This is a genomic window from Rhodoferax sp. GW821-FHT09E07 (genome assembly GCF_059416145.1).
The window spans coordinates 1-57,186 of record NZ_JBWKOP010000002.1 but is presented as its reverse complement, the minus strand read 5'-3'; the positions used below and the strand labels follow the sequence as shown (position 1 = coordinate 57,186).

General features: G+C 61.2%; 51 protein-coding genes and 2 pseudogenes (1 of these 53 only partly in view). 24 read left to right on the top strand and 29 right to left on the bottom strand.

Annotation, left to right across the window (positions count from 1 at the left end; translation table 11 throughout):
• The 3 genes in view from AC07OE_RS03480 to AC07OE_RS03470 are tightly spaced (at most 36 nt apart) and all read right to left on the bottom strand, a layout consistent with a single transcriptional unit that may run on beyond the window.
• On the bottom strand, positions 1-331 hold the start of the coding sequence (locus AC07OE_RS03480; RefSeq protein WP_495069182.1) for a methyltransferase. It extends 878 nt beyond the left edge of the window; only the first 331 of its 1,209 coding nucleotides appear in the window; it begins with the start codon at positions 329-331; the stop codon falls past the left edge of the window.
• A 15-nt stretch (positions 332-346) separates the two neighbouring features.
• Positions 347-1,711, bottom strand: a complete 1,365-nt coding sequence (gorA, locus tag AC07OE_RS03475) for a glutathione-disulfide reductase (RefSeq protein ID WP_495069181.1) — start codon at positions 1,709-1,711, stop codon at positions 347-349.
• Between the two features lie 36 nt (positions 1,712-1,747).
• Positions 1,748-2,494, bottom strand: a complete 747-nt coding sequence (locus AC07OE_RS03470) for a substrate-binding periplasmic protein (protein WP_495069180.1) — start codon at positions 2,492-2,494, stop codon at positions 1,748-1,750.
• An 86-nt stretch (positions 2,495-2,580) separates the two neighbouring features.
• Here AC07OE_RS03470 and AC07OE_RS03465 point away from each other — a divergent pair, with 86 nt between their 5' ends.
• The 5 genes from AC07OE_RS03465 to AC07OE_RS03445 all read left to right on the top strand — a co-directional run bounded on the left by AC07OE_RS03465 (position 2,581) and on the right by AC07OE_RS03445 (position 9,057).
• On the top strand, positions 2,581-5,010 hold the full coding sequence (locus AC07OE_RS03465; RefSeq protein ID WP_495069179.1) for a Tex family protein: 2,430 nt from the start codon (positions 2,581-2,583) through the stop codon (positions 5,008-5,010).
• Positions 5,011-5,194: 184 nt separating this feature from the next.
• Complete coding sequence (locus AC07OE_RS03460; protein WP_495069178.1) at positions 5,195-5,914, top strand: Npun_F0296 family exosortase-dependent surface protein; 720 nt, start codon at positions 5,195-5,197, stop codon at positions 5,912-5,914.
• A 112-nt stretch (positions 5,915-6,026) separates the two neighbouring features.
• A complete protein-coding gene (locus AC07OE_RS03455) occupies positions 6,027-6,833 on the top strand; it encodes an HDOD domain-containing protein (protein ID WP_495069177.1) in 807 nt (268 codons plus the stop codon).
• A gap of 41 nt (positions 6,834-6,874) precedes the next feature.
• Complete coding sequence (locus tag AC07OE_RS03450; RefSeq protein WP_495069176.1) at positions 6,875-8,035, top strand: patatin-like phospholipase family protein; 1,161 nt, start codon at positions 6,875-6,877, stop codon at positions 8,033-8,035.
• A 32-nt stretch (positions 8,036-8,067) separates the two neighbouring features.
• On the top strand, positions 8,068-9,057 hold the full coding sequence (locus tag AC07OE_RS03445) for an alpha/beta hydrolase (protein ID WP_495069175.1): 990 nt from the start codon (positions 8,068-8,070) through the stop codon (positions 9,055-9,057).
• On the opposite strand, the gene AC07OE_RS03440 is transcribed toward AC07OE_RS03445, so the two are convergent.
• The 3 genes from AC07OE_RS03440 to gbd all read right to left on the bottom strand — a co-directional run bounded on the left by AC07OE_RS03440 (position 9,042) and on the right by gbd (position 13,573).
• Positions 9,042-9,524: a hypothetical protein gene (locus tag AC07OE_RS03440; protein ID WP_495069174.1), complete on the bottom strand. Its 483-nt coding sequence runs from the start codon at positions 9,522-9,524 to the stop codon at positions 9,042-9,044. The genes AC07OE_RS03445 and AC07OE_RS03440 overlap by 16 nt on opposite strands.
• Positions 9,521-12,325 carry an EAL domain-containing protein gene (locus tag AC07OE_RS03435; protein ID WP_495069173.1) on the bottom strand — a complete coding sequence of 935 codons (2,805 nt, stop codon included), beginning with the start codon at positions 12,323-12,325 and terminating at the stop codon, positions 9,521-9,523. Before AC07OE_RS03435 ends, AC07OE_RS03440 begins: the two co-directional genes overlap by 4 nt.
• A gap of 111 nt (positions 12,326-12,436) precedes the next feature.
• Positions 12,437-13,573 (bottom strand): 4-hydroxybutyrate dehydrogenase, encoded by a 1,137-nt coding sequence (gbd, locus tag AC07OE_RS03430; protein WP_495069172.1) that lies wholly within the window; start codon positions 13,571-13,573, stop codon positions 12,437-12,439.
• 54 nt (positions 13,574-13,627) lie between these two features.
• On the opposite strand from gbd, the gene AC07OE_RS03425 reads away from it, so the two are divergent.
• Both AC07OE_RS03425 and AC07OE_RS03420 read left to right on the top strand, forming a co-directional pair.
• Entirely contained in the window at positions 13,628-14,617 is a 990-nt protein-coding gene (locus tag AC07OE_RS03425) for an alpha/beta hydrolase (RefSeq protein WP_495069171.1), read from the top strand.
• A 22-nt stretch (positions 14,618-14,639) separates the two neighbouring features.
• On the top strand, positions 14,640-15,509 hold the full coding sequence (locus AC07OE_RS03420; RefSeq protein WP_495069598.1) for a YbgC/FadM family acyl-CoA thioesterase: 870 nt from the start codon (positions 14,640-14,642) through the stop codon (positions 15,507-15,509).
• Here AC07OE_RS03420 and AC07OE_RS03415 read toward each other — a convergent pair.
• Positions 15,506-16,138: a protein phosphatase CheZ gene (locus AC07OE_RS03415; RefSeq protein WP_495069170.1), complete on the bottom strand. Its 633-nt coding sequence runs from the start codon at positions 16,136-16,138 to the stop codon at positions 15,506-15,508. The genes AC07OE_RS03420 and AC07OE_RS03415 overlap by 4 nt on opposite strands.
• Positions 16,139-16,242: 104 nt before the next feature.
• Positions 16,243-17,178: a CAF17-like 4Fe-4S cluster assembly/insertion protein YgfZ gene (gene ygfZ / locus AC07OE_RS03410; protein WP_495069169.1), complete on the bottom strand. Its 936-nt coding sequence runs from the start codon at positions 17,176-17,178 to the stop codon at positions 16,243-16,245.
• A gap of 47 nt (positions 17,179-17,225) precedes the next feature.
• On the opposite strand from ygfZ, the gene mltG reads away from it, so the two are divergent.
• The 6 genes from mltG (at position 17,226) to AC07OE_RS03380 (ending at position 21,787) form a co-directional block, all read left to right on the top strand.
• On the top strand, positions 17,226-18,209 hold the full coding sequence (gene mltG, locus AC07OE_RS03405; protein WP_495069168.1) for an endolytic transglycosylase MltG: 984 nt from the start codon (positions 17,226-17,228) through the stop codon (positions 18,207-18,209).
• Positions 18,210-18,228: 19 nt separating this feature from the next.
• Positions 18,229-18,873, top strand: coding sequence for a dTMP kinase (tmk, locus tag AC07OE_RS03400; protein ID WP_495069167.1), 645 nt, complete (start codon positions 18,229-18,231; stop codon positions 18,871-18,873).
• Positions 18,870-19,895: a DNA polymerase III delta subunit-related protein gene (locus AC07OE_RS03395; protein WP_495069166.1), complete on the top strand. Its 1,026-nt coding sequence runs from the start codon at positions 18,870-18,872 to the stop codon at positions 19,893-19,895. Before tmk ends, AC07OE_RS03395 begins: the two co-directional genes overlap by 4 nt.
• A complete protein-coding gene (locus tag AC07OE_RS03390; protein ID WP_495069165.1) occupies positions 19,892-20,254 on the top strand; it encodes a PilZ domain-containing protein in 363 nt (120 codons plus the stop codon). Before AC07OE_RS03395 ends, AC07OE_RS03390 begins: the two co-directional genes overlap by 4 nt.
• Positions 20,255-20,327: 73 nt before the next feature.
• Entirely contained in the window at positions 20,328-21,116 is a 789-nt protein-coding gene (locus tag AC07OE_RS03385) for a TatD family hydrolase (protein ID WP_495069164.1), read from the top strand.
• Positions 21,117-21,223: 107 nt separating this feature from the next.
• Complete coding sequence (locus AC07OE_RS03380) at positions 21,224-21,787, top strand: ankyrin repeat domain-containing protein (RefSeq protein WP_495069163.1); 564 nt, start codon at positions 21,224-21,226, stop codon at positions 21,785-21,787.
• Positions 21,788-21,867: 80 nt separating this feature from the next.
• On the opposite strand, the gene AC07OE_RS03375 is transcribed toward AC07OE_RS03380, so the two are convergent.
• Complete coding sequence (locus AC07OE_RS03375) at positions 21,868-22,785, bottom strand: adenylate/guanylate cyclase domain-containing protein (RefSeq protein WP_495069162.1); 918 nt, start codon at positions 22,783-22,785, stop codon at positions 21,868-21,870.
• A 332-nt stretch (positions 22,786-23,117) separates the two neighbouring features.
• Between AC07OE_RS03375 and AC07OE_RS03370 the strand changes: the two genes are divergently transcribed.
• The gene (locus AC07OE_RS03370; RefSeq protein ID WP_495069161.1) at positions 23,118-23,426 is read left to right on the top strand and encodes a hypothetical protein; all 309 of its coding nucleotides are present in this window, start codon (positions 23,118-23,120) and stop codon (positions 23,424-23,426) included.
• 17 nt (positions 23,427-23,443) lie between these two features.
• On the opposite strand, the gene AC07OE_RS03365 is transcribed toward AC07OE_RS03370, so the two are convergent.
• The 5 genes from AC07OE_RS03365 to guaB form a co-directional block, all read right to left on the bottom strand.
• Positions 23,444-24,367, bottom strand: coding sequence for an LD-carboxypeptidase (locus AC07OE_RS03365; RefSeq protein ID WP_495069160.1), 924 nt, complete (start codon positions 24,365-24,367; stop codon positions 23,444-23,446).
• A 10-nt stretch (positions 24,368-24,377) separates the two neighbouring features.
• The gene (gene tadA, locus AC07OE_RS03360; RefSeq protein ID WP_495069159.1) at positions 24,378-25,607 is read right to left on the bottom strand and encodes a tRNA adenosine(34) deaminase TadA; all 1,230 of its coding nucleotides are present in this window, start codon (positions 25,605-25,607) and stop codon (positions 24,378-24,380) included.
• On the bottom strand, positions 25,604-27,385 hold the full coding sequence (locus AC07OE_RS03355; protein ID WP_495069158.1) for a putative bifunctional diguanylate cyclase/phosphodiesterase: 1,782 nt from the start codon (positions 27,383-27,385) through the stop codon (positions 25,604-25,606). The genes tadA and AC07OE_RS03355 overlap by 4 nt, the downstream gene beginning before the upstream one ends.
• Positions 27,386-27,521: 136 nt before the next feature.
• The gene (gene guaA, locus AC07OE_RS03350; RefSeq protein WP_495069157.1) at positions 27,522-29,141 is read right to left on the bottom strand and encodes a glutamine-hydrolyzing GMP synthase; all 1,620 of its coding nucleotides are present in this window, start codon (positions 29,139-29,141) and stop codon (positions 27,522-27,524) included.
• Between the two features lie 66 nt (positions 29,142-29,207).
• Positions 29,208-30,677 carry an IMP dehydrogenase gene (gene guaB, locus AC07OE_RS03345; RefSeq protein WP_495069156.1) on the bottom strand — a complete coding sequence of 490 codons (1,470 nt, stop codon included), beginning with the start codon at positions 30,675-30,677 and terminating at the stop codon, positions 29,208-29,210.
• A gap of 74 nt (positions 30,678-30,751) precedes the next feature.
• On the opposite strand from guaB, the gene AC07OE_RS03340 reads away from it, so the two are divergent.
• On the top strand, positions 30,752-31,282 hold the full coding sequence (locus AC07OE_RS03340; protein ID WP_495069155.1) for a DUF4124 domain-containing protein: 531 nt from the start codon (positions 30,752-30,754) through the stop codon (positions 31,280-31,282).
• Between the two features lie 8 nt (positions 31,283-31,290).
• Here the strand turns inward: AC07OE_RS03340 and AC07OE_RS03335 are convergent, their stop codons facing one another.
• Both AC07OE_RS03335 and AC07OE_RS03330 read right to left on the bottom strand, forming a co-directional pair.
• The gene (locus AC07OE_RS03335) at positions 31,291-31,638 is read right to left on the bottom strand and encodes an RnfH family protein (protein ID WP_495069154.1); all 348 of its coding nucleotides are present in this window, start codon (positions 31,636-31,638) and stop codon (positions 31,291-31,293) included.
• Entirely contained in the window at positions 31,628-32,071 is a 444-nt protein-coding gene (locus tag AC07OE_RS03330) for a type II toxin-antitoxin system RatA family toxin (protein ID WP_495069153.1), read from the bottom strand. Before AC07OE_RS03330 ends, AC07OE_RS03335 begins: the two co-directional genes overlap by 11 nt.
• Positions 32,072-32,151: 80 nt before the next feature.
• On the opposite strand from AC07OE_RS03330, the gene smpB reads away from it, so the two are divergent.
• The 4 genes from smpB (at position 32,152) to AC07OE_RS03310 (ending at position 34,498) form a co-directional block, all read left to right on the top strand.
• The gene (smpB, locus tag AC07OE_RS03325) at positions 32,152-32,625 is read left to right on the top strand and encodes an SsrA-binding protein SmpB (RefSeq protein ID WP_495069152.1); all 474 of its coding nucleotides are present in this window, start codon (positions 32,152-32,154) and stop codon (positions 32,623-32,625) included.
• Positions 32,626-32,720: 95 nt separating this feature from the next.
• Positions 32,721-33,125, top strand: coding sequence for a COG4315 family predicted lipoprotein (locus tag AC07OE_RS03320; RefSeq protein ID WP_495069151.1), 405 nt, complete (start codon positions 32,721-32,723; stop codon positions 33,123-33,125).
• Positions 33,126-33,134: 9 nt separating this feature from the next.
• Complete coding sequence (locus AC07OE_RS03315) at positions 33,135-33,674, top strand: sigma-70 family RNA polymerase sigma factor (RefSeq protein WP_495069150.1); 540 nt, start codon at positions 33,135-33,137, stop codon at positions 33,672-33,674.
• A gap of 11 nt (positions 33,675-33,685) precedes the next feature.
• Positions 33,686-34,498: an anti-sigma factor family protein gene (locus AC07OE_RS03310; RefSeq protein ID WP_495069149.1), complete on the top strand. Its 813-nt coding sequence runs from the start codon at positions 33,686-33,688 to the stop codon at positions 34,496-34,498.
• A 16-nt stretch (positions 34,499-34,514) separates the two neighbouring features.
• On the opposite strand, the gene AC07OE_RS03305 is transcribed toward AC07OE_RS03310, so the two are convergent.
• The 12 genes from AC07OE_RS03305 to AC07OE_RS03250 form a co-directional block, all read right to left on the bottom strand.
• The gene (locus tag AC07OE_RS03305; protein ID WP_495069148.1) at positions 34,515-35,627 is read right to left on the bottom strand and encodes an enoyl-CoA hydratase/isomerase family protein; all 1,113 of its coding nucleotides are present in this window, start codon (positions 35,625-35,627) and stop codon (positions 34,515-34,517) included.
• A complete protein-coding gene (locus tag AC07OE_RS03300) occupies positions 35,624-36,496 on the bottom strand; it encodes a DMT family transporter (protein ID WP_495069147.1) in 873 nt (290 codons plus the stop codon). Before AC07OE_RS03300 ends, AC07OE_RS03305 begins: the two co-directional genes overlap by 4 nt.
• A 37-nt stretch (positions 36,497-36,533) precedes the next feature.
• The gene (gene typA, locus AC07OE_RS03295) at positions 36,534-38,357 is read right to left on the bottom strand and encodes a translational GTPase TypA (protein WP_495069146.1); all 1,824 of its coding nucleotides are present in this window, start codon (positions 38,355-38,357) and stop codon (positions 36,534-36,536) included.
• Positions 38,358-38,371: 14 nt separating this feature from the next.
• Positions 38,372-39,373: a tRNA pseudouridine(55) synthase TruB gene (truB, locus tag AC07OE_RS03290; RefSeq protein ID WP_495069145.1), complete on the bottom strand. Its 1,002-nt coding sequence runs from the start codon at positions 39,371-39,373 to the stop codon at positions 38,372-38,374.
• A 4-nt stretch (positions 39,374-39,377) separates the two neighbouring features.
• A complete protein-coding gene (rbfA, locus tag AC07OE_RS03285) occupies positions 39,378-39,749 on the bottom strand; it encodes a 30S ribosome-binding factor RbfA (protein ID WP_495069144.1) in 372 nt (123 codons plus the stop codon).
• Between the two features lie 6 nt (positions 39,750-39,755).
• Entirely contained in the window at positions 39,756-42,623 is a 2,868-nt protein-coding gene (gene infB, locus AC07OE_RS03280; RefSeq protein WP_495069143.1) for a translation initiation factor IF-2, read from the bottom strand.
• Between the two features lie 24 nt (positions 42,624-42,647).
• Positions 42,648-44,144 (bottom strand): transcription termination factor NusA, encoded by a 1,497-nt coding sequence (nusA, locus tag AC07OE_RS03275; protein ID WP_495069142.1) that lies wholly within the window; start codon positions 44,142-44,144, stop codon positions 42,648-42,650.
• Between the two features lie 76 nt (positions 44,145-44,220).
• Positions 44,221-44,814, bottom strand: a complete 594-nt coding sequence (gene rimP, locus AC07OE_RS03270; RefSeq protein ID WP_495069141.1) for a ribosome maturation factor RimP — start codon at positions 44,812-44,814, stop codon at positions 44,221-44,223.
• A gap of 135 nt (positions 44,815-44,949) precedes the next feature.
• The gene (locus AC07OE_RS03265) at positions 44,950-46,551 is read right to left on the bottom strand and encodes an ABC transporter ATP-binding protein (protein WP_495069140.1); all 1,602 of its coding nucleotides are present in this window, start codon (positions 46,549-46,551) and stop codon (positions 44,950-44,952) included.
• Positions 46,548-47,591, bottom strand: a complete 1,044-nt coding sequence (locus AC07OE_RS03260; RefSeq protein ID WP_495069139.1) for an ABC transporter permease — start codon at positions 47,589-47,591, stop codon at positions 46,548-46,550. The genes AC07OE_RS03265 and AC07OE_RS03260 overlap by 4 nt, the downstream gene beginning before the upstream one ends.
• A gap of 4 nt (positions 47,592-47,595) precedes the next feature.
• Positions 47,596-48,624, bottom strand: coding sequence for an ABC transporter permease subunit (locus AC07OE_RS03255; protein WP_495069138.1), 1,029 nt, complete (start codon positions 48,622-48,624; stop codon positions 47,596-47,598).
• A complete protein-coding gene (locus AC07OE_RS03250; protein ID WP_495069137.1) occupies positions 48,624-50,429 on the bottom strand; it encodes an extracellular solute-binding protein in 1,806 nt (601 codons plus the stop codon). Before AC07OE_RS03250 ends, AC07OE_RS03255 begins: the two co-directional genes overlap by 1 nt.
• A gap of 43 nt (positions 50,430-50,472) precedes the next feature.
• Here AC07OE_RS03250 and fabI point away from each other — a divergent pair, with 43 nt between their 5' ends.
• Entirely contained in the window at positions 50,473-51,261 is a 789-nt protein-coding gene (gene fabI, locus AC07OE_RS03245) for an enoyl-ACP reductase FabI (RefSeq protein WP_495069136.1), read from the top strand.
• Between the two features lie 143 nt (positions 51,262-51,404).
• On the opposite strand, the gene AC07OE_RS03240 is transcribed toward fabI, so the two are convergent.
• A complete protein-coding gene (locus AC07OE_RS03240) occupies positions 51,405-53,675 on the bottom strand; it encodes an Orn/Lys/Arg family decarboxylase (protein WP_495069135.1) in 2,271 nt (756 codons plus the stop codon).
• Between the two features lie 133 nt (positions 53,676-53,808).
• On the opposite strand from AC07OE_RS03240, the gene AC07OE_RS03235 reads away from it, so the two are divergent.
• From AC07OE_RS03235 to AC07OE_RS03220, 4 genes and pseudogenes are all read left to right on the top strand, one after another.
• Entirely contained in the window at positions 53,809-54,234 is a 426-nt protein-coding gene (locus AC07OE_RS03235; protein ID WP_495069134.1) for an NfeD family protein, read from the top strand.
• A gap of 18 nt (positions 54,235-54,252) precedes the next feature.
• A complete protein-coding gene (locus AC07OE_RS03230) occupies positions 54,253-55,161 on the top strand; it encodes an SPFH domain-containing protein (RefSeq protein ID WP_495069133.1) in 909 nt (302 codons plus the stop codon).
• Between the two features lie 163 nt (positions 55,162-55,324).
• Positions 55,325-56,890 (top strand): annotated as a pseudogene (locus AC07OE_RS03225) (PAS domain S-box protein); the annotation flags it as partial.
• 91 nt (positions 56,891-56,981) lie between these two features.
• A pseudogene (locus tag AC07OE_RS03220) lies at positions 56,982-57,186 on the top strand (IS3 family transposase); the annotation flags it as partial.

The following is a 57,186-nucleotide window of genomic DNA, read 5'->3' as shown; positions in this document are numbered from 1 at the left end:
CGCGCTGCGACTGGGCCTGGCGGTGCAGGTTGAAGCCCTCAGCTGCCGACACGGGTGGCTTGTGGATAGCGGCGCCCTTGGCGGCGCGCTGCTTGCGCTGGGGCGTTTTGTCGATGCGCCGGGCCAGGGCCTGCAGCAGCTGGCGGGCGTTCTGAAAATCACCCCGCCACAGCAGGGCTGTGCCTTCGCAGGCCAGGTGGTAGGCGTCGTCTGCCGTTGTGGTGTCGTCGGCTAGCACCACACGTTTGGGGGGCGCGGCGCCGCGCTCGGAGCGCCACAGCGCAGAACAAGATTGGCCCGCTTCGGTCCAGTGGATGTGGGTGGGCTGCATGGGGGAGGGTAGGCCTTAGAGGTTGTGGCGCACGGCCGGCGTGCGCATGGTGACCAGCTCTTCAGCGGCCGTGGGGTGGACCGCGAGCGTAGCATCCAGCGCGGCCTTGGTGGCCTGCAACTGCAGGGCCACGCCCACCAGCTGCGCCATTTCTCCGGTATCGGGCCCCACGGCGTGGAAGCCGAGCACACGGTCGGTGTCGCGGTCTACCAGCAGTTTGAGCAGCATCTTGCCCGCATGGCCCGAGAGCGTGGCCTTCAGGGGGCGAAAGCTGGCGCGGTACACGTCTAGGTGCGGATGGCTCTTCAGCGCTTGTTCTTCTGTCAGCCCCACCACACCGGCCTCTGGCGTGGTGAACACGGCAGTCGGAATCAGCGCGTGGTCCACGCGGCGCGGCGTGCCACCAAACACGGTGTCAGCAAAGGCATGGCCCTCGCGGATCGCCATGGGCGTGAGGTTGACGCGGTTGGTCACGTCACCGACGGCGTAAATGCCGGGTACGCTGGTTTGGCTGAAATCGTCCACCGGAATGGCGCCGTGCGCGTCCAGTGCAATGCCCAGCGCCTCCAGACCCAGCCCCTGGGTGTTCGGTCCGCGGCCCAGGGCGCGCAGCACGCAGTCCGCGGTCAGGCTATCGCCGTTGTCCAGCCGCACCTGCAGCGCATCGGCGTCACGCGCAATCGCTTGCACCTCGCGGCCAAAACGGAACTGCAGGCCGCTGTGGACCATTTCCACGGCCAGGTGCTGGCGCAGCTCATTGTCAAAGCCGCGCAGGATCTGGTCGCCGCGCACCACCACGGTCACCTGCGCACCCAGCAGATGCAGCACACAGGCCAGCTCCAGCGCGATGTAGCCCGCACCTTGCACCACCACGCGCCGGGGCAGGGCGGGCAGGTCAAAGAAACCATTGGAATCGATCGCCAGTTCATGGCCCGGAATGTCTGGACCCCGCGCCGGCTGTGCACCGGTTGCTATCAAAATGTGTTTGGCCTGAAAGCGCTGGCCATTCGCCAGGGCGACCGTGTGGCGGTCCACCAGCGTGGCGCGGCCCTCCAGAATCTGCACCCCCGCTTTGTCCAGGTTGCTGCGATAGATGCCTTCCAGGCGCGCCACCTCGGCATCACGCCGGGTTTTGAGTGCAGCCCAATCAAAGCGCGGGGCGTCCAGCGTCCAGCCGAAGCCGGCGGCCTCTTCAAATTCCTGCGCAAAACGCGAGGCGTAGACCATGAGTTTCTTGGGCACGCAGCCGCGGATCACGCAGGTGCCGCCCATGCGGTATTCCTCGGCCAGCGCCACACGGGCACCGTGGTTGGCCGCAATGCGCGCGGCGCGCACGCCGCCCGAGCCGCCCCCGATGACGATCAAGTCAAACTGTTCCATAGGTCCTTTGGTGTGGTCTGCAGCGGCTGCGCCGGTCTACGGCGGGTCCGCATGCTTTTTCAAGATGGCATCGTAGACACCATTGTTCTGGATCATTTTTAACCCTGCATTGAAACGGTCACGCAGCTCCGGATCGCGAAACACGGCCTTGCGCGGGCTGGGCGGAAAAATGGGGTGGATGGTGATGGCCTGGCTGGCATCGACCTTGGGGTCCAGCCGGGTCATGAAGTAACGAAAGATGCGCCGATCACCCACCACGACATCCACATGGCCGCTGTAGAGCAGGTTGTTCTGGACGATTTGCTGCGGGTATTCCTTGTAGTTGGGATGACGCTCGACCACCGCCCTGAAACGCTCCCCCAGAACGACGGCGGCGTTCTGAAATCCCGCGACCGAATACTCTTCCAGGTCTTCGATGCGCCACAGCGGGATTTTTCGTGCGGCCAGGGTAATGGCCACGTTCTGGTAGACGACATAGGGTTCCGAGAAGTAGTCCTTGCCACCGATGCCCTCGTCCACGCCAAGCAGCGCATCGAGCTGTCCGGCCCGCTGCATGGCAAGGCCACGCGCCGGGGGAAACTGCAGCCCCACCATCTTGTAGCCCACCGCGGCCAAGGCTTGTTCGGCAATTTCGACCTCAATGCCTTCCTTGCCCGACTCCATGATGTAGGGCGGTTTGGTCAGGCCCATGCCTACCCGAACGTCTACCGCCCATGCCTTACCACCAGCGGCCAACACTGCCAGGTAACAGGCGCTTACCAACAGGGGGAGAAGCCGGGGCATGGGCGCAGTTTACGCCCGCAGGCTGTGGCACACTCGCGCCCTTGATTGTTTCCCTGCTGGCCGTACCGGCCAGCTCATTTTTCGCAATGCAGAAAATCATCGCGCAAATCGCGCAAGAAATTCAGGTCCGCCCGCAACAGGTCGAAGCCGCCGTGGCGCTGCTGGACGAAGGCGCCACCGTGCCATTTATTGCCCGCTACCGCAAGGAAGTGACCGGCGGACTGGATGACATCCAGCTACGCGAGCTGGAAACCCGCCTGTCCTACCTGCGCGAGCTGGCCGACCGCAAGGAAGCCGTGTGCAAAGCCATTGACGAGCAGGGCAAGCTGACACCGCTGCTGCTGGCAGCCATCCACAACGCGGCCACCAAACAGGAAGTCGAAGACATTTACCTGCCCTTCAAGCTCAAACGCCGTACCAAGGGCCAGTTGGCCAAGGAAGCCGGGCTGGAGCCATTGGCCGACGCGCTGTTTGCCGACCCCACGCTGGTGCCTGCCGAGGCGGCCCAAGCCTACGTCAAGCCCCCCCTGACGGCGGAGCAGATCGCCGACAAACAGCCGGATTTCTCCACCGTGTTCGCCGTGCTGGACGGGGTGCGTGACCTGCTCTCCGAGCGATGGGCCGAGGACCCCGCATTGGTGCAGGAGCTGCGTGCCTGGGCCTGGAACGAAGGCCTGCTGCAAAGCAAACTCGCCGAGGGCAAGGACGAAAACAACCCTGACGTCGCCAAGTTCCGGGACTACTTTGACTACGACGAGCCCATCAGCCGTGTGCCCAGCCACCGCGCGCTGGCCGTGTTCCGCGGGCGGGCGTTGGACATTCTGGACGCGAAACTTGTGTTTCCGGAACCAGATGTGGCTGCAGCCCCCGCCAACACTACGCAAGCAGCTCCCAAGAAGATAGCAACGCCCGTGGTCAGCCTGGCCGAAGGACGCATCGCCCTCAAACTGGGCTGGAGCCACAGGGGCCGCCCCGCAGACGATTTGCTGCGCAAGTGCGTGGCCTGGACTTGGAAGGTCAAACTCAGCCTGTCCACCGAACGCGACCTGTTTGCCCGCCTGCGCGAAGACGCCGAGAAGGTCGCCATCAAGGTGTTTGCCGACAACCTGCGTGACCTGCTGCTCGCCGCCCCGGCCGGACCGCGCGTGGTGCTGGGCCTGGACCCCGGCATCCGCACCGGCGTGAAGGTGGCCGTGGTCGATGCGACCGGCAAGCTGGTGGACACCGCCACCGTGTTCCCGCACGAGCCCCGCAAGGACTGGGAAGGCTCGCTACACACCTTGGGCAAGCTCTGCGCCAAGCACAGCGTGAACCTGATTGCGATTGGCAACGGTACCGCCAGCCGTGAGACCGACAAGCTGGCCGGCGACCTGATCAAGCTGCTGGCCAAGATGGCTGCGCAAGCGGGTGCGCCAGAACTCAAGGTGGAGAAGGTCGTCGTGTCGGAAGCCGGCGCTTCGGTCTACTCCGCCAGCGAATTTGCGTCGCAGGAAATGCCCGATGTGGACGTGAGCCTGCGCGGCGCGGCGTCGATTGCGCGTCGCCTGCAGGATCCGCTGGCTGAGCTGGTCAAGATCGACCCCAAGAGCATCGGCGTAGGCCAGTACCAGCACGATGTGAACCAGAGCGAGCTGGCCAAGACGCTGGACGCCGTGGTCGAAGACTGCGTGAACTCGGTGGGTGTGGATTTGAATACCGCCTCGGTGCCGTTGCTATCCCGCGTGTCTGGCTTGTCGGGCACCGTGGCCAAGGCGGTGGTGCGCTGGCGGGAGGCCAACGGCGCCTTCAGCAGCCGCCAGGACCTGATGAAGGTCACCGGCCTGGGCGCCAAGACCTTTGAACAAAGCGCGGGCTTCCTGCGCATCCGCGGCGGCAGCAACCCGCTGGACATGACGGGCGTGCACCCTGAAACCTACCCGGTGGTGGAGCAGATCATCGCCAAAACCGGCAAGCCGGTGGCCGAGATCATGGGTCGCGCCGACATGCTCAAGACTTTGCGTCCCGAGTTGTTTGCCAACGAACAATTCGGTGTGATCACCGTCAAGGACATCTTCACCGAGCTCGAAAAGCCCGGCCGCGACCCGCGTCCGGACTTCAAGGTGGCGCGCTTCAACGACGGCGTGGAAGACATTGCCGACCTGAAAGAGGGAATGATCCTCGAAGGCACCGTCAGCAACGTGGCCCAGTTCGGCGCGTTTGTGGACCTGGGTGTGCACCAGGATGGTCTGGTCCACGTGAGCCAGCTGGCGCACAAGTTCGTCAACGATGCGCGCGAGGTCGTCAAGACCGGCGACATCGTCAAGGTGCAGGTGCAAGAGGTAGACGTGGCACGCAAGCGCATCAGCCTGACCATGAAGATTGGTGCAGCGCCTGCCGGCAGCCGTGGGGGCGACAGGGCAGGGGACAACCGCTACCAAGGCCCGGCCCGTGGTGAACGCCAGCAGGGCAGCTACCGGGACAATGCCCCGGCCGGTAACTCGGCCATGGCCAGCGCCTTTGCCAAGCTGAAGCGCTAATACCTGGTGGGTAGTGGAGGGCCCTGTCCCCCAGCTTTTTCGGGATAGCGGAGGACCGCAAAGCGTGAATTAATGCCGGTTTTGCCGGGTGGGATACCGCATTTAGTCCTTTTGGACTATGGAAACAAGGACGGATGGCAGGACAATCGCACCTGTAACAACAAGTAACCGCCAAGGGACTTTTATGCCACTGCGCTTATCCGCCTCCGCCATCCTGGCCGCCACCCTCCTGATGCCCGCCTTGTCGGCCCATGCGCTCACGTCGTCAGTGACCAACGCCGCTTACAGCACCCAGGCCGGCGCCAACACCATCACGTTTGGCACCAGCGCCACCAACAACAGTGGCGCAGTGGCCGGCAGTGCCGTTGCCAACGATGTGGTGTACAGCGGTTCGGCAGGTGGCGTGGGCTACACCTACACCGATGGCGCACTGTTCAACAACAGTACGCTGATCTCCGGAGTGGCTGCCCGCCCCGAGAACACGGCCAGCCACTACGCTGCCGTGGACAACTACTACTCTGTCGGTAACACCGGCGTGCAAGCTGGCACCGGTTCTGTGACCTTCACCTCAGGCCTGCGTTACTTTGGCTTTCTGTGGGGATCGCCCGATACCTACAACACGGTCACGTTCTGGAACGGCAACACCCAACTGGCGTCCTTTGATGGCAGCGTCGTCAAGCAGCCTGCCGATGGCAACCAGAGCTATGCGCGCTACTTCAACGTGTTCACCCAAGGCGCAGAAAAGATCACCCGTGTGACCTTCGCCTCCAACGGTAATGCGTTCGAAACCGACAACCACGCCTTCATCACCGCCGTGCCGGAACCCGAAACCTACGCCCTGATGCTGGCAGGATTGGGCCTCATGGGGGTAGTGACTCGCCGCAAGACCCAGACCCGCGCCTGAGGCGGCGGGACTGTGCGCGAACCCCGCTCCGGCGGGGTTTTTTGCTTCTGCGGGCTGCGGCGCGGAGGGATAATCCCTGCATCCCCAAAAGTTGGTTGAGGAGACCGTGGCCATGAAACTCAGTGCGTTGCTGGAGCAGCAGTTCAATCTGCCCAGCATTCCCAAAGTGGTAGCACTGCTGCTCAATGAGCTGGACCGTCCGGAAATTGACCTCAAGAAGGTCACCCAACTCATCAGCACCGACCCGGCGCTGACCACCCGGCTCTTGCAGCTCGCCAACTCCAGTTTTTTCCAACTCTCGGGCAAGATCAGCAGCGTCTCCGAAGCGCTGGCCTTGCTGGACTTGAACCATGTGCGCACCATGGCCCAGGCAGCGGCCACCGGGGCCTCGCTCAAAGCCGTGCCGGGCATCCAGCTGCAGCAGTTTTGGGACTACAGCCTCAACGTGGCGCGTGTGTCTCGTTCGCTGGCCGGGCTGGTACGGTTAAACCAGCAGGCGGCGTTTACCTGTGGCCTGATCCACGCGGTGGGCGAGCTGGCCATGCACCTGGCCATGTCCGACATTACCGCGGTACTGGACGAAGACGTGCATCCACTGGGCTTGAACCGGGCATCACTGGAGCGCAAGGTGCTGGGCTATTGCTATGCCAGCGTGGGTGCAGGCTACGCACGCATGTGGCACTTTCCCGAATTCATGGTGGACGCGCTGGAGCACCAGTACGCCCCGTTTGACAACCATGTGTACGAGCCGCTGGCCGGTGTGATTCACCTGGCAGCCTGGCGCGCCCGCGGCAAAGAGGCCAAGCTGACACAGCGCGGTCTGGCCGTGACCTTCCCCGGCACGGTGGGCGTGGCGCTGGGGCTGGACATTGACATGGTGCTGCAGCAAGACCCGTTTGACTGGGCCGCGTATACATGACCCCCACGCTCCGCCGCTGCGCGGGTATTTGATTTTTTAGAATGCAAGCACTTCAGATTTATGCGGGCCCCAAGGCCCGGGCGGCGTTGTCCGCCCACGGGCTGCAACCCCAGCACATCGCCACCATCCCCGGCGCCGCCGGCGGGCCCAAGGGCCTGATCCTCGGTGCGCTGGACCGCTTTATTTTTGGCGACTGGCTGCGGCGCTCGCAGCAGCCGGTGCATCTGGTGGGCGCCTCCATCGGCGCCTGGCGCATGGCCACGGCCTGTCTGAACGACCCGGTGGCGGCGTTTGAGCGGCTGGAGCACGACTACATCCACCAGCACTACGAGCTGGCGCCGGGGCAAAAACGCATCAGCGCCCAGCAGGTGAGCGAAACCTTTGGACGGAACCTGCAGTCGTTTTACGGGGGCCGGGTGCCGGAGGTGCTGCAGCACCCGCGCTTTCGGCTGCACATCGTCACCTCCCGCGGGCGGCACCTGCTGCGCACCGAGCACGGTCTGCGCACGCCGCTGGGTTACTTCGGCGCTTTCCTCACCAACACCGTGCACCGCAAGGCCATGGGTGCCTGGTTGGAGCGGGTGGTTTTTTCCAGCCCGCTGGCGGACGGAGGTGCGGCGGCGCTGCCGTTTGCTACCGGCGACTACCGCACGCGCCATGTGCCACTGAGCGAGGCCAACTTCAACCCGGCCCTGCAGGCCAGCTGCTCGATTCCGTTTGTGCTGCAAGCCATTCACAACATTCCCGGGGCACCTGCCGGGGCCTATTGGGATGGCGGCATCACCGACTACCACCTGCACCTGAACTACCCGGCCGCAGGGCAACTTCAAATCGCTATTGATTCAGGAGCAGACAGCGCATATTCCACGGGGGCTAGCGGTCTATTTGAGCACCAAGGTCTGGTGCTGTATCCGCATTTCCAAAAAAGCGTGGTGCCAGGCTGGCTGGACAAGGGGCTGAAGTGGCGGCACCGCTCCACGGCGTTTCTGGACACCATGGTGCTGCTGGCGCCCAACCCCGAGTGGGTGAAAACTTTACCAAACAGCAAACTTCCAGACCGCAAAGACTTTACGCATTTTGGCAATGATCTGGCTGGACGGGTGAAGGCGTGGACCACCGCCACCCGTGCCAGCCAGCAGTTGGTGGACGAGTTCATCGCCTGGCTGGACAAGCCCGACATGAACTTGGTACGCCCACTATGACCTTGCCACGATTACTGCCTACACACACTCCCTTGCGCACTTGGACCTTGTGCATGGCCCTGGCCTTCACCGCCGGTGCGGTGTCGGCCGGCCCATTGCTCGACCGCATCAAGGAGCGCCGCGCGGCCCGCGCCGAGAGCCGGTCGGAAGAAAAAGCGCCCGTGACAGAACCCAGCGCTGAGCAGACCCTGGAGAACCCGGACGGCGGCGACAACGCACCCTCCGCGGTGGCCCGCAATGTGGTGCGCGACGTGGCCTATGGCAGTGACCCCAAGCAGCGCATGGACGTCTACCTGCCTGGCAAGGGCCCTGCGCTGGCCCCGGTGATCTTCATGGTCCACGGTGGCGCCTGGCGCACCGGGGACAAACGCATGGGCAACGTGGTGGACAACAAGGTAGCCCGTTGGGTGCCCAAGGGTTTTGTCTTTATCTCGGTGAACAACCGCCTCTTGCCCGAGGCAGATCCGCTGGACCAGGTGCGTGATGTGGCCCAGGCGTTGGCCAGCGCCCAGTCCAAGGCCACCGGCTGGGGTGCCGACCCCCGGCAATTCATCCTCATGGGCCATTCGGCCGGCGCGCACCTGGTGGCACTGCTCGCATCGTCCGGCTCATTGGCCAGCCAAGCGGGTGCTCAGCCCTGGCTGGGCACGGTGGCACTGGACAGTGCAGCGCTGGATGTAGCCCCCATCATGCAGACCAAGCACTACAAGCTGTACGACCCGGCTTTCGGCACCGACCCTACGTTCTGGAAAGCGGTGTCGCCGCTGCAACAGTTGCAGGCGGGTGCCAAGCCACTGCTGGCGGTGTGCTCCATCCGACGTGACGAGTCCTGTGGTCAGGCCCGCGCCTTTGCGGCCCGTGCTACCCCCATGGGCGTGCGCGTGCAGGTCTTGCCCGAGGACTTGACCCACAGTGAGATCAACAAGGAGTTGGGCCTGGCAACCGCCTACACCCAGGCGGTGGAAAGCTTCATGGCCAGTCTCTCGGCCCCGGTAGCGGCCACGCTTCAGCGTGGTTTGTAGGCCGGCGTATCGCGCAAGGCCCCAATCGCCGCCCACCACGCTTCCAGCTTCGCCTGCTCCTCGGCACTCAATGTGGGTTTGGCCACCAGGAAATAGTCGGCCGCCGGAGAGGCGAGCGACAGTACGCGTTTCTCGACATCAGGCTTGCCGTCATGCAGCGGAAACCGCAAGGGCTGCGGATGTTCTTCCGCCGAACTGACCAAGCCAGCGTCCGCCATCCCCATACGCAACATAGCCAGACAGCGCGCGCTGGGCATGCGAACAAACACCACCGATACCCGCGCCCGGGCTGCGGCATCGGTCATCAAGCGCTCGGAGACGCCAGGTGCTTTGCCTGGGGCGCTCACGTAGGGTGCCATGGCGTGGTCGGGCAGGCATACCTCCCAAGGCTTGGGCATGTCCTCTGCCCACACGGCGCCCTGCAGCACCACCCCTGCAGCCAAAGACAGCGCGGCAACCCGTTTCATGGTGCGACAAACACCTGATGGGCAGCGCTGTAGGCCAGTGCCCAGGGAAGCATATTGGGCGCCGGCATGGGGCGTGCAATGCCGTAGCCCTGGCCGAGCTCGCAACCGAGCTCCAGCAGCTTGGCGGCCTGGGCCGGCGTTTCCACACCCTCGGCGATCACTGCACGGTCAAAGGCTTTGGCCAGCGCCACGATGGCACCCACCAGCGTGCGGTCCTCGGAGTCGTGCAGCAGGCCCTCTACAAACAGGCGGTCGATCTTGATGGTCTCGGCCGGCAAGCGCTTGAGGTAAGACAGCGAGGAAAACCCGGTACCGAAGTCGTCCAGCGCAAAGCACACCCCGAGCGCCTGACAGCCTTGCATGACCTGGCGCATGTGCTGGATGTCCTGCAGCACGGCGGATTCCAGGATTTCCAGCTCCAGCAACTGGGCCGGGGCCTGCGGGTAGCAGGCCAGCAAGCCACGCAGCCGGTCCACAAAGTCGGCGCGGTGGAAATGCCGCGCCGCAATATTCACGCTAACAACCCAGCGCTGCCCCTGCAGCACCCAGGCTTGCAGTTGCGTCAGCGCCTGGTGCAACACCCATTCGCCGGTCTCCACAATCAGGTCGGTGTGCTCCATCAGGGGCAAAAACTGCCCCGGTGCCAGCAGTCCCTCGTCGGGGTGCTGCCAACGCAGCAGGGCCTCCACGCCGACAATTTGGCCGGTACGCAGATGCACCTTGGGCTGGTAGTGCAGGCGGAACTCCCCCTGGTGTACGGCAATGGCCAGACGGGCCAGCTGGGTGTAGTGGGTTTGCACCTCCTGGTCTTGCTGGGCATCAAAAATATGGAAGCCACGGCCGGCCTGCTTGGCTTGGTACATGGCCTGGTCCGCGTGGCGCAGCAGGGTATCGGGGCTGGCGTCGTCCTGCGGAAACACCACGACACCAGCACTGGCACAGGAGTGAATCAGCAGGTCGTCAATGGCATACGGCTGGGCCAGGCACTCCAGCAGCGCCAGGGTTTGGGTCTGTACCTCGGCGTCGTCACGGGGACCGCGCAGCAACACCACGAACTCGTCACCCCCCAGCCGGGCCACATCAGCCGGATCTTGCACGAATCCTTGCAAGCGCAGCGCCACTTCCTTGAGCAAACGGTCGCCAGCCCAGTTGCCATGGCGCTCGTTGATGTTCTGGAAATGGTCCAGGTCCAACAGGCACACGCCCAATTGGCTACCGTCCTGGCGCGCTTGGTACAAAGCATGGGTCAGGCGCTCGGCCAGCGCGTCGCGGTTGTTCAATCCAGTGAGCGCGTCGTGGCGCGCTTGCCACGAGATTTTTTGCTGTAAGTCGCGGGTTTCGGTCACATCGCGGAAGACCAGCACACAGCCGACGGTGGCACCCTGGCTATGGCGAATGGGGGCAGCGGTGAACTCAATGGCGTAGCGCTCGCCAGAGTGGTGCAGCAACAGCTGGTTGATGGCATGCACTGCGGTCTGGGTCTGGTGCAACTGATCCACGCACACACCCTTTGGCAGGGCCTGGGATGTGGCATCCAACTGAAACACTTCTGCCAAGGGGCGTCCCAGCGCTTGTCGCTCGGTGTAGCCGGTTAGAAACTGGGCTGCCTCATTGAGGCTGTCAATGTGGCCATGCAGGTTGGTGGTGATGACGCCATCGGCAATCGACGACAGTGTGACCACCGCACGTTCTTTCTCTTCCTGCAGGGCTTCCTGCGCCAGCTTGCGCTCGGTAATGTCTACCAACGCGCCAATGCTGCCACCCACGCTGCCATCCATCAGGGTGAAGGGGGCCTTGAAATACACCATTTCGCGCAGGTCGTAGGCCCCCGCTTTGACCAGCACCTCGTTGTCCTTGCGGCTCAGGACACGACGTTCCCGACCTTGCCGTTCATCGGGCAAGGCCACGAAGTCGCTGGACATCGGGGCACCGACCACGGTTTGGGCCGGGGTGCTGAAAAATGCTTCCCAGGATTGGTTGACGCCCAGGCAGGTGCCATCACTCGCGCGCACAAACACCGGCAAGGGCAGGGCGTTGATCAGCTGGCGGGTGAAATGCAATTGTTCTTGCAACTCTGCTTGCGTGGTTTGCAATGATTGGACCAGGCCCTGGATCTGGCCCGCCATGCTGTTGAAGGCCTGCGCCACAGCACGCATCTCCAACGTGCCTTTTTCCACCATCCGGGCCCCGAGCTCGCCCGCACGAAATTCTTCGGTGGCTGTGTTCAGACGTTTCAGCATGCGGGCATTGGCCCGCAACAACAAAGTCAATAAAAACAGGATGGTGAAGATGTTCAGCGCAGTGATATGCATCTGCGCGCCAATCGTGCGCCAGACCTGCTCCAGCACCTGGATGTTGCCCACTACCACCGAAACTTGCACGTCGCTGCCATCGGGCAGTCGCTGTGCGAAATCACCCCCAAGAGGCTTGAGTGCGGCAAGTCGCTCAAACCACACCGGCACCTGCGGGCGCTCAAAGCCCGCAGTCTCGGCTTGTAGTAACTGCCCCCGCTGGCGCCATTGCAGGCTTTGGATCTCGGGGTTGAAGCGCAGTTCGGCCTCCAGCATCGCCTGCAACTCTGCCTGCGTTCCATTGGCACTGGCACGCACCAGCAGGGGTAGCAGGTAGTGCCCGGTGACCTGCACCTGCGCCTGCTGGTGCTCCACCGCCTCCTGCACTTCGGCACTGAACAACAGGTGATACCGCACCAGCGTCACCGCAACGATGATGCCCAGAATGGGCAAGAACAGACGCGGGTACGTTCCCCGCGTCAACCAGGTGGTGATGGAATAGTGGCGCATTGTTGTCGTGGTCCCTGGGGCGCTTTGGCGCGCCCTTGCTATCGTTTTCTAAATTCCGATGGCAGTTTAGCCGCGACTGGAACGCGGCCCCACGACATGCGGGCTGGCGCGCTACAAAGACGCTTCCAGCATCTGGCGGTACTCGTCTGCCGTCGCGATGCGGGGATTGGTCTTGTGGCAATGGTCGGCCAGTGCGCCAGTGATGATCTGGTCAAACTGGGCGGCGGATACGCCCATGGCTGCCAGCCCCGTGGGCAGACCCAGACGGGCATTCATATCCTTGATGGCCTCGCCAATGTCACTCGCCGAGCCCAGGCCCATGGCATGGGCCATGCGTTGCAGGCGCTTGTCCTTTTGCACCGATTCGGCTTGCGCGTTGAAGGCCACCACGGCTGGCAAAAACATGGCGTTGAGCGTGCCGTGGTGCAGGCGCGGGTCCACCCCGCCCAGACTGTGGCTCAGGCTGTGCACACAACCCAGCCCTTTCTGGAACGCCATGGCGCCCTGCATGCTGGCGCTCATCAAATTGGTACGAGCCTCCACGTCGCTGCCGTTCAGGGTAGCCCGGGCGATGTGGCCCCAGGCACGCTCCAGCCCGTCCAGCGCAATGCCATCGGCCGGAGGGTTGAAGGCGGGCGCCATGAAGGTTTCCATACAGTGCGCAATCGCATCCATGCCGGTGGCGGCGGTCAGCTTGGGGGGCAGACCCAGCGTCAGTTCGGGGTCGCAAATGGCGGTTTTGGGCACCAGGTGCCAGCTGTGGAAGCCCAGCTTGCGGTGGTCGTCCACGATGAGGATGGCGCCGCGCGCGACCTCGCTGCCGGTGCCGCTGGTGGTGGGCACGGCGATGATGGGGGCCACGCGGTCGGTGATGCGCACCGAGCCGCCTTCGATGGTGGCGTAGTGGGTGAGGGGGCCTTCATGCGTGGCGGCAATCGCCACGCCCTTGGCGCAGTCAATCGCGGAGCCACCACCCACGGCGATCAGCCCATCGCAACCCTGGGCTTGGTACATGGCGGCGGCAGCGCGCACCGCGGCTTCGGTGGGGTTGGAAGGCGTCTGGTCAAACACCGCCACGGTCAGGCCGGGCAGGGCATCCAGCGCCTTTTGCAGAATACCTGCGGCCTTCACGCCCGGGTCGGTCACGACCAGCGGGCGGGTAATACCCACACGTTCGCACTCTTGTTGGAGCAAGCGCACCGCGCCGCTTTCAAACTGGATCTGGGTCACGTAGTAGATGAAGGCCATGGTGCTGGACGTGTAGGATTGAAAAAAGCCAATGTACCAAGAAGCCATCCAACCATGAGTCACCACCATGACCGCCGCGGCAACCCGCGCAGCCTGCTCACCCCCACCATGCGCGGGGTGCTGGACCGCATTGCCCGGGCCGGCCACGCGCCCATGCACATGCTGAGCGCCCAGCAGGCCCGCGCGGCCTATGCAGCAGGTGCTGATGTATTGGAGCTGCCCACCCAGAAACTGCACCGTGTGGAGGACTTCACGGTGACTGCGCGCGATGGCTACTCCATTCCCGTGCGCCATTACGCGCCCAGCGGTACCGGACAGCCTGTGTTGATCTACTTCCACGGTGGCGGGTTTACCGTGGGCAGCGTGGCCACACACGACGGCCTGTGCCGCCGTCTGGCGCACTTGACAGGTTGTGCTGTGCTGTCGGTGGACTACCGGCTGGCACCCGAGCACAAATTCCCCACCGCGCATAACGACGCGTGGGACGTGGTGCAGTGGGTGGCCCAAAAGGGCCGAGACCGGGGTCTGGATACGACCCGTATCGCCTTGGGCGGTGACAGTGCCGGCGGCACCCTGACTGCGGCCTGTGCCATCGAGGCGCGCAACATCGGCCTGCCGCTGGCCTTGCAACTCCTGTTTTACCCGGGCTGCGCGGGCCATCAAAACACCGTGTCCCACCGCACGTTTGCCAGCGGCTTTTTGCTTGAGGAGCCTCAGATCACCTTCTTTTTCGAGCACTACATCCGTAGCGCGGCCGACCGGGACGACTGGCGCTTTGCACCGCTGGACGGCAAGGGCCCCGATGGGCAGGAGGTGGATCTGGGCGGCGTGGCACCCGCCTGGGTGGGCCTGGCCGAGTGCGATCCATTGGTCGACGAAGGTATTGCCTATGCCGACCGGTTACGCCTGGCCGGTGTGCCGGTAGATCTGGAGATTTACCGCGGCGTAGTCCACGAGTTCATCAAAATGGGCCGTGCCATTCCCGAGGCAGCCACGGCCCATGCCGACGCTGCGCGTGCACTGCGCCAAGCTTTCAGCCTTTGAAACCCTTGCGGACCAACCCACCATGACCTTGCAACGTTCTGAATTCCGTTTTTTCCACCGGCTGCGCGTGCGCTGGGCCGAGGTGGACATGCAGCACATCGTGTTCAATGCCCACTACCTGATGTACTTGGATACCGCCATGGGCGACTACTGGCGGGCGTTGGCGTTGCCCTACCAGGAGAGCATGGTCCTGCTGGGTGGTGATATGTACGTCAAGAAATCCACACTGGATTACCACACATCAGCCCGCTACGACGACACGCTGCACATTGGCCTGCGCTGCGCCCGGGTGGGTAATTCCTCCATGGTGTTTGAAGGCGGCATTTTCCGCGGCGACATGCTCTTGGTATCTGGTGAGCTGGTGTATGTATTTGCCGACCCAGCCAGCCAGACCTCTCGCCCGGTGCCCGAAGTGCTGCGGCAGACGTTTGGCCAATTTGAGGCCGGCCAGCCGGTGACCCGTACAGCAACAGGTAACTGGGCGGATTGGGGAATGCAGGTCACGCCCTTGCGCCGCGCCGTGTTTGTGGATGAACAAGCGATTTCAGAGGTGCTGGTCTGGGATGAGGCCGATGCCAGCGCCGTCCACGCCGTCGTGCAGAACACCTTGGGGCAGGTAGTGGCCAGTGGCCGCATGGTCGTCCAGGCGCCCGGTGTCGCACGCATAGGCCGCATGGCCACGCACCAGATGTTGCGCAGTGGGGGCTTGGGCTTGCAGGTGCTGCGTGCTCTGGTGCAGGTTGCCCGCCAGCGCGGAGATACCGAGGTAATGCTGCATGCCCAATGCAGCGCTGAAGGCTTTTACACCCGCGAGGGCTTCGCCATGCGGGGGGATCGGTTCACCGAGGCAGGTATTGCGCACCAGGAAATGGTGCTTGCACTGAGCGCCTAGAAACCCAGAGAGGCCAGCAAATCGTCCACGTCATCCTGCTTGAGGGCGCTCTCCGCGGTTTGCGGGCCTTCCAGCACGTGGTTGTCCACGGTCACGGGTTCCGTGCTGTCGGACTTTGTCGATGAAACCGTTGAGGGAGAGCTGTCAATCAGCAACTGGACAAGTTGCATCTCGGTACGGGTGATGATGTCGATGACCTTCTTGATCACCTGGCCAGACAGATCCTGAAAATCCTGCGCCATCATGATGTCACTGAGGACGGCCCCTTGCCCCTCGGCAAATTTGGCGGTGCTTTGCGCAAATTTGCCACACACAACCATCAGACCACGGGCCTTGTCCACACTCAGGTCGGGAGATGCTGCCAGACGCGCCAGCGATTCGCCGAGCTCCAAACCGCGGGCGGAGAGATCGTCACACTCCGGCTTTGCGAGGTCCACCAGATTCAGCACCTTGTTGGCCGCGTCTTCGGTCATCTTGCCGACATAGGCCAATCGGTCACGGGCGTTGGGAATCTCCTGCACCACGTCATGAAGCTGGCTGCCGCCAATCACGGCCAGGGCTTCGTGCATCTCGCGCGTGATAGCGCCCAAACGGGCAAAAGCTTCTTCTTTTGATAGCGGCGTTGACATAGGCTGATCCAATCCCTTCCCGGCTCGTTTTGTGCGTGTTTATTATGAATGCAGCTGGCACATGCGAGGCTGCAAAAGCACAAATATCCTGGGCCAGATCTGCTTTAAATATCTTCCAGCAAGGGGTAGGGCAGCGGCAGCACCTGCAAATCGGCCTGTCCCACATGCAGCCCCCCCACATCCAGGGCTGGCAGTTGCAGCGACACAATCGCTTGGGCGTTCCCCTGCGGAGAAAGTGCAGCCTGCACCACCATGCCAACGGGCTGCTCGTCGTCTCCGCTGGCAAAGATCTCCTGCCCCGCCACCAAGGGGGCACTGGACTGCACCACAAATGCGCGGCGCTTGAGTGTGCCGCGGAACTGGCTGCGCGCCACCACCTCCTGCCCGGGGTAGCAGCCCTTCTTGAAACTCACCCCGCCGACCGACTCGTAGTTGAGCATCTGCGGCACAAAAGCTTCAAATACGGGCTGGCTCAGCGTGGCCACACCGCTGCGCACCTCACTCCAGAGCCAGGTATCCATTGCCAAGGCTTCGCCCACAGGCGCCGCGGCCTCCACGGGCGCAACCCACAGCTGACGGGGCACACCGTCGGCGGGGTAGAGTTTGACCACGGTTGCATTGCCAAAATCGGCTTTGGCCCACGTCGATCCTACGCCAGCAGCTATTTCTTTGATAGCACCTCCAGCAAGTCCGTACATGGCAAAGCGTTCGCTCGCATCGCTCAAACGGGCCTTGGCGCGCATCACAAACATGGAGAGACGCTTGAGCGTGGATGCCAGCAAGTCCTTGCTGCAGACCAGCAGAATATCGCCCTCCGGGCGCTTGAAACCAATGAAACTAGCCTGCATCCGCCCCTTGGCGGAACAAAACGCCGCCAGACGTGCGCTGTTCAAGTCGAGCAGCGCAAAGTCGTGCGTCAACTGGCCATGGATGAATTTGGCAGCGTCTTCGCCCTCGATCTGGATCACGCCCAGGTGGTCCAGGCGGGCCACGCCGTGCAGGTTGGACGAAGCAACTGCGGGAAGAGTCTCGGTGTTCATGGGCTGAATTATCATTCCCTCTCTTATGACTGACTGGAAGTAGGGCTGTGCGCTTTTTCATTGTTGTGGTGTGCATGGCCGTGTTGGGGCTGTTGGGAGCGGGATACGCGTGGGTCCAGTCGCCACTGGATATCCCCGGCGCCTCGGTGGACCTGTCGATCGAGCCTGGCTCCAGCGCCCGTGAGGTGGCAGCCGATGTGGCTCAGGCAGGCGTGCGGGTTCAGCCGGCCCTGCTGTACTGGTGGTTTCGCCTGTCCGGCAAAGCCCGCAACATCAAGGCCGGTAGTTACGAACTGCCCGCCGGCACCACGCCAGGCAGCCTGTTGCAAAAGCTGGTGCAGGGCGACGAAGCCCTGCGCAGCGTGACCCTGGTGGAAGGCTGGACTTTCAAGCAGGTGCGTGAGGCACTGCGCAAGGCCGACCAGCTCAAACCCGTAAGCCAGGCCCTGAGTCCTGAGCAGGTCATGGAGCAGCTGGGTCGCCCCGGCGTGCATCCCGAGGGCCGGTTCTTCCCCGATACCTACACCTATTCCAAAGGCTCCAGCGACATGGCGGTGCTGCTGCGTGCCCTGCATGCCATGGACAAAAAGCTGGACGCCGCTTGGTCCCAGCGCAACCCCAAATCGCCGCTGCAGACGCCTGACCAAGCGCTCGTCTTGGCCAGCATTGTTGAAAAAGAAACCGGCAAGGCCAGCGACCAAGCATTGATTTCGGCGGTGTTCAACAACCGACTGGTCATTGGCATGCGCCTGCAAACCGACCCCACGGTCATTTACGGCCTGGGCGATGCCTTTGACGGCAACTTGCGCCGCAACGACCTGCAGACCGACACGCCCTACAACACCTACACCCGCAACGGACTGCCGCCGACGCCTATCGCGATGCCGGGCAAAGCAGCCTTGCTGGCCGCCGTACAGCCGGCGCAGAGCAAGGCCCTGTACTTTGTGGCGCGGGGTGACGGCACCAGCCAGTTCAGCACCACGCTGGACGAGCACAATAGGGCGGTCGACAAATACCAGCGCGGCCAATGAACGCACCACCAGGGACGGCATGAGCGGACTTTTCATCAGTTTTGAAGGCATAGACGGGGCGGGCAAGTCCACCCACATCGACGCCACGGCCAAGGCTTTTCAAGCACAGGGCAGGGTGGTTACGCTGACGCGCGAGCCCGGCGGAACGCCCCTGGCTGAGCGCCTGCGCCAGATGGTGCTCAACGACAGCATGGACGCGATGACCGAAGCCCTGCTGGTGTTTGCAGCCCGACGTGACCATGTGCAGCAAGTGATTGTTCCGGCATTGGCTCGCGGTGACGTGGTCCTGTGCGACCGTTTTTCCGATGCCACCTTTGCCTACCAGGGCGGCGGGCGCGGCTTTGACTGGCAGGTGCTGCAAGTGCTGGAGCAATGGGTCCAGGGATCAGGCCTGGGTTCAGACCAGACTTTGGTGAAACCGGATGTGACTGTATGGTTTGACTTGCCGCCGTCGGTGGCAGCCAGTCGTTTGGCTGGCGCGCGCATTCCCGACAAGTTTGAGTCCCAACCAGTCGCGTTCTTTGAAAATGTGGCGGCTGGCTATGCCCGTCGCCGGACGGAAGATCCGAAGCGCTTTGCCCGCATCAACGCCCACCAGACACCAGAGGCCGTGTGGCGCGATGTACAAACGGCTTTGCGCCAGTCAGGGTATTTGCACGCATGACTGACGCAGCCGCCAGCGTGGCCGCCCCCTGGATTCAAGCCCAAACCACGCAATTGCTGGCCCAGCGCGGTCACGCCTGGTTGCTGCAGGGGCCATCGGGACTGGGTCAATACAGCCTCGCATTGGCTCTGGCGCGCGCTTGGTTGTGTGAGCATGCAACGCCCGAAGGCGCCTGCGGGCATTGCGGCAGTTGCCATGCCATCGACGTGCGTACCCATGCGGACCTGTGCATGCTGATGCCAGAGACCACCATGCTCGAGCTGGGCTGGCCGCTGAGCGAGAAGGCGCAGGGCGAGATAGATGACAAAAAACGCAAGGCCAGCAAGGAAATCCGCGTGGATGCCATGCGCGACGCCGTGGAGTTTGCTCAGCGCACCAGCGCACGTGGCCGCGGCAAGGTGGTCGTGGTATTCCCCGCAGAGAACATGAATACCATCACCGCGAATGCGTTGCTCAAGACACTGGAAGAACCGGCTGGCGATGTGAAATTTGTGCTGGCCAGCGAATCGGCCCATCAGTTGCTCCCCACCATACGCAGTCGTTGCATCGGCCACACCATGGTGTGGCCTGATGCTGATCAGGCCAAGAATTGGCTGCGCAGCCTTGGCGTACCAACCCAAGACGTGGACGGTTTGTTGCAAGCCACGGGCGGGCGGCCAGAGGACGCGCTGCTGTTTGCCCAATCGGGCCGGGACCCTGGCAGTTGGGCGGCTTTTCCCAAAGCCATGGTGCGCGGCGATGTCCTTGCGGTCAAAGACTGGACGGCCCCCCAAATCATCGACGCCCAGCACAAGCTGTGCCACGACCTGATGGCCGTACAGGCCGGGGCTGCGCCGCGCTTTTTCCCCTCCAAAGAAATTTCCGGTTTGAACGCCTCCGCAGCGGCTTTGAGGTCCTGGAGCAAGGCCTTGTCGCACGCCATGCGCTCCATGGACCATCCCTTCAATGCCGGCCTTATGCTCGAAGCGCTTGTCGGACAAGCCCAAACCACTCTAAACTCGGGCCACCAGACAACACCATGAGCGCCACTCCTTCCGCCACCGCCCGCCCCAGCGTGATCCAGCTCTCAATCAAGGAGAAGGCCGCGCTGTACGCGGCATACATCCCCATGTTCACCGAGGGCGGCGTATTTATCCCCACCACACGGGAATACGCCTTGGGCGACGATGTGTATGTCCTGTTGTCCTTGCCAGACGATGTACAGCGCTACCCGGTAGCCGGTAAAGTGGCTTGGGTCACGCCTGCCAAGGCCTCTGGTGGTCGTACGCAGGGCGTGGGCATTCTGTTTCCAAAAGACGAAAAGTCACACGCACTCAAGCTCAAGATCGAAGAGATTTTGGGTGCGCACATGGCATCGGACCGCCCTACCCAGACGGTCTGAGACCACTGAGCCCACGCGCTTTCTTACCAGTGTCGCGGCGGCTGCGACATGAGCCCTCCTGATTTTGTCCACCATGTTCACCGATTCCCACTGCCATCTGACTTACCCGGACCTCGCGGATTCCTGGCCAACCATTCGCGAGGCCATGGCTGCCGCCCAGGTGGACCGCGCCCTGTGCATTTGCACCACATTGGAAGAGTTTGGGGATGTGCATCGCATGGCCACCGAAAACGCCCATATCTGGGCCAGCGCCGGTGTACATCCAGACAACGAAGGCATAACCGAACCAACGCTGGACGATTTGCTGCGTCTGGGGGCGTTGCCCAAAGTGGTCGCGATTGGTGAAACCGGGCTGGACTACTACCGCCTGGGTGAACGCACAGTGGCCGACATGGAATGGCAACGCGAACGCTTTCGGGTACATATCCGTGCCGCGCGCCAACTCCAAAGACCCTTGGTCATCCATACCCGCAACGCGTCTGAAGATACGCTGGCAATTTTGCGGGAGGAGGGCGAGGATGGAAGTGCTGGCTCGGCTGGTGGTGTTTTTCACTGCTTCACCGAGAACCAGGCCGTGGCCGAGGCCGCACTGGACTTGGGGTTTTACATTTCGTTTTCAGGAATTCTGACCTTCAAAAGCGCACAGGACATTCGCGATGTGGCCGCCATGGTGCCCATGGATCGCCTGCTGATTGAAACCGACAGCCCCTATTTGGCCCCCGTGCCATACCGTGGCAAGATCAATAATCCGTCGTATGTGCCCTATGTCGCCAAACAACTGGCAGAGATCAAGGGCTGTTCGCTAGAGAAGATGGCGGAGGTTTCCGGTACCAACTTCACGACTTTATTCAAACCCCAATAAGGTCAAATTACATGAAGCATTGGTTCAGATTATCGTTATATCTATTTGTTTTTATTGGATTTTCTGCTTCAAGAGCAGGATCCTATGAAGACTTTTTTCAAGCAATCGTGCGGGACAACGCCGACGCCGTCACCCAGTTGCTGGCCCGCGGTTTTGATCCGAACACCGTCAGCCCCAAAGGCATACCAGGATTATTGGTGGCCCTGCAGGAGCCTGCACCCAAGGTAGCGGCCGTACTGCTGGACCACCCAGACATTGAGGTGGAGGTGCGAACCCCCCAGGATGAAAGCCCTTTGATGCTGGCAGCGTTGCGCGGTTACACAGACTTGTGTGCCAAGTTGATCGAGCGCGATGCGGACGTCAACAAACCCGGCTGGGCGCCACTGCATTACGCCGCCACCAACAGTCATATCGAAATCATGCAGTTGCTGCTCGACAACCATGCCTATATCGATGCAGCGTCACCCAATGGGTCGACGCCGCTCATGATGGCCGCCATGTACGGCAATGCCTCGGCCGTCAAGATGCTGCTGGAAGCTGGTGCAGATCCCACACTGAAGAACGGCATTGGGCTTACGGCGATTGATTTTGCGAACCGGGTCAAGAAAGCGGAGTCCGTGGAGATCCTTGCGGCCTTCATTCGGGCAAGACGACCCAAGGGCAGCTGGTAAGGGAGGCATGAATTCGATCATTACACGCGCCAATTATTTTATACGATGTATATTATGTTAATAAATACATTAAAAAAAACTCACCGAACGGTGAACGACACCGTGGGAACACTTGCATCGGCGAACGATGCCCCCAGGGCCAATTCGCCTTTGCCATGCAGCACACACTCTTCACGACGAAGCAAGACATCGGCCCCCCCAGCATCAGAGAAGCGCACCCAACTGCCATAGCTGCTGACATCCACAAGGATCACACTGCCATTGCGCCACTCCAGACGGGCGTGGGTCCGGGAAACCCGAGGGTCATTCACCACGAACTCCACGCTCTTAACACGCCCAATGTGTGCCGGCAACTCAAAAGACTTGAAGGTCTTCTTGACATCCATCCACTGCAACTCCACCTCACGCCCCAAAGCATCTGGAGCATTCAGCAGATCCACCGGGTCCAGTTGCGCCTGCATGGTCAGGAAATCCGAAGGCTCTTCCTCGCGCCATTCAATCTGGTGCACATTGCAAGGCTCGGCCCGGCCCCGGATATGGATAGGCCCCAACATGCGGAAGTTGGTGCCACGTACCTCCCGCACACCATCCAGTGTGCTCGCTGCGGCCCATATCTGATGGGGCCCGCAGAGGTCGCACAAACGTGCGGCCACGTTGACCGCATCCCCATAACAATCGCCCGCCACCATCTCCACTTCGCCTGTTGACAACCCGATGCGGATAGGCAGGCGGATGTCAGTGGCCTGGCGCATGGTTCGTTTATGGTGCAACCTTTGGATTTCCACCGCTGCGGACACTGCACTTTGGCGATCTGAAAAAATCACCATGACGCCGTCGCCCAGAGTCTTGACCAGACGTCCACCGTGCCGCGCGCACTGCTGCGTGATCCAGGTCGTAATGTGGGTAACCGTCTCTGTCGCTCGGGCGTTGCCCAATGCCTCGAACACAGCCGTGCTGCCATGCAGGTCTGTGAATACAACGGTCGCTTGAACACCCATTCCCAATTGATCCGGTTCTTATGTAGTGCCTGAGTTTAGGGCATAGCAGGCGTATTGAGAATGCGCGAAGACGGACATCCACATAGAACAGGAAATAGCCGCACTTCGCCCCACACTTTGGCGGCTTGTCCATCCAAAAGATACCTAAGCTGTCACAGAGTCGACACGCCAAGCCTTCAATATTCGAGCCTCAGAAAGCCATCCCCATGGTCACCCTGTTGTATCTGCCGCAAAACGCGAGCCTGTCCCTATTGTGGATGGCATTGCCTTTGCTTATGGTCACGGGCGAGTAACTCAAAAATAAAGATATGCGTTGGACTCCATCAAATTTAATGAACAGCCTTATCAAGGCTGGTACCAGCAGCCCCAGAAAACAGGCGGCATCCCTTGCGCAAATTCGTGAGGCGATGCTGGCTGCTCTAGGCGAACGTGGTGCACAAGCTTACCCAGTGATTCAACTGCGGGTTACTTATGCGGACGACGTCCAGGATCTCTGGTACCTTCGTGGAGATGTGATGGCAGCGGTTGCAGATCTGGACGGTGAACTCGAAGCACGCAAGGCCATTGCATCCATCAGCACCATGTTTTCTGGTCTGCTTCCCAGTGGGCTGACATCGCGCCTCAGCCCTTTGGAGCACTAGCGACATCAGGCCAGGGCTCAGTGCCCCCAGAACAGCATGGCGTCGCGCCCGTCCACTGCAAGATCCGCCTTTTTGCCAACTGGCAGCAGCACTTTGGTCTGCACGTGGCCGTAGGGCAAATTGGTCAATACGGGAACTTTGGTTTGGCTTCGCAGCCAATCCACCACCGATTGCAGCTTGTATCCCCGGTCATGGGGTGTAAGTTTGTAGCCTGTAAATTGCCCGAGAAGTACGGCCTTTTGTCGCCCTATCACATCCGAATGCAGCAATTGGGTCAGAGTGCGCTCAATGCGATAGGGGTGCTCACTAATGTCTTCCAGAAACAGGATCCCACCTTTGATGTCGGGGAAGAATGGCGTACCCAAAAGAGAGGCAAGTACAGTCAGGTTACCTCCCCACACCATGGCATCGTGCACATTCAGCAAACCCGCTTCAACAGACGCCTTATCTTGACGCCAACCTGCCCCCTCACCCTGCCCCGACGTCAAATCTTGGAAACAGTCTTCCATAATGTCGTCAGGCAAAAGGCCCGGCTCGCCGCCAACCCCGAAACCTTCGCACAGTGCCGGCCCGGCCCAGGTCTGCGCGCCCGTTTTAGCCAACAGCGCCAGCTGAAAGGCCGTGAAGTCGCTGATGCCGACGAATTGGGTCCCACGCTCAATCGCTTTGGCGACCGCCTTGTAGCGTATGTCCGGCAGAATTCTGGTCAGGCCGTAACCTCCACGGGATATCAGCGCAACATCGGCGCCGCTGGCCGCAGCGCGATGAATGGCGGCAATACGTACCTCGTCATCACCGGCAAACCGGGTCGAACTGGCCAACGCATCGTTGTCCACCTCGACGTCGTAACCCAGGATTTCTAGACGTTTAACGCCGCGTTTGAATGCAGCCTTGTCACGCACGGCACCCGATGGAGAGTAAATGTAGATTCGCTTGTTCACGCCCTGATTATCAGGGCTGAAGACTAGCCAGCAAATTCACGACGACCTCGGCGTTTGTTTCGGGCGCAAAACTCTTAACGCCTGCGGCAACGCAGACACTCAGTTCTTGGATCTCAGGCCACGCCGGCTTCACACCCGGATGCAATGCCATAAGCGCTGCACAGTGTCCGGCATCAGGAAACGGGGCTTGGTAAGCCAAGCATTCGGCCTCACTGAGATGAGGCGCTTGTGCGGTGACGACGGCACTTGCATAGGACGTCATGTTGCGCGGGGTGGCGGAGATGATCCCAGCATCGAACGCCGCCAAAGGCACTACACAGGCAATACGTTCTGGCATGGTCTGCGCCAACAACAAAGCGAGGTCCCTGCCCTCGCCCTGCCCCACTGCTACCACATTGCACAGGTCCAGTGACTCAACCAAGTCTCGGAGCGCATCCCGATGGTGCGCCCACGTGTGAAATTCCATTTTCTTGGGCTTGTCGCTTTTGCCAAATCCGATCAAATCCGGGGCTATCACACGGTAGCCCGCAGCCAACAAGCCCGGTAACATTTTGCGAAATACAAAACTCCATGCGGGGTAGCCATGGAGACAAAGAATGGTGCGCCGAGAATTGGCCCCACCTTCGTCCAGGTAGTGCATCCTCAAACCGGCCAGGGTCGGCAGGTTGCTGACATAGTGAGGCGCCCATGGATAGTCGTGCAGGCCGTCAAAGCAACGATCCGCGGTTCGCAGCGCATCCTCCCTCAGGGGCGATGCGTAACGCGCTTTCTCTGTGCGCTTTTCTGCAAAAAAATCGTGGAGCAGCCCAGCGCACGTTGACGCCAACACACCGCCTTTGACAAGCGTATGGTGGTTGAGACTACGGTTGTCAAATAAGTTAACAACTGAACCAGCCGCCCCGGTTTTTGGATCTGTCGCGCCAAACACCACGCGCCGTATTCGCGAATGCAACATGGCACCTGCGCACATGGCGCAGGGCTCCAAAGTCACAAACACATCGCATCCGTCCAGCCGGTAGTTACCTTGCGCTGCTGCAGCGGCACGCAGCGCTGCGATTTCCGCATGGGCTGATGGATCATGGGTGCCAATGGGAGCGTTGCGCCCCACGCCCAGAACCACCCCGTCTTTCACCACCACGGCACCTACCGGGACTTCATTCGCGGCACGGGCTTTGTGCGCTTGCTCAATGGCCATCCGCATGAAGTGGATGTCATCGCCCACGAAATCCCCTGCGATCAAGGTGTGTGGTCTCGCGCCTGTAGCCACTCTTTCAAAAGTGGGGGCGTCATGGGGCGCGCATACAAGTAGCCTTGGCCTTCGTGGCAGCCCAGCTCTCTCAAACGTTTCGCCTGCTTTTCGTCTTCGATACCCTCGGCAATGACCGTCAGATTCAAATTTCGTCCTAATTCGATCACCATCGAGGCGATATGGCCGCCGGATGCGCCATCCTGAATCTCAGACACAAACGCCCTGTCGATCTTTAACCGATCTATCGGCAACTGCCGAAGTTGACTCAGCGAGGAATAGCCCGTGCCGAAGTCATCAATCGCAATAGAGATTCCCAACTCTCGCACCAAATGCAAGGTCTCCAGCATGAAGTCCGCGTCCTCCATAGCGACCGACTCCGTAATCTCCAACTCAAGGCAGCGAGGGCTGATACCGGTGTCCAACAGGGCCGCGTTGAGTTTGTCGAGGAACTCAGGATGGCGGAACTGGATCTGCGACACGTTCACAGACATACGCAAATCCGCCAGTCCCAGCGCCTGCAGGCGCACCAGCTCGTGGCAGGCCATGCGCAACACCCAGTCCCCAATAGCGACAATCATGCCCGAGGCTTCGGCCAAGGGAATAAAACGGTCAGGAGGCACAAAGGTGCCGTCTTCATTGCGCCAGCGGATCAGGGCTTCCATGCCCACCACCTTGCCACTGTGCAAATTGATCTGTGGCTGGTACACGATAAAGAGACGTTCGCTCTCCACCGCGCTGCGCAGACTCTGCAGAAGACGCACCCGCTCGCGGATGTCTGACCCCATTTCCGATGAGAACATGACAAAGCTACCGCGGCGGCTCTTTTTGGCGCGCTTGAGAGCAATGTTGGCATCCTTGAGCGCATCACGCCCCGACACACCTTCCGACAAATGGTTGGTCAACCCCATGGTCGCAGTGACCACCATCGAATCATCCTGTACAAGGAATGGTTCGCGGAACATGGCCAATACCCGCAAAGGGTTCACCAACTGCTTGCCGCCCATCAGGCCGAAGGTGTCACTGCCAATCCGTGCTAGCACCACGTCGGAGCCCAGTTCCGCTTTGAGCCTATCAGCGACAGCTTGCAAAAGGCGATCCCCTTGCTGGTGACCCAGTGCATCGTTGATTTCCGAAAAATCATCAATATCCAGAATCGCAATCACGTCCTCGGAGCATCCGCCGGACGCCAGACGCTCGTCGCTGAGGTCTATGAATTTGTTGCGATTGGGCAGGCAGGACAGCCGGTCGTAAAAAGCCAGCTCGTCCAGTTTGCGAATTTGCTCGTAGGCCCGCAGCGCCGCAGTGACCGTGGCGTAAAGCTTGGTGCGTGTGAGTTCGGACTTGGTTTTGTAGTCGTTGATGTCGAAATCGTGGATGGTTTCGATTTCCGGGGCGTAACCAGGCTGGCCCGTGCGCAAGATGATGCGCAATTCCGTGAGCTTGAGGTCCTGCCGAATGGTTTTAACCAGCGCCAGGCCCGCATCCTCACGCTCCATGACCACGTCCAGCAGCACAACGGCCACATCCCGCTCGGAGTGCAATATCTTGGTCGCTTCCGAGGCCGAGTACGCATGCAGGAAATGCAGAGGGCGACCAAGGATTTTCACGCCGGCCAAAGCAAAGGTTGTGGCCCGATGCACATCAGGCTCATCATCCACCACCAACAAACGCCAGACCGTCTCTTTCACGCCTCCGTCAACGACCTCATCCTCCAGAAAATGAAGGGAGTCGGAGTCCGCGTGGAGACCCGGCAGATTCTCGGTATTCATGGAAACATTGTGCACCAAGCTTCCATAAAAAGTCAGCGCCACAAAGGGCTCTGACTTCATTTTTTAACCCCAGGCCACCGGAAAACGGAGCAAACTCGGGATAACCCTCAGGCGGAGGGCGCCAGCGAAACGGGGCTTATTCCCACTCAATCGTGGCCGGCGGCTTGCTGCTCACGTCATAGGTCACCCGGTTAATGCCGCGCACTTCGTTGATGATGCGGCCAGAGACCTTTTTGAGCAGCGCATAGGGTAGCTCGGCCCAGTCGGCGGTCATGAAGTCGCTGGTCTGTACAGCGCGCAGGGCCACCACGTAGTCGTAGGTGCGGCCATCACCCATCACGCCCACGCTCTTGACGGGCAGGAACACCGTGAAGGCCTGGCTGGTGAGGTCGTACCAGGTCTTGTCCGTGGCCTCATCCTTGAAGTTGCGCAGTTCCTCGATGAAGATAGCATCTGCCCGGCGCAGCAGGTCGGCATATTCCTTCTTCACTTCACCCAAAATGCGCACGCCCAGGCCAGGGCCGGGGAATGGGTGGCGGTACACCATGTCGTGCGGCAGGCCCAGCGCCACGCCCAGTTCGCGCACTTCGTCCTTGAACAGTTCGCGCAGCGGCTCCAACAATTTCAGGCCCAGCTGCTCGGGCAGGCCGCCGACGTTGTGGTGGCTCTTGATGGTGACGGCCTTCTTGCTCTTGGCGCCGCCGGACTCGATGACGTCCGGATAAATGGTGCCTTGGGCCAGGAAGGTTGCTCCTTTTTTGCTAGCACCTTGTGCAGTCAATTCGCGGGCTTGCGCCTTAAAAACCTCTACAAACTCACGTCCGATAATCTTGCGCTTGGCTTCTGGCTCCGCTACACCCGCCAGATGCCCGAGGAACTGGGCTTCCGCATCCACGCGGATTACCTTGGCATGCAGCTTGCCGACGAACATGTCCATGACCATGTCGCCTTCGTTCAGGCGCAACAGGCCGTGGTCCACAAATACGCAGGTCAGCTGGTCGCCAATGGCGCGGTGGATCAGGGCCGCAGCCACCGAGGAATCCACGCCCCCCGACAGGCCCAGGATGACTTCCTCATCACCGACTTGCTCGCGGATCTTCTCCACAGCTTCGGCAATGTAGTCACCCATAACCCAGTCGGCACGCGTGGCGCAGATGTCCAGCACAAAGCGCTGCAGCAGCGCCGCGCCCTGCTTGGTGTGCGTCACTTCGGGGTGGAATTGCACGGCATAGAAGCGGCGATCTTCGTCTGCCATGCCAGCAATGGGGCAGCTGGGCGTGCTGGCCATGAGCTTGAAACCCGGAGGCAGCTCAGTCACCTTGTCGCCATGGCTCATCCAGACCTGCAGCATGCCGTGGCCTTCAGCGGTAGTGAAGTCGGCGATGTCCTTGAGCAAGGCGGTGTGGCCATGGGCGCGCACATCGGCGTAACCAAACTCTCGCTTGTGGCCGCCTTCCACTTTGCCGCCCAATTGCCAGGCCATGGTCTGCATGCCGTAGCAAATACCGAGCACTGGCACACCCAGCTCGAACACGGCTTGCGGCGCCTTGTCGGTCGTGTCTTCATAGACACTGGCGTGGCTGCCGGAAAGGATGATGCCCTTGAGGTTGCCATCCGCCGCGTACTGACGCACCCATTCGTCGGACACGTCGCAAGGATGGACTTCGCAGAACACATGGGCTTCGCGCACGCGACGCGCAATCAGTTGGGTGACTTGGGAGCCGAAATCGAGAATGAGGATTTTCTGGTGCTGCATGGTGAATGAGAAAAGTCTGTCGTTCAAAGCAAAGGGCCGTCGCGGAGGACGGCCCTGTATCGGTTATCAGTCAGCCCGGTAGTTCGGGGCTTCCTTGGTGATCTGCACATCGTGCACATGGCTCTCGCGGATGCCTGCGGTCGTGATTTCCACAAACTCGGCCTTGTCCTGCATGTCCTGAATAGTGGCGCAGCCACAGTAGCCCATGCTGGCGCGGATGCCACCGGCCATCTGGAACACGATGGACACCATGGAACCCTTGTAGGGCACACGGCCCTCAATGCCTTCGGGTACCAGCTTATCGGCATTGGGGTTGCCGGTGCTGGACTCCTGGAAGTAGCGGTCTGCACTGCCCTGCTGCATGGCGCCGATGGAGCCCATGCCGCGGTAGCTCTTGTAGCTGCGGCCTTGGTACAGGATGACCTCGCCTGGCGCTTCTTCGGTACCGGCAAACATGCCACCCATCATCACGGTGCTGGCGCCTGCGGCAATGGCCTTGGCAATGTCTCCGCTGTAGCGAATACCGCCGTCGGCAATCAGCGGAACCCCCGTACCCTTGAGGGCTGTGGCCACACTGTCCACCGCCATGATCTGCGGCACACCTACACCCGCCACGATGCGCGTGGTGCAGATGGAGCCAGGGCCGATACCGACCTTGACCGCATCGGCACCCGCCTCCGCCAGCGCCAGCGCTGCGGCGCCGGTGGCGATATTGCCGCCCACCACGTCCACCTGTGGGAAGTTTTGCTTCACCCAGCGCACGCGATCAATCACGCCCTTGCTATGGCCATGGGCCGTGTCCACCACGATGGCGTCCACACCGGCTGCCACCAGGGCCTCGACACGGGCCTCGGTGCCCTCGCCCACGCCCACCGCAGCACCCACACGCAAACGACCAGTGACGTCACGGGCGGCATTGGGGAAGTTGAGCTGTTTGGTGATGTCCTTGACAGTGATCAGGCCCTTGAGCTCAAAGGCATCATTGACCACCAACAGGCGCTCCAGCTTGTGCTTATTGAGCAGCGCCTTGGCCGCTTCGGGGGTGGTGCCATCGGGCACGGTAATCAGGCGCTCACGCGGCGTCATGATCTCGCGCACGGTCTGGTCGTAGCGGGTCTCAAAGCGCAGGTCGCGGCCGGTCACGATACCGACCACCTTGCCGCCATCGCACACGGGGAAACCGGAAACGCCGAGCTGATCCGAAAGTGCCATGACCTGACGCACGGTGGTGTCAGAGGTGATGACGACAGGGTCGCGCAGCAAGCCGGACTCGTACCGCTTGACCTTGGCCACCTGGGCGGCCTGCTCGGCGGCCGTCAGGTTTTTGTGCACGATGCCCATGCCACCCTCTTGCGCAATGGCAATGGCCAAACGGGCTTCGGTCACGGTATCCATCGCCGCAGAAACGAGCGGCAGGTTCAGTGCGATGTTGCGGGAGAAACGGGTGGCGAGGCTGGTGTCCTTGGGAAGGACTTGGGAGAACGCTGGCACCAACAACACATCGTCGAAGGTGAGCGCTTTGCCGAGAAGGCGCATGTCAAAGCTCCAAAAATCAGATTGTACCCGCGTCCATTTGGCCTTGCTCCACCTAGCGCGCTACACTTACTCTCATGAAACCAATTTCCGCACTTTTGGCAGTCACTTTGGCACTCTCTGCCGGAGGCGTTTGGGCCCAGTGGCAGTGGCTGGACAAGGATGGGCGTAAGGTGTTCAGTGACCGCGCGCCAGGTGCGGACATACCCGAGAAAAATATTCTGAAACGCCCAGCAGGTCAGCGTCCCGGACCTGCTGCACCAGCAATCACTTCGGACGATTCCGCGGCGCCAACGGTGGCCCCAGTAGCTCCGCAGCCTGCCTTGCCCGTCAGTGCGGCCAAGGGGGTGGGCGTAGACAAAGAGCTCGAAGCCAAGAAAAAGCAAGCTGCCGATGCAGAGGCGGCCAAGAAAAAGGCTGAAGAAGACCGTATCGTCAAGGCGAAGATCGAAAACTGTGCCCGAGCCAAGCAAGCCAAGGCGACATTTGATTCCGGCGTGCGCGTGTCTCGTACCAATGCCGCGGGCGAACGCGAGGTCATGGATGATGCAGCCCGCACAGCCGAACTTAAACGCATTCAGGCCATCATCGACAGCGACTGCCGATAGAAGCGACGCTAGTACCCTGCCTTGGCGCCCACCCGGCGCTTGGCAAACAGTCCCGCCGACTTTGCACCCTGTTTGGCAAAGCGCTCGCGGCGCGCCACTTTGGGGTCGACCAGCAGTGGGCGGTACAACTCCACACGATCACCCTGCCGCAACATGTGATTGCCGCTGACTTTGCGACCCCACACTCCTAGAACTAGGGTATCCACAACGGTTTGCGGCATATCTTGAAGCAGACCGCTGCGCTGTACTGCCATACCCGCCGTGCAGCCCACATTCACTTCCAGCATGCACTCCCTCAGCTCCCGGGGTGCCGGGGCGTACACCACCGTAATGGACAAGCAGGGGTTATTCGCCATACACCTGCTGCGCGCGCTTGACAAAGGCATCCACCAGGCTCGCGGCAATTTTGTCGAACACGGGGCCCACCAGCGCACCTAAAGCGGCGTTGTCAAACCCATAGTTCAGCGACAGCTCCACCTTGCAGGCACGCTGACCGCCATCACCCAGGGGGTGGAAATTCCATTGCCCGTCGAGTTTGGAAAACGGGCCTTTGACCAACTGCATACCCACCTGACTGGGCGCGGTGTGGGTATTGCGGGTGGTGAAGGTCTGGCGAATGCCGCTGAAGGAGATGCCTACTTCCGCTGTCATGCCACCCACGTCCTGCTCCAAAACCAGCGCGTGGTCGCACCAGGGAAGAAATTCGGGGTAGTGGGCCACATCGGTCACCAAGGCGTACATCTCTTGCGGGCTGTACCAGATCAGAACGGACTTGTGAACAGTTTTCATAGAATGGCGGTCTGCGCGGGATTGTAGACAAGCCCATCAGCGTCTCTTTCATTCCCGTCTGTCATCCCCATCTGAGTGCAATGGCCAAAAAACCCGAAACCGCTTCCCGCATCGCCGACAACAAAAAGGCCGCGTTCAATTACTTCTTTGAGGAGCGCTTTGAGGCGGGCCTGGTGCTGGAAGGCTGGGAGGTCAAGTCCTTGCGCGAGGGCAAGGTGCAGCTCACCGACGGCTATGTGGTGATCCGCAATGGCGAGCTGTTCATCATCGGCTTGCAGATCAACCCGCTGCACACAGCAAGCAGCCACGTCAGCCCGGACAATGTGCGCACCAAGAAGTTGCTGATGCACAAGGAAGAGATCAAGCGCCTGATCGGCAAGGTGGAGCAAAAGGGCTATACCCTGGTACCTATCAACCTGCACTGGAAAAGCGGCAAGGTGAAGTGCGATATTGCGCTGGCCAAGGGCAAGGCCGAGCACGACAAGCGCGACACCATCAAAGACCGCGAAGGCAAGCGCGAGGTGGAGCGCGCCATGAAAGACCGCAACCGCTAATTTATTTTTCAGGGGCATGGAATAAACCCGGCCCCGCGGGTGTTTATCCGGGGAGCAAGCAACCGTTTGCCCAATCTTTTTACCTGGAGCACCCCATGAAACTCATCGCTGCACTGACCCTTGCCACCGCCCTGCTAGGCGCCTGCGCCACCATGGCCGACCCAGCCCCGGTCAAAGTATCCAACGGCATGCTGACCGGCACCAACGGCATGACGCTCTACACCTTTGACAAAGACGCTGCCGGCAGCGGCAAATCCGTCTGCAACGGCCCTTGCGCCACCAACTGGCCGCCGCTGATGGCCGCCGACACCGACAAGCCCCAAGGCGACTTCTCGGTGGTAACGCGTGACGACGGCAAAAAACAGTGGGCCTTCCAGGGCAAGCCGCTGTATTTCTGGATCAAAGACACCAAGGCCGGCGACACCACAGGCGACGGCTTCATGAACGTCTGGCACACCGTGAAAACCCCAAAAGCCGCTGGCGCGTCTTCGGCCTACTAATCACCAGGCATGGACCGTTCCGCCCTCGTGTTGCATATCCCTGGGTTGCGCCGCTATGCGCGCGCCCTGACGGGCAACGCCTGGGCGGCGGACGATCTGGTGCAGGACACGCTGGAGCGGGCCTGCTCCAAATGGCGGCTGTGGCTGCTGGGCACGGACCTTCGCGCCTGGCTGTTCACGCTGATGCACAACATCCACGCCAACGACGTGCGCCGCGTGGTGCGCCAGCAGCAAGCCGCACCCCTGGTAGACGTCGAAGACGCCTTGCACAGTGTGGCGGCGCCCCATTCCGGGATGGACACCGCGCTGGATTTACAGCGCTGTCTGAAGCAGCTGCCCGAAGAACAGCGTTGTGTGCTCCTGCTCGTGGCACTCGAAGACATGGACTATGCCGATGTGGCCCGCATCACCGGTACGCCTGTGGGCACGGTCATGTCGCGCCTGTCGCGCGGGCGTGCCCGGCTGCAGGCGCTGCTGGATGGACCCGCTAACACTCCCACAACAACACATGGGAATGCCGAAGTACTGAGTTTGCGCGCCGTTCGCTGATGGAACCCGATATGACCGCCCCGCCCTCCTCCACCCTGCCCGAAGACACGCTGCACGCGCTCGTCGACGGCCGTCTGGATGCCACCCAGCGCATTGCAGTGGAAGCGCAGTTGGCGCACGACCCGGCAGCGCTGGCGACCGTGACCACATGGCGCCAGCAGCGCGACCTGCTGCAAACCCTGCATGCCCAGCTATTGCACGAAGCCCCACCTGCCCACCTGACCCAAGCGGCTATGGGCGCTGGAGGCAACGCGCGTGCACAGGCCGTTTGGCGTTGGGGAGGGCTAGCGGCCAGCGTGCTGTTGTCGTTTGCGGTGGGCTGGTTCACCCACAGCCAATGGCGCACTTCAGACCAACTGGCGCAGCAAAGCGCGCGCAAACCCGCCGCCGAATTTGTCCGCCAAGCCAGCCTGGCCCACGCGGTCTATGCCCCGGAGGTACGCCACCCGGTGGAGGTCGGCGGCGCCGAACAAGATCATCTGGTGAAGTGGCTGTCCAAGCGCTTGGGTCGGCCATTGAAGGTACCGGACCTCACAGGCCAGGGCTTTGAACTGGTGGGAGGCCGCCTGTTACCCGGTGATGCGGGAGCCCGCGCCCAATTCATGTTTCAAAACACCGCGGGTGAACGGTTGACGCTTTATCTCGGCGCGGTACAGGGAGACGGTGCGGGAGTCAACACCCAGGAGTCGGCCTTCCGCTTCGCCAACGAGGGCGCCATTTCCAGCTTTTACTGGGTGGACCAGGGCTTTGGCTACGCCCTCACCGGCCCGGTGCCCCGGGACCGGTTGATGCAGCTGGCCCAAGCGGTCTACCAGCAGCTGTAGTGCTTCCAGCTTGGGCTTAGGCCAAATCGCGCAAGGGGTGCGCGTTCGCCGGCCAGGGGCTGACGAAAAACGGCTCCACCATCTCTGGCGTCACGTCTTCCACGCGCACCGGGTTCCAACGCGGGGCATGGTCCTTGTCCACCGCCAGCGCGCGAATGCCCTCCACAGTCTCACTGGCGGCACCCGATCGGCCCAGGTGCTGCGTGAAGAAGCAGTGGCGCACCATGTCGCGCTCCATGCGCAGGTTGTCGGCCAGCGTCATGCCGCGGGCACGACGCACCTGCTCCAGCACCACATGCAGCATCAGCGCAGAGCGCTTGCGCAACGTGGCAGCCGTGTGCAGGGCCCAGTCGCTGCTATCGGCCTTCAGCGCTTGTACGATGGCCTGCACAGTGTCCAGGGCGAAATATTTATCAATCAGGTCTCTAGCCCCCGTGGATTCTGAACCTGAAGCTCCTGAAAACATAGCAGACCAGCCATCCAGCGGAGCTGTCGCGGTCCAGTCCAAAGCAGCCAATGCGTCCCAGGCTTGCGGCAAACGGGCCGATTCGACCGACTGATCAGCCAACCCCAGGGCCACTGCCGTGGGACCATCAATCACGTCGCCCGTCAACGCCAGCCATTCCCCCGTACGGCCCGGGCAGCGGCTCAAAAAGTAGCCACCGCCCACGTCGGGAAACAGGCCAATATTGGTCTCCGGCATGGCCATCTTGGTACGTTCGGTGACCAGTCGATGCGAGGCACCTTGGCTGATCCCCATGCCGCCACCCATGACGATACCGTCCATGAAGGCGATGTAGGGCTTGGGGTAGTGGTGGATCAGATGGTTGAGCGCGTATTCCTCGGTGAAAAAGTCTTCCAGCGCCGGGTTGCCCGCCAGGGCAGTCTGGTGGAAGAAGCGAATGTCGCCACCCGCACAGAAGCCTCCAAACACACCGGCCTTGGAGCTACCGCGGATCGCCACAGCCATCACCGCCGCATCGTCTTTCCAAGCCAGCAGTGTGGCAGTCAGGCTACGCACCATGCCCAGGCTCAGCGCATTGAGAGCCTTGGCGCGGTTCAGGGTAATAAAACCCACTTGGCCGCGGACTTCGGTGATCACATCGTCGTTCAGGGTCAGAGCTGTCATGCGCGTTCTCTCCATCCAATCACTTCATTCACCACCAGGGCGCCAATCACCAGCGCCCCACCCCATAGCACGGCGTCGGCGGGTACTTCGTTGGCACCCAGCCAAGCCAACAAGATGCCGAAGATCACCTCCAGCAGTTGCAACAAGGAAATCTCCGGGGCCTTGAGGATTTGCGCGCAGCGCACGCTGAGCACGCAGGGCACGGCCAGTTGCACCACACCCAGAAAGCCGAGCAAGGCCACGTCATGGGCATTGGCCCGCAATGGCAGCGACAAAGGCAGCGTCACGACGCAGCAGATCACCGCTCCCACCCACACCGCAGGCATCAGGTCCACATCGTGGCCCTGATCGTGCGAATGCTGGGTCACCGTCCAATTGGTGGCACCTGCAATGGGCACACACAGCGCCACCAGCGTGCCCAAGAGCGACACCTGGCCAAGCTGAGACGCGTACATGTAAACAATGCCCGCCCCGGCCACCACGATGGCCACCCAGGTGCGCAGCGGCACCCGGTGTCCGATGAAAACCCGTGCAATGAGAGCAGTCAACAAGGGCCCTATCGACATGGTGACCAGCACATTGCCCACACTGGTGAGCGTGAGCGCCACCATGAAGGCCGTGAACATCACGCTCCAGCACAGGCCAGACAACCAAAACGGCAGCCCAGCGTGGCGGATCTTGTAAAACACGTCACGCCCGCGGGCAAAGGGCAAGATCACCAGCAGGCTAAGCACCGTGAAAAACGCGCGCCAGAAAGTAACCTCAAAACTGCGGGCAAACTCGAGATGGCGCGTGACAACGCCGGCGGTAGACCACATCAAGGTCACCACCACCATCAAAAAGATGGCGCGGTTGTGGGTGAGTTTCATGAACGAAAAAGCGGCCCGCAAGGGCCGCCCAGTTGCCTTACTCGCGGCTGGCGCGCTTGCGCTCGTGTTCCTTCAGGTGGCGCTTGCGCAGACGCACGGACTTGGGCGTGATTTCGACCAGCTCGTCGTCCTCGATGAATTCAACGCCGTATTCCAGCGTCAGTTCAATCGGCGGCGTGATCTTGATCGCATCTTCCTTGCCGGACACGCGGAAGTTGGTCAGCTGCTTGGTACGCGTAGCGTTGACCACCAGGTCGTTATCACGGTTGTGGATACCCACGATCATGCCTTCGTACACGGGGTCGTTCGCCTTCACGAACATGCGACCGCGGTCGTCCAGCTTGCCCAGGGCGTAGGTGAAGATTTCACCGTCATCCATGGAGATCAGCACGCCGTTCTTGCGGCCACCGATATCCCCCTTGTGCGGCTCGTAGCCTTCAAAGATGTTGGAGATCAGACCGGAACCACGGGTCAAGTTCAGGAATTCGTTGGAGAAACCGATCAAGCCACGCGCAGGAATGCGGTACTCCAGGCGCACGCGGCCACGGCCGTCCGGCTCCATGTTCACCAGCTCACCCTTGCGCTCGCCCAGTGCCTGCATCACGCCGCCCTGGTGGCCTTCTTCGATGTCAGCGGTCACCATTTCGATGGGCTCGTGCTTTTCGCCGTTGATGTCCTTGAACATCACGCGGGGCTTGGACACGGCCATTTCATAGCCTTCGCGACGCATGTTTTCCAGCAGGATGGTCAGGTGCAGTTCACCACGGCCCAGCACTTCGAACACGCCTTCTTCGTCGGTTTCGTTGACGCGCAGTGCCACGTTGTGTTGCAGTTCCTTCTGCAGGCGGTCCCAGATCTGGCGGCTGGTCACGAACTTGCCTTCGCGGCCGGCCAACGGGCTGGTGTTCACACAGAAGTTCATGGTCAGGGTCGGCTCGTCCACCTTCAGCATGGGCAGCGGCATGGGATTGGCGGGGTCGGTCACAGTCACACCGATACCGATATCTTCAATACCGTTGATCAACACGATGTCGCCGGGGCCGGCTTCCAGCGTCTGCATGCGGTCCAGACCCTGGAAGGTCAGCACCTGGTTGATACGACCCTTGACAGCCTTGCCGTCCGGACCTTCCATGACCACCACGTCCTGGGCAGGCTTGAGCGTGCCCTGGCTGATACGGCCCACGCCGATGCGGCCCACGAAGCTGGAAAAGTCCAGTGCAGAGATTTGCAGTTGTAGGGGCGCCTTGGGGTCACCGGAGTTCGGTGGCACGTGTTTCAGGATAGTGTTGAACAGGGCTGACATGTCGGGGCCCCATTGCTCACCAGGAGCGCCCTCTTCCAGCGACGACCAGCCATTGATGCCGGAGGCATACACCACCGGGAAGTCCAACTGCTCGTCAGTCGCGCCCAGCTTGTCGAACAGGTCGAACGCGGCGTTCACCACCTTGTCGGGGTTGGCACCGGGCTTGTCCACCTTGTTGACCACCAGAATGGGGCGCAGGCCCAGGGCCAGGGCCTTTTTGGTCACGAAGCGCGTCTGGGGCATGGGGCCTTCCTGCGCATCGATCAGCAGCAGCACGCTGTCGACCATGGACAGGGCACGTTCCACTTCGCCGCCGAAGTCCGCGTGTCCGGGCGTATCGACGATGTTGATGTGGGTGCCTTCCCAGCTCACGGCGCAGTTCTTGGCCAGGATGGTGATACCACGCTCTTTTTCAATCGCGTTGTTGTCCATCACGGTATCGACCACTTTTTCGTGCTCGGCAAAGGTACCGGACTGGCGCAGCAGCTGGTCCACCATGGTGGTCTTGCCATGGTCCACGTGGGCAATGATGGCGATGTTTCGGATTTGTTTACTCATGGTTCACTTTCTGCTTACGCCCCGAGGGCCAAGGTTTCATTAACTGATTTCAAACTCTGTTCCGTGGCCCCTGCCTGGGCCTGGGATTCGCTGATGTCCTGCGGGCTCAGCAGCCGCACCGGAATCAACTCACCCTCCAACACGCGCGCAGTGCCCAACAAAGCCCGGGGGCTCGCCGCATACACCGCCACATGCTCCGCATCGGGCCAGGGGCCGCGTCTGCGCATTCCACTCAAAAACCGTGCCGCATTCTCGCTGTCCAGTGTGACAGGCACATGCGCTGGCAACAGCGCGTCCACCGGCAGCAGGCAGGCCAGCCGCTGCTCCTCGCTCATGGCCTCCAGAGCCTCCAGCGTGATGCACTGGCCTTCACTGAAACCGCCAGTGCGGATACGCCGCAGTGCGATGAGGTGAGCGCCACAGCCCAAGGCCTCGCCAATGTCCTCACCCAGCGTGCGGATGTAGGTCCCCTTGCTGCAATCCACTATCAATTTAATAGCTGGCTGTGCAGTATCCACGAGGGCTTCCAGCACTTTCAATGCATAAATCGTCACATGGCGCGCCGGACGCTCCACCTCAATACCGGCCCTGGCGTACTCGTACAGGGCCTTACCATCCTTCTTCAAGGCGCTGTGCATGGGCGGCACCTGGGTAATCGGTCCGGTAAACCGCTGCACCACCGCCTCCAGCTGCTCCGGCGTCACCGACACCGGCCGCTCGCTGATCACTTCACCTTCAGCGTCCGCTGTGCTTGTCTTGATGCCTAGCCGCACCGTCGTGGCGTAGGCCTTATTGGCATCCAGGTGCATCTGGCTGAACTTGGTCGCCGCGCCAAAGCACAGCGGCAGCACACCCGTGGCCAGCGGGTCCAGCGTGCCGGTGTGGCCCGCCTTCTCCGCCCGCAGCAGCCATTTGGCTTTCTGCAAGGCCTGGTTACTGGACAGGCCAATCGGCTTGTCCAGCAACAGCACCCCATGCACGGGGCGCCTTGCAACCCGTGCACGTGGCGCGTTCATGGTGTCAGTCCTCTTTCGCGCGCGACGACACGGCCCGCGCAATCAGCGCATTCATGTCGGCAGCCCGTTCGGTGGTCTGATCGAAGATGAAATGCAGCGTGGGCACCGTATGGATATGCAGGCGCTTGAACAGGCCTGCGCGCAAAAAGCCCGCCGCTTGGTTCAGCCCTTCTACCGTTTCCACCGGATCGCCCACCAGGAGGCTGAAAAAAACCTTGGCGTGGGCGTAATCCGGCGTCACTTCGACGCCCTGGATCGTCACCATGCCCACCCGTGGGTCTTTCAGCTCCCGCGCGATCAACTCGGCCAGATCGCGCTGGATCTGGTCGGCAACCTGAAAGCTGCGGTTGGGGGTGGATGATTTCTTCTTCACCATGGTCTCTTACAGCGTACGGGCGATTTCCTTGACCTCGAAGAACTCCAACTGGTCGTTTTCCTTGATGTCGTTGTAGTTCTTGAGCTTGATACCACACTCGAAGCCTTCCTTGACTTCGCGCACATCGTCCTTCATGCGCTTCAAGGAGTCCAGCTCGCCGGTGTAGATCACCACGTTGTCGCGCAACAGGCGGAAATGCGCGTTGCGGTTGACAAAACCACTGGTGACCATACAGCCTGCAACCGTACCGATCTTGGAGGCCACGAACACGGTGCGGATCTCGGCCATACCGATGATCTCTTCGCGCTTCTCGGGGGCTAACATGCCGGACATGGCAGCCTTCAACTCATCGACGGCGTCATAAATGATGTTGTAGTAACGGATGTCCACGCCATTGCCTTCGGCAAGCTTGCGCGCGCCGGCATCGGCACGCGTGTTGAAGCCGATCACGATCGCCTTGGAAGCAATCGCTAGGTTGATGTCCGACTCGCTGATACCGCCCACGGCGGAGTACACCATTTGCACCTTGACCTCGTCGGTCGAGAGCTTGAGCAGAGAAGCGGCCAGCGCTTCCTGGGAACCTTGCACGTCAGCCTTGACGATGATGGGCAGCATCTTGACGTCACCGCCACCGATGTCGGAGAACATGTTCTCCAGCTTGGCCGCCTGTTGCTTGGCCAGCTTGGTGTTGCGGAACTTACCAGCACGGTACGTGGCAATTTCACGTGCACGGCGCTCATCGCCCATCACCATGAACTCATCACCGGCTTGCGGCACTTCGGTCAGACCCTGGATTTCCACTGGAATGGACGGGCCTGCGGACTCGATCTTCTGGCCGTTTTCGTCCAGCATGGCACGCACGCGGCCATAGGTCTGGCCAGCCAGCACCACGTCGCCTGCCTTCAAGGTACCGGACTGCACCAGCACGGTGGCCACAGGGCCGCGGCCCTTGTCCAGCTTGGCTTCGATGACCAGGCCCTTGGCCATGGCGTCCACCGGGGCCTTGAGCTCCAGCACTTCCGCTTGCAGCAGCACCTGTTCCAACAGCGCATCGATACCCATGCCGGTCTTGGAAGACACGGGCACAAATGGGGAGTCACCACCGTATTCTTCAGGCACGACCTCTTCGACCACCAGCTCCTGCTTCACGCGCTCGGGGTTGGCGTCAGGCTTGTCAGATTTGGTGATGGCCACCACCAGTGGAACACCAGCCGCTTTCGCGTGCTTGATGGCTTCCTTGGTCTGCGGCATCACGCCGTCGTCGGCTGCGACCACCAGAATCACAATGTCGGTGGCCTGCGCACCACGGGCACGCATGGCGGTAAATGCCTCGTGACCGGGGGTATCCAGGAAGGACACCATGCCGCGCGGGGTTTCCACGTGGTAAGCACCAATGTGCTGGGTAATGCCACCGGCTTCGCCCGCAGCCACTTTGGCGCGGCGAATGTAGTCCAGCAAAGAGGTCTTGCCGTGGTCCACGTGGCCCATCACGGTCACCACAGGGGCACGCGGCAAGGACGGCGCTTCCTGACCTTGCACATCATCATCGGTGAACGCTTCGGGATCGTCCAGCGCCGCCACCACGGCCTTGTGACCCAGTTCTTCCACCACGATCATGGCGGTGTCCTGGTCCAACGGCTGGTTGATGGTGACCATCTGACCCAGCTTCATCAATTGCTTGATCACCTCGGACGCCTTGATCGCCATCTTGTGGGCCAGTTCGGCCACGGTGATGGTTTCAGGCACGTGCACTTCGATCACGCGGGCTTCTACCGGCGCAGCCTGCACATGGTCATCACGGTCGCGGTCATTGCCACGGCGGCCACGTGGACCAGCACGCCAGTTGGTGGAGCGGCCCGCACCTGCGCCAGTATCGCCGCGGGTCTTGAGTTCCTTCTTCTTGGCCGGGTCGCCCGCCCAGCTGCTGGACAGCTTGGCAGATTTGACTTCCTTGCCAGTGCCAGCAGAAGCTCCGCCCGCAGGCGCACCTGCAGCGGGTTTGGCAGGCTTGGCCACGGCAGAACCAACAGCAGGCTTGTGCAGCGTGCCCTTCACGCCGGCAGCGGCAGGCTTGGGCTCCTCGGGCTTCTTCGCGACCAGCACCTTCTTGGGCGCAGACATCATCAAACGGATGGCTGCGGCTTCCGCCTCGGCCTTGCGGCGGCGGTCGCCCAGGTCCACCGCACGGGCAGACTCTTCTTCGGCGCGGGCCTTGGATTCGGCAGCAGCGGTTTCGCGCGCTTCGTTCTGTGCTGCAGCACGTGCAGCCGCAGCCTGGGCCGCCTCTTCCGACGCCTCTGCCACGGTCGCGTTGGCTTGACTCTTCTTCAAGGCTTCAGCGGCGGCATAACTGGCTGCACGCTCTTCGGCTTCACGCTCACGCTCACGCTTTTCAGCGTCTTCACGCACACGGCGCTTCTCTGCCAGATCTTCTTCCTGGCGGCGAATCAGCTCTGCTTGGCGACGGGCTTCTTCCTCACGGCGGGTGAGCTCGGCGTGGTCAATCGACGGGGCGACGGCTTCCGGCGCTTCGGACTCGATCTCCGTCATTTCGGCAGGCATATCCACACCGTCTTCGCGGCGGACAAAGGTGCGCTTCTTGCGCACTTCCACCTGGATGGTGCGCGCCTTGCCGGTGGCATCGGCTTGCTTTATCTCAGTGGTCTGCTTCTTGACCAACGTGATCTTTTTACGCTCAGGGCTGGCAGTGCCGTGGCTGTTTTGCAGGAAGTTCAACAGGCTGTGCTTGTCGGCATCCGTCAGGACGTCTGAGGCCGAAGCCTTGGCAACGCCGGCTGATTTCAATTGCTCAAGCAGGGTGTCGGTCGATTTTTTGAGTTCATTGGCAAACTCGGCAACGGTCGTACTGGACATATTTTGTGTAACCTTTCATGACCATTACTCGTGAGAAGCAGCGTCATTGGTAAACCAATGCGCGCGTGCCTTCATGATCATGGCCTTGGCTTCGTCCGCAGACTGGCCAGTGATATCTGTAAGTTCATCCACGGCAAGGTCGGCCAATTCATCGCGGGTGTGAACACCGCCGTCTGCCAGTTTGCCGATCAATTCGGAAGTAAGTCCATCGAGGTCGCGCAGGTCCTGGGACACTTCGTCCACGCTCTCTTCGTGGGCGATTTCCATGGTCAACAGCGCATCCTTGGCGCGGTTGCGCAGCTCGTGCACCGTGTCTTCGTCGAAGCTTTCGATTTCCAGCATTTCCTGCAGTGGCACATAGGCCACTTCTTCGAGGCTGGTGAAACCTTCTGCGATCAGGATGTCGGCGATTTCCTCGTCCACATCCAGCTTTTCCATGAACAGCTTGCGGCCGGAATCCGTTTCGTTGGCCAGCTTCTGAGCGCTTTCTGCCGCGTCCATGATGTTGATCTTCCAACCGGTGAGTTCAGAGGCCAGGCGCACGTTCTGTCCACCACGGCCAATCGCAATCGCCAGGTTTTCCTCGTCCACCACCACGTCCATGGCATGGCGCTCTTCGTCCACCACGATGGACGACACGTTGGCGGGGGCCAGCGCACCAATCACGAACTGGGCGGGATCTTCGGACCACAGCACGATGTCCACACGTTCGCCAGCCAGCTCATTGGTCACAGCATTTACGCGGGTACCACGCACACCGACGCAGGTGCCGATGGGGTCCACGCGCTTGTCGTGCGAGAGCACGGCGATCTTGGCGCGCGAACCGGAGTCACGGGCGCAGGATTTGATTTCCAGCAGGCCTTGTTCTATTTCGGGCACTTCCTGGCGGAACAACTCAATCATGAACTCCGGCGCAGAGCGCGACAGCACGATGGGAGCACCGCGCAGGGTCAGGTCCACTTCCATGATCATGGCGCGCACGCGGTCGCCGGTGCGAAGGTTTTCCTTGGCGATCATCTCGCTGCGGCGCAGGCGACCTTCGACGCGGCCGGATTCGACAATGATGTCGCCCTTGTCCATGCGCTTGACGGTGCCCACAAAGATCTTCTCGCCACGCGACATGAAATCGTTGAGCAGCATTTCGCGCTCAGCGTCACGGATCTTTTGCAGGATCACCTGCTTGGCGGCCATGGCACCGATACGGCCGATGGGCACGGAGGCCACGGACTCTTCGATGTACTCGTCCACCTCAATGTCAGGGATCTGCTCTTTAGCCTCAAACAGCAGGATTTCCTGGTCAGGCAGCTGCAGGCCGGCTTCATCGGGCACCACATGCCAGCGGCGGAAGGTTTCGTAGTTGCCACTGTCACGGTCCAGCGCGACGCGGATATCCACTTCGCCGGGGTACAGCTTTTTGGTGGCCTGGGCCAGAGCTGCTTCCACAGCGCCCAACACCACGTCACGTTCCACGTTTTTTTCTCGGGAAATTGCTTCCACCAGCATCAACAGTTCGCGATTCATGCCATGACTCTCCTGAACACTCTTATCAATACAAACAAACTTGAAGGACACGCCGACTGACACTCAGCCGTGCGACTTACTCCGCAGAACCTGCGATACCGCGGCCCTTGAAACTCACAATCGGTGCCAGCCGCGCGTCGCGCAGCTCGTCAAACGCGAAACCCAGAGCCTGCAGCGGCGGAGGCACGCGCTTCTTGCTCACCTTCTGGCCAGGCTTGGGCTCGGGCGCATCGCTCCAGACGATTTGCCAGCCCACGCTGCCGTCAGCGGCCACCACACGCTCCAGCGTGCCGCGAAATTTCTTGCGATTGGCATTGACCTGGCCTGCAGCGGCCTCGCCAATCGGCGCCTTGAGGGTGATGTCGATGACCTGTCCCACAAAACGCTCAAAATCCTGTGTGTGTCGCAGCGGGCGGTCGATACCGGGCGAGGACACCTCCAGCCGCTTGTACTCCACGCCATCCACTTCCAGTGCAAACTGCAACTGTCGTGTAACCTTTTCGCAGTCTTCCACGTTGACAAACTGCTCAACAGAAACTTGGCCTTCCACGGGCGCGGTCCAGGGCAAATCGATGGTGATGCGCAGCAAGCCTCCGGCGGAGCGCTCAATCTCCACCAAGTCATATCCCAGTCCTGCTACGGTTTGTTCAACGATTTCCTGTAATGCCACGTCTGTAAAGCCTGCCTGTATGCGTGCGTGAAAAACAATCGACCAAAAAAAACGGGCGGTAGTTACCCGCCCGTTTGGTCGTGAGCTTTGGATTATACCCACAAAGCGGTGCGAAGACCCTTGATCCGTAAGGAATTATTCGACTGCGGCCAGCAGCGTGCGGGTGTAGCCGTGCTGGGGCGCGTCCAGCACCTGTTCCACGGTGCCGCTTTCTACAATCTGCCCCGCTTGCATGACCACCACCCGGTGCGCCATCGCCCGGATGACCGCCACATCGTGAGTGATCAGCAGGTAGGCCAATCCCCGCTCGGCCTGCAGGCGCTGCAGCAGCTGCAGGATCTGCTGCGCCATGGTCACGTCCAACGCGCTCGTCGGCTCGTCCAGCACCAGCACTTGGGGCCGAACGATCAGTGCCCGGGCAATGGCCAAACGCTGGCGCTGGCCACCAGAAAACTGGTGCGGGTAGCGCTCCAGCAGACCGGGAAACTGTGCGTCAGTCAACCCCACGGTCTGCAGCACCTGCACCACCTGGGTGCGCCGTGCCGCAGTGTCAAGCTGTGGCGCATGCACCAGCAGCCCCTCGCCCACGATTTCTTCCACGGTCAGTCGGGGGGACAGCGAGGAGAACGGGTCCTGAAACACCACCTGCAGGCCCTTGCGCAAGGTCCGGTCGGCAGCACTGCCCTGCCCCCAGGCCTGGCCCAACACCGACAAATGGCCTGAAAACTTCTGCAAACCCAGCGCGGCCAGCGCCAAGGTAGATTTACCGGAGCCCGATTCGCCCACGATGCCCAGAGTCTGGCCCGCGGGCACGGCAAAGTCAGCGCCCTGCACGGCCACAAATTCACCCGACCGGAACCAGCCCTTCATTCCACCCAACGGCACCGGGTAGCCCACGCGCAGGCCTTGGCCTTGCAACAGCACCTCGGCGTCCGGCCGGGCCGGCAGTACATGGCAGCTGGGTCGGCTGTCCAGCAGGCGGCCGGTGTAGGGGTGCTGTGGCTGGGCAAACACTTGGGCCACGGTGCCGTGCTCAACGATGTGGCCTGCTTCCATCACCGTCACACGGTCGGCAAACTGGCGCACCAGGTTCAAGTCATGGGTGATCAGCAGCACGGCCATGCCGTGCTTATGCTGCAACTGGTCCAGCAGATCGAGAATCTGGCGGCGCACCGTCACGTCCAACGCCGTGGTGGGCTCGTCGGCCAACAGCAGCTTGGGGCGACAAGCCAGCGCCATGGCGATCATGGCACGCTGGCGCTGACCGCCGGAGAGCTGGTGAGGATAGGCCTTGAAGCGCCGTGCAGGTTCGGCAATGCCTGTATCTGCTATCAATTCAATAGCTGCTCGCGCAGATTCTGCGAGGGCTAGGCCTTGTTTTAGTTGCAAGATCTCAGCGATCTGCTCACCAATGGTCAGTACCGGGTTCAGGGCCGTCATGGGCTCCTGGAAGATCATGGCGATGTCCTGCCCGCGGATGGCGCGTAGTTGGCGCTCGGGCAGGCCCAAGAGGTTGACCGGCTGAGCCTGGCCAAAACTGGCGCGGCCCTGCACCTGGGCACCCTGCGCCAGCCCCAGCAGGCTCAGCGCGGTGACGGTTTTGCCCGAACCCGACTCGCCCACCAGCGCCAGCTTTTCACCGGGCTGGATCTGAAAATCCACACCGTGCACCACCTCGCGGCCATCGAAGGCGATACGCAGGCCCTGTACATCCAGAAGAGGTTTTGTGGCGCTCATGTGTCCTGCTTTCGGGGGTCCAGCGCATCGCGCAGGGCGTCGCCCATCAGGGTCAGCAACAGCAGCGTGACCACCAGCACGCCAAAGGTAGAGAGCGAGATCCACCAAGCGTCGATGTTGTTTTTGCCCTGCGAGAGCAGCTCGCCCAGCGACGGCGTGCCGGGCGGCACGCCCAGGCCCAGAAAATCCAGCGAGGTGAGCGCCAGGATGGCGCCGCTCATGCGGAACGGCAAAAATGTGACCACGGGCGTCAGGCTGTTGGGCAGCACATGGCGCGTGATGATTTTCCAGTTGGACACGCCCAGCGCACGGGCGGCCCGCACATAGTCAAGCTGGCGGTTGCGCAGGAATTCGGCCCGCACATAGTCGGACAGGCCCATCCAGCCAAACAGACTCAGCAGCACCAGCAACAGCGCAATACTGGGCGCGAACACGGCGCTGAAGATGATGAGCAGGTACAGCTCCGGCATGGCACCCCAGATTTCGATGAAGCGCTGGAAGGCCAGATCGGTCTTGCCGCCAAAAAAGCCCTGGATGGCCCCAGTGACCACGCCCAACACCACGCCGGTGAAGGTCAGCGCCAGCGCAAACAGCACACTCACGCGAAAACCGTAGATCAGTTGGGCCAGCAAGTCGCGCCCACGGTCATCGGTGCCGAACCAGTTGGCACGGCTGGGCGGCGCCGGGTTGGGTGCGGGGGCAAAGTAGTTCAGTGTCTTGGGACCGTAGGTATTGGGCGCAAACAGCGCCCAGTTGCCGGGCTCGGCCAGGCGCTGCTGGATGAAGGGGTCCAGGTAGTCGGTGGGCGTGGCGAAGTCCCCGCCGAACGTGGTCTCGGGATAGTCGCGCACCATGGGCCAGTAGGTCTGGCCCTGGTAGACCACCACTAGCGGCCGGTCGTTGGACACAAGCTCAGCCGCCAGGCTGATGAGCACCAGCGCACAAAAAATCAGCAGGCTGACAAAGCCCAGGCGGTTGCGCCGGAAGCGTTGCCAGGCGCGACGGCTGGGGCTTTGGCTGTGGGCAGTGTTGATCGGCATGGGGTCAGTCAAAGGTGACACGGGGGTCCACCCAGGCGTAGCAGAGATCGGATACCAGCTTGGTGACCAAGCCGATCAGCGTAAACAGGTAGAGCGTGCCCATGACCACGGGGTAGTCGCGGCGGATCACGCTCTCGTAACTCAGCAGGCCCATGCCATCCAGCGAGAACTGGGTTTCAATGAGCAAGGCACCGGTGAAAAACGCACCCACAAAGGCGGCCGGAAAGCCCGTGATGATGGGAATCAGCGCGTTGCGGAACACATGTTTCCACAGCACCTGGCCTTCCGACAGGCCCTTGGCGCGGGCGGTTACCACGTACTGCTTGCGGATTTCTTCCAGAAATGCGTTCTTGGTCAGCATGGCCGTCACGGCAAAGCTGCCGATCACCATAGCGGTGACCGGCAGCGTGATGTGCCAGAGGTAATCGGTAATGCGTGCGCCCCAGGATAGCGACTCCCAGTTGGCCGAGGTGAGCCCGCGCAGCGGAAACCACTGCAGCTGCCCACCAAAAATGACCAGCAGTGCGACTCCCAGCACAAAGCCCGGAATGGCATAGCCCACCAGGACCAACAGCGAGGTGACCAGATCAAACCGCGACCCCGCACGCACGGCCTTTGCCACGCCCAGCGGCACCGCGATGAGGTAGCTGATGAAGAAGGTCCACAGGCCCAGACTCATGGACACGGGCAGCTTTTCCCACACCAGGGTGGACACATCCTTGTTGTGAAAAAAACTCTTGCCCAGATCGAACCTGGCAAACTGCATCAGCATCTGCCAGAAACGCTCGGGCGCGGGCTTGTCAAAGCCATAGAGCGCCTTGGCCTGGGCAATACGTTTGGGGTCCACGCCCTGGGCACCGCGGTAGCTCAGGCCACCGCCGTCGGCGCCCGTACCGGCACCGGCCTTCGCCTCGGCAAGGTACTGCTCCACCGGGCCGCCGGGTACAAACTGGATCACCACAAAGGTGAGCAGCAGCACGCCCAGCAACGTAGGCAGCATGAGGGCTAGGCGTTTAAGAGAGTAAAGAAACATTATTTAGCCCACCACAGGTCAATGGCCCAGCCCTCGCCCTGGGTGTAGGGGGGCATTTGGGCAGGCTTGTCCAGACGCCAGGCGTTGTAGGCCAGTCGGTGGGTACCGGCGGACCATTGGGGCACCAGGATGTGGCTGTGCATGATGACGCGATCCAGCGCGCGGCAGGCGGGCACCAGGTCCTGCTTGCGCTTGGCACTGGTCATGCCAGCCACCAGGGCATCGACCGCCGGGCTCTTGATGCCGCTGAAATTGCCCGAGTCTTCGGTGTCCGCAGCCTTGCTGCCAAACAAATCCGCATATTCCTGGCCGGGGTTGTGCGTGCCTCCATAGGCAATGGAGGTGATGTCGAACTCGAATTTCTGCAGGCGTTGCTGGTAGAGCGCAAAGTCCACCGGGCGGAAGTTGAGCTTGACGCCGATTTTCTCCAGGTTGCGCACCCAGGGTGCGACGGTGCGCACACCGGTTTCCGCGCTGTCGAGGTATTCCAGCTCAAAGGCCTCACCCTTGGCATTGCGCAGCGCGCCGTCGTGGTACTCCCAGCCGGCATCTTTGAGCAGCTTTTGCGCTTGGCGCAGGTTGTTGCGCAAGGAGTTGTCGCCGTCGGTGCGCGGTGGCACGGCCATGGGGCCAAACACGGCCGCAGGTACCTGAGCACGCCAGGGGGCCAGCAGTGCAAGTTCTTCTGCCGAGGGCTCGCCAGTCGCCTGGCAATCGGTGTTGCCAAACAGGTCTTGCACGCGCTGGTACGCGCCATAAAACATCTGGCGGTTCATCCACTCGTAGTCCAACGCCAGGCCCAACGCCTGGCGAACTCGCACGTCTTTGAGCTTGTCACGGCGCGTATTGAGCACATAGCTCTGAAAGCCCGTGGGCAAGCGGTGCTTGAACTCGGCTTTGACCAGTTCACCGCTGTCAAATTTACGCCCATTGACGCGGCGCGCCCAGTCACCGGCGGAGAAGAATCGCATGAGGTCGAACTCGCCGGCCTTCAGCGCCTCCAGGCGCGCGGTGTTGTCCTTGTAGATCTTGACGACGATGCGGTCAAAGTTGGCGCTGCCGCGGCGCACGTTGAGGTCGCGCGCCCAGTAGCTGGGGTCGCGCACATAGGTGATGTCCTTGCCAAACACCACGGGGCCGATCTTGTAGGGCCCGCTGCCAATCGGGATGTCCATCACCACCTGGTCGAAGGGTTTGGCCTTGCCACCTTCTTCACCCCAACGGTGGCTGAACACGGGCAGGCCGCCTACGGTGAGAGGCAGTTCTCGGTTGGGCTTTTTGAAGCGATAGCGCACGGTGGTCGCGTCCAGCACGTCCACGCCCGCCACATCCTCCAGCACGCTTTTATAGGCCGGGGAAGTGAAAGGACCGACCAGCGTGTCGTAGCTGTGCTTGACATCGCGCGCCAGCACCGGGTCGCCGTTGTGGAAGCGGGCTTCCTTGCGCAGGCGGAAGGTGGCGCTTAAGCCGTCGGCCGCCACACTCACGTCTTCGGCCAGCAGGCCATAGCCGGCCGCGGTTTCGTCCAGCGAGCCGACCAGTAGCGTGTCGAACATCAGGCCGCTTAAATAGGCCGGGGCCGTGCCCTTGATCGTGAAGGGGTTGTACTTGTCGAAGGTGGAGACGCGCAGGTTGCTGACCAGGCGGAGTTCGCCGCCCTTGGGTGCACCGGCATTGGCGTAGTCAAACTGGGCAAAGTTGGCCGGGTACTTGAGGTCGCCCCAAAGTGCATAGCCGTGTGCGGCCCAGGCGCCCGAGGTCCACACACTGCCCAACGCCAACAACCAGCCCACCAGAATTCGCATGCGACAATTCTGCACTAGACCAAGCATTTTTCACGAGGACGATATGGGCTTTTTAGCTGGCAAGAAATTGTTGATCACCGGTGTGTTGTCGAACCGCTCCATTGCGTACGGCATCGCCAAGGCCTGCAAGGAGCAAGGCGCAGAGCTCGCATTCAGCTACGTGGGTGAGCGCTTCAAGGACCGCATCACCGAGTTCGCGGCCGACTTTGATTCCAAACTGGTGTTCGACTGCGACGTGAGCAATGACGAACAGATCGACCAGCTGTTCAAGGACTTGTCCGCCCACTGGCCCAGTTTCGACGGCTTCGTGCACAGCATCGGCTTTGCGCCACGCGAGGCGATTGCCGGCAACTTTCTGGATGGCCTGACGCGCGAGAACTTCAAGATCGCCCACGACATCAGCGCCTACAGCTTCCCCGCCATGGCCAAGGCCGCCCTGCCCTACCTGAGCGACAAGGCCGCCCTGCTGACACTGACCTACCTGGGTGCCGAGCGCATCATCCCCAACTACAACACCATGGGCCTGGCCAAGGCCAGCCTGGAAGCCAGCGTGCGCTACCTGGCCGAAGCTGTGGGCCCCAAGGGCATCCGCGTCAACGGCATCAGCGCAGGCCCCATCAAGACCCTGGCCGCCAGCGGCATCAAGGACTTTGGCAAGCTGCTGCACACCGTGGCCGATGCTTCACCGATTCGCCGCAATGTGACGATCGAGGACGTAGGCAATGTGGCCGCCTTCCTGCTGAGCGACCTGGCCGGTGGCGTGACCGCCGAGATCACCTATGTGGACGGCGGCTACAGCCAGACCATGGGCGTGACCACCGATCTGGCCTGATTTCACCGGAGCTAGAGGTCAAATAGGCCTCTAGCCCCCGTAGATATTGGGCGAGCAGCTAGAAAAACGATAGCAAACAAAAAGGCGCGGGGTGCAAAGCCCCGGCGCCTTTTGTCATTCAGGGGGCCGCGCGCCCTTGTGGATTACTTCTTCACGCAGTCAGCGAAATAGCGCACCTTGCCGTCCTCACCCACTTCGCTTACCAGGCCGTGCACATCGGTCTCAAAACCGGGGCACTGGGCGTTGAACTCGCGCGAGAACTTCAGGTAATCCACCACTTTCTTGTTGAACACTTCACCGGGGATCAGCAAGGGAATGCCGGGGGGGTACGGTGTCACCATACCGACCGACACGCGGCCTTCGAGGTGGTCGATCTCTACACGCTCGGTCTTGCGCAGCGCAATATGGGCGTAGGCGTCGCTGGGCTTCATGGCCGGGGTCAGGTCGCTCAGGTACACCTCGGTGGTCAGGCGCGCAATGTCGTACTTGGCGTACAGCTGGTGGATGTGGTGACACAGGTCAGCCAGGCCCATCTTTTCGTAGCGCGGGTGCTTTTGCACAAACTCGGGCAGCACACGCCACATGGGCTGGTTCTTGGCGTAATCGTCCTTGAACTGCTGCAGCGCGGTCAACATGCTGTTCCAGCGGCCCTTGGTGATGCCGATGGTGAACATGATGAAGAAGCTGTACAGGCCCGTCTTTTCCACCACCACGCCGTGCTCAGCCAGGAACTTGGTCACGATGGACGCAGGAATACCGGTCTTGGCGAACTTCCCATTCAGGTCCAAGCCTGGGGTCACGATGGTGGACTTGATCGGGTCCAGCATGTTGAAGCCGCTGGCCAGCTTGCCAAAGCCGTGCCAGTTGGCCTTGGCGGTCTTGGATTCACCCTTGATGACCCAGTCGGCGGCCTTGCCAATGCCTTCGTCGGCCAGCTTGTCCGGGCCCCAGACCTTGAACCACCAGTCGTCACCGTACTCTTCGTCCACCTTGCGCATGGCGCGGCGGAAGTCCAGCGCCTCGGCAATGCTTTCTTCCACCAGCGCGGTGCCACCGGGTGGCTCCATCATGGCGGCGGCCACGTCGCAGCTGGCGATGATGCTGTACTGCGGGCTGGTGCTGGTGTGCATCAGGTAGGCCTCGTTGAAGAGGTGCTTGTCCAACTTCACGGTCTGCGAGTCCTGCACCAACACATGGCTGGCCTGGCTGATACCGGCCAGCAGCTTGTGGATGGACTGGGTGCTGTAGACCACGGCTTCCTTGGGGCGCGCGCGGTTCTTGCCCATGGCGTGGTAGGTGCCGTAGAAGGGGTGGAAGGCGGCGTGGGGCAGCCAGGCCTCGTCGAAGTGGATGTTCTCCACATAGCCGTCCAGCATGGTCTTGATGGTTTCGGTGTTGTAGAGCACGCCGTCGTAGGTGCTTTGCGTCAGGGTAAGAATGCGCGGCTTGATCTTCTTGGCATCCACGCCCTTGAGCAGCGGGTTGGCCTTGATCTTGGCGCGAATCGTCTCAGGCTCGAACTCGCTTTGCGGGATGGGGCCGATGATGCCGAAGTGGTTGCGCGTGGGCTTCAGGAACACGGGAATAGCCCCGGTCATGATGATGGCGTGCAGGTTGGACTTGTGGCAGTTACGGTCTACGATCACGATGTCGCCCGGCGCCACGGTGTGGTGCCAGACCATCTTGTTGGACGTGGAAGTGCCGTTGGTGACGAAGAAGCAGTGGTCAGCATTGAAAATGCGCGCTGCATTGCGCTCGGACGCGCCAATCGCACCGTTGTGGTCCAGCAACTGGCCCAACTCTTCCACCGCATTGCAGACGTCGGCGCGCAGCATGTTTTCGCCATAGAACTGGTGGTACATCTGACCCACGGGGCTCTTCAGGAAGGCCACGCCGCCCGAGTGCCCTGGGCAGTGCCAGCTGTAGGATCCGTCTTCAGCATAATCGAGCAGCGCCTTGAAAAACGGTGGCTGCACGCCTTCCAGGTAGCCCTTCGCCTCACGGATGATGTGGCGCGCCACGAACTCGGGCGTGTCCTCAAACATGTGGATGAAGCCGTGCAGCTCGCGCAGGATGTCGTTGGGGATATGGCGGCTCGTTTTGGTTTCGCCGTACACATAAATAGGCACGTCCAGGTTCTTGCGGCGCACTTCTTCGATGAAATGGCGCAGGTTCAGCACCGCAGGGTCCAGGTCCGGGCCAGGGGTGAACTCTTCGTCGTCGATGGACAAGATGAAGGCACTTGCGCGCGACTGCTGCTGGGCAAATTGCGAGAGATCGCCATAGCTGGTCACGCCCAGCACCTCAAAGCCTTCCGTTTCAATGGCCTGGGCCAAGGCGCGGATGCCCAGTCCCGACGTGTTTTCCGAGCGGAAATCTTCGTCAATGATGATGATGGGAAAGCGAAACTTCATCGAAAGGCTCCAACGGACGGGCTAAAAATGGCAAAACAGGCGCGAAGTGTAAGGACTTCTGGCGACAACGTCGTGGCGCGGTCTCTCATTTGGCCCACAATGTGGCGTCATCAATACAAAGGAGGCCCCGCCCATGTCAGAACCCACCCTCTGGTGGCTGGTTACAGGTGCCGTTGTTGCCGCGGAGCTGCTGACAGGCACTTTTTACCTGCTGATGCTGTCCCTGGGGACTGCGGCAGCCGCGCTGGCAGCGCACGCCGGTGCCAGTGTCACGCTGCAGCTACTCACCGCAGCCTTGGTGGGCGGTGGCGCGGTAATAGGCTGGCATTTCAAGCGCGACCGATCGAACACCGAACCGCCTGCCCAAGCCAACCCCAACGTCAATATGGATATTGGCGAAACGGTCAACGTCAACCAATGGAATGCGGACGGCACTGCCCAAGTGCAATACCGCGGCGCCCAGTGGACAGCCATGCACCGCACGGGCATCATCCCGGCGCCAGGCCCTCACCGTATCGCCGAAATCACCGGCAACCGCCTTCTGGTCGATAAAGCTTAAAACTCAACAGGGACTCCTATGGAAATCGCCATCGTCATACTGGTTATCGCCGTCATCTTCATCACCCGCTCCATCAAGGTCGTGCCCCAGCAGCATGCCTGGGTCATTGAGCGCCTGGGCAAGTACCACGGAACGCTGACACCTGGACTCAATATCCTGGTGCCGTTCGTGGACAAGGTGGCCTACAAACACGTGCTGAAGGAAATTCCGCTGGACATCGCCAGCCAGGTTTGCATCACGCGCGACAACACCCAGCTGCAGGTCGACGGCATCCTGTACTTCCAGGTGACCGATGCCATGCGCGCCAGCTATGGCTCCAGCAATTACATCGTCGCCATTTCGCAACTGGCGCAAACCTCGTTGCGTTCGGTCATCGGCAAGCTGGAGCTGGACAAGACTTTCGAGGAGCGCGACATCATCAACGCCCAGGTGGTGGCCGCCATTGACGAGGCCGCGCTGAACTGGGGCGTGAAGGTGCTGCGTTACGAAATCAAGGACCTGACCCCGCCGAAAGAAATATTGCACGCCATGCAGGCGCAAATCACCGCGGAACGTGAGAAACGCGCACTGATTGCCGCGTCTGAAGGCCGCCGCCAGGAACAGATCAACATTGCCACGGGTGAACGCGAAGCCTTCATTGCCCGCTCCGAAGGCGAGAAACAGGCCGTGATCAACAAGGCCCAGGGCGAAGCGGCCTCAATCACGGCGGTGGCCGATGCCACGGCTGCAGCCATTGAGCGCATTGCCGCCGCCATCCGCCAACCTGGTGGAGAACAGGCCGTGCAACTCAAGGTGGCCGAAAAAGCCGTCGAGGCCTATAGCCAGGTGGCTGCCGATGCAACGACCACACTCATTATTCCGGCCAATATGAGCGAAGTCTCTACGCTCATCGCCACGGCGATGAAGATGGTGCAATCCAACAAGTAGGCCTCAGCAAATGCGGCATCCACCGCGTCCAGAGCTCAACAACAATGTGCCCCATGTGTTGCCTTGTCTTCGGGTTTAAAGCTGCCCGAACAATAACCGATGGGGCTTGGTTCTTCAGGATGGAAATAACCAGTTGAGTTAGTGCTGCGGCGAAGTAAGAAGAATGACCTACCCTGCCCCTACCCCTTTGAACGAGGCCCAACGTTTGGAGCGCCTGCGGCTGCTGGAGGTTCTGGACACCGGACCGGAGCCAATTTTCGATGCATTGACCCGCACAGCGTCCCTGTTGTGCGATGCGCCCATTGCGCTTTTGAGCCTGGTGGACGCAGATCGGCAATGGTTCAAATCCAACGTAGGTTTGACAGACGTCGCCGAGACACCACGCGCACTGGCCTTTTGTGCCCATGCCATTCTGCAATCGGAGATCATGGAGGTCCCTGACGCCACGCAAGATGTTCGCTTCCAGGACAACCCTTTGGTGACCGGGCAGCCCGACATTCGCTTCTATGCGGGTGCCCCCATCGTCATGCCGGGCGGTGAAAACATTGGCACCCTGTGCGTCATCGACAAAAAGCCGCGGGATTTGACGCCACAGCAGCGCAGTGCCTTGGCCAGCCTGGCTGAGGCAGCGGCCAAAGCTTTGAATATGCGAGGGAAGGCCTTGGAGCTGGATCGCGTCAACACCGCGCTACTCAAGAAAGCCGAGGAGGCCGGCGCCAAGGAGGCGCTGTACCGTGCCATTGTCGAAGACCAAACGGATCTGATTTCCTTGGCGCTTCCAACAGGAGAGCTGACATTTGTCAATGAGGCCTATGCCGCTCACTTTGAGCTCACACCGGAAGGTATGGTGGGACACAATTTGCTGGAATACGTGTCCTCCCAAGACAGAGAGGCGGTCAGCGCGCACCTTCAGGCTTTGTGCCAGACGCCAGGCTTTGCCGTCGGAGAAAACCAGATGCGCTCGCACGCAGGAGACGAACGATGGGTGGCTTGGTCCAACCGTTCGATTGGTGATGCCAATGGCCGCGTCGTCGCGCTGCATTCTGTGGGACGCGATATCACAGAAAGGAAGCGATTCGAATTCGCCTTGAAGTCCAGCCAGGAGCGATTCCGCACGCTCTACGAGTCGACTCCAGCGATGCTGCACTCCATAGACCCACAAGGGAATATCCTGTTTGTGAGCGATAAATGGCTACACACGCTGGGCTATCTGCGAGAAGAGGTCGTGGGTCGAAAATCAACGGAATTCTTGACTGGCGATTCCCAAGAGCACGCCCATAGCGTTGTCCTGCCGGGCTTCTTCGAATCCGGTCGCTGCGACGACATACCCTACCAAATGGTGCACAAAGATGGCCACATTCTTGACGTGCTCATGTCGGCGGTGTTGGAGCGCGACGCTCAAGGAGAACCTCTTCATTCGTTGGCCGTGACCCAGGATGTCACTGAAAAGAATGCTATTGCACGCGCGCTGCGGGTGAATGAAGAACGTTTGACGCTGGCAACCAGTGCCAACGAAATCGGCATCTGGGAGTTCGATCTCAAGACCGGGCGTCTCGAATGGAGTGACACCATGTTCTCCATTTTCGGAGGAACACGCGACACGTTCGAGGGGAACCTGGCGGACTGGTCCCGCAAAGTCCATCCTGACGATTTGAAGCTCAGTGAGCAAGCGTTTCAGCAGGCCATAGAAACGCATGCGCCCATGGATTTCGATTTTCGGGTCGTGCGCAACCAGGGCGAGGTTCGTTTTGTGAATGCCCGGGCCATGGTGATCAGAGGGGGATGCGGACGAAATCTTGGACTATCTTTGGAGGTAGTTCATGTATTCGTACGAAGACAGAATCCGAGCAGTCCAGCTCTACATAAAACTGGGCAAGCGCATCAAGGCAACCATCCGTCAACTGGGTTACCCGACCAAAAATGCCCTGAAGGATTGGTATCGCGAGTACGAACGGCAGTCCGATCTGCCCGTGGGCTATGCAGGTCGGCCGCCCAAGTATTCGCAGGCACAGAAGCAGGCAGCTA

Excerpts from the sequence above, each read along its gene's own strand:
- gorA (WP_495069181.1), bottom strand. The coding sequence starts at position 1,711 with ATGGAACAGTTTGACTTGATCGTCATCGGGGGCGGCTCGGGCGGCGTG.
- AC07OE_RS03470 (WP_495069180.1), bottom strand. The coding sequence starts at position 2,494 with ATGCCCCGGCTTCTCCCCCTGTTGGTAAGCGCCTGTTACCTGGCAGTG.
- AC07OE_RS03465 (WP_495069179.1), top strand. The coding sequence starts at position 2,581 with ATGCAGAAAATCATCGCGCAAATCGCGCAAGAAATTCAGGTCCGCCCG.
- AC07OE_RS03460 (WP_495069178.1), top strand. The coding sequence starts at position 5,195 with ATGCCACTGCGCTTATCCGCCTCCGCCATCCTGGCCGCCACCCTCCTG.
- AC07OE_RS03455 (WP_495069177.1), top strand. The coding sequence starts at position 6,027 with ATGAAACTCAGTGCGTTGCTGGAGCAGCAGTTCAATCTGCCCAGCATT.
- AC07OE_RS03450 (WP_495069176.1), top strand. The coding sequence starts at position 6,875 with ATGCAAGCACTTCAGATTTATGCGGGCCCCAAGGCCCGGGCGGCGTTG.
- AC07OE_RS03440 (WP_495069174.1), bottom strand. The coding sequence starts at position 9,524 with ATGAAACGGGTTGCCGCGCTGTCTTTGGCTGCAGGGGTGGTGCTGCAG.
- AC07OE_RS03435 (WP_495069173.1), bottom strand. The coding sequence starts at position 12,325 with ATGCGCCACTATTCCATCACCACCTGGTTGACGCGGGGAACGTACCCG.
- gbd (WP_495069172.1), bottom strand. The coding sequence starts at position 13,573 with ATGGCCTTCATCTACTACGTGACCCAGATCCAGTTTGAAAGCGGCGCG.
- AC07OE_RS03425 (WP_495069171.1), top strand. The coding sequence starts at position 13,628 with ATGAGTCACCACCATGACCGCCGCGGCAACCCGCGCAGCCTGCTCACC.
- AC07OE_RS03420 (WP_495069598.1), top strand. The coding sequence starts at position 14,640 with ATGACCTTGCAACGTTCTGAATTCCGTTTTTTCCACCGGCTGCGCGTG.
- AC07OE_RS03415 (WP_495069170.1), bottom strand. The coding sequence starts at position 16,138 with ATGTCAACGCCGCTATCAAAAGAAGAAGCTTTTGCCCGTTTGGGCGCT.
- ygfZ (WP_495069169.1), bottom strand. The coding sequence starts at position 17,178 with ATGAACACCGAGACTCTTCCCGCAGTTGCTTCGTCCAACCTGCACGGC.
- tmk (WP_495069167.1), top strand. The coding sequence starts at position 18,229 with ATGAGCGGACTTTTCATCAGTTTTGAAGGCATAGACGGGGCGGGCAAG.
- AC07OE_RS03395 (WP_495069166.1), top strand. The coding sequence starts at position 18,870 with ATGACTGACGCAGCCGCCAGCGTGGCCGCCCCCTGGATTCAAGCCCAA.
- AC07OE_RS03390 (WP_495069165.1), top strand. The coding sequence starts at position 19,892 with ATGAGCGCCACTCCTTCCGCCACCGCCCGCCCCAGCGTGATCCAGCTC.
- AC07OE_RS03385 (WP_495069164.1), top strand. The coding sequence starts at position 20,328 with ATGTTCACCGATTCCCACTGCCATCTGACTTACCCGGACCTCGCGGAT.
- AC07OE_RS03375 (WP_495069162.1), bottom strand. The coding sequence starts at position 22,785 with ATGGGTGTTCAAGCGACCGTTGTATTCACAGACCTGCATGGCAGCACG.
- AC07OE_RS03370 (WP_495069161.1), top strand. The coding sequence starts at position 23,118 with ATGAACAGCCTTATCAAGGCTGGTACCAGCAGCCCCAGAAAACAGGCG.
- AC07OE_RS03355 (WP_495069158.1), bottom strand. The coding sequence starts at position 27,385 with ATGAATACCGAGAATCTGCCGGGTCTCCACGCGGACTCCGACTCCCTT.
- guaA (WP_495069157.1), bottom strand. The coding sequence starts at position 29,141 with ATGCAGCACCAGAAAATCCTCATTCTCGATTTCGGCTCCCAAGTCACC.
- guaB (WP_495069156.1), bottom strand. The coding sequence starts at position 30,677 with ATGCGCCTTCTCGGCAAAGCGCTCACCTTCGACGATGTGTTGTTGGTG.
- AC07OE_RS03340 (WP_495069155.1), top strand. The coding sequence starts at position 30,752 with ATGAAACCAATTTCCGCACTTTTGGCAGTCACTTTGGCACTCTCTGCC.
- AC07OE_RS03335 (WP_495069154.1), bottom strand. The coding sequence starts at position 31,638 with ATGGCGAATAACCCCTGCTTGTCCATTACGGTGGTGTACGCCCCGGCA.
- AC07OE_RS03330 (WP_495069153.1), bottom strand. The coding sequence starts at position 32,071 with ATGAAAACTGTTCACAAGTCCGTTCTGATCTGGTACAGCCCGCAAGAG.
- smpB (WP_495069152.1), top strand. The coding sequence starts at position 32,152 with ATGGCCAAAAAACCCGAAACCGCTTCCCGCATCGCCGACAACAAAAAG.
- AC07OE_RS03320 (WP_495069151.1), top strand. The coding sequence starts at position 32,721 with ATGAAACTCATCGCTGCACTGACCCTTGCCACCGCCCTGCTAGGCGCC.
- AC07OE_RS03315 (WP_495069150.1), top strand. The coding sequence starts at position 33,135 with ATGGACCGTTCCGCCCTCGTGTTGCATATCCCTGGGTTGCGCCGCTAT.
- AC07OE_RS03310 (WP_495069149.1), top strand. The coding sequence starts at position 33,686 with ATGACCGCCCCGCCCTCCTCCACCCTGCCCGAAGACACGCTGCACGCG.
- AC07OE_RS03305 (WP_495069148.1), bottom strand. The coding sequence starts at position 35,627 with ATGACAGCTCTGACCCTGAACGACGATGTGATCACCGAAGTCCGCGGC.
- AC07OE_RS03300 (WP_495069147.1), bottom strand. The coding sequence starts at position 36,496 with ATGAAACTCACCCACAACCGCGCCATCTTTTTGATGGTGGTGGTGACC.
- typA (WP_495069146.1), bottom strand. The coding sequence starts at position 38,357 with ATGAGTAAACAAATCCGAAACATCGCCATCATTGCCCACGTGGACCAT.
- truB (WP_495069145.1), bottom strand. The coding sequence starts at position 39,373 with ATGAACGCGCCACGTGCACGGGTTGCAAGGCGCCCCGTGCATGGGGTG.
- rbfA (WP_495069144.1), bottom strand. The coding sequence starts at position 39,749 with ATGGTGAAGAAGAAATCATCCACCCCCAACCGCAGCTTTCAGGTTGCC.
- infB (WP_495069143.1), bottom strand. The coding sequence starts at position 42,623 with ATGTCCAGTACGACCGTTGCCGAGTTTGCCAATGAACTCAAAAAATCG.
- nusA (WP_495069142.1), bottom strand. The coding sequence starts at position 44,144 with ATGAATCGCGAACTGTTGATGCTGGTGGAAGCAATTTCCCGAGAAAAA.
- AC07OE_RS03265 (WP_495069140.1), bottom strand. The coding sequence starts at position 46,551 with ATGAGCGCCACAAAACCTCTTCTGGATGTACAGGGCCTGCGTATCGCC.
- AC07OE_RS03260 (WP_495069139.1), bottom strand. The coding sequence starts at position 47,591 with ATGCCGATCAACACTGCCCACAGCCAAAGCCCCAGCCGTCGCGCCTGG.
- AC07OE_RS03255 (WP_495069138.1), bottom strand. The coding sequence starts at position 48,624 with ATGTTTCTTTACTCTCTTAAACGCCTAGCCCTCATGCTGCCTACGTTG.
- AC07OE_RS03250 (WP_495069137.1), bottom strand. The coding sequence starts at position 50,429 with ATGCGAATTCTGGTGGGCTGGTTGTTGGCGTTGGGCAGTGTGTGGACC.
- fabI (WP_495069136.1), top strand. The coding sequence starts at position 50,473 with ATGGGCTTTTTAGCTGGCAAGAAATTGTTGATCACCGGTGTGTTGTCG.
- AC07OE_RS03240 (WP_495069135.1), bottom strand. The coding sequence starts at position 53,675 with ATGAAGTTTCGCTTTCCCATCATCATCATTGACGAAGATTTCCGCTCG.
- AC07OE_RS03235 (WP_495069134.1), top strand. The coding sequence starts at position 53,809 with ATGTCAGAACCCACCCTCTGGTGGCTGGTTACAGGTGCCGTTGTTGCC.
- AC07OE_RS03230 (WP_495069133.1), top strand. The coding sequence starts at position 54,253 with ATGGAAATCGCCATCGTCATACTGGTTATCGCCGTCATCTTCATCACC.